Raw genomic sequence first — 57671 nt, 5'->3', positions numbered from 1 at the left:
CTATACCTGTGCCCGTCCGGACCACCGCGAGACGAGCGGCTCCGGACCGGTGGACGGCGGGGACCTGCGGCGATGCCGCATGTACGGCAACTGCCGTATTTTCCTTCCTCCTTCACACTCTTGACGAAGGCGAGGACATGAGCATGGGATCCACTGGTGAGGGCCTCGGCCGTCGTGATCTGATCAAGCGCTCCGCGGCACTCGGACTGATCACCGTGCCGACGATGAGCTTCCTGTCCGCCTGCGCCTCCGGCGGCGAGGAGACCACGAAGGGCCCGGACAAGGGCGTCGTCTCCAAGGAGAACCCCTTCGGCGTCGCCAAGGGCGGCAAGCTGGACGTGGTCGTGTTCAAGGGCGGCTTCGGCGACGACTACGCGAAGGCCTGGGAAGCCGCATTCGACAAGAAGTGGGGAACCACCAGCGAGCACCTGGGCACCCAGGAGATCACCGCGAAGCTCCAGCCCCGCTTCAACGGCGGCAACCCGCCGGACGTCGTCGACGACGCGGGCGCCCAGCAGATCAAGCTGGACGTGCTCTTCAAGGGCGGCCAGCTCGCCGACCTCGACGTGGTCCTCGACGCCCCCTCGCTCGACGACCCCGCCAAGAAGGTGCGCGACACCCTCATCAAGGGCACCGTCGAACAGGGCACCCAGGGCGGCAAGTTCGTCGCGCTGAACTACGTATACACCGTCTTCGGCTTCTGGTACTCGGGCAAGCTCTTCAAGGAGAAGGGCTGGACGGCCCCCAAGACCTGGGACGAGTTCCTGGCCGTCTGCGCCAAGGCCAAGGAAGCGGGCATCGGCGGCGTCGCCCACCAGGGCAAGTACCCGTACTACATCAACGTCGTCATCATGGACCTGATCGCCAAGAAGGGCGGTCTGGAGGCCATGAAGGCCATCGACAACCTCGAACCGAACGCCTTCGAGGGCAACCCGGCCGCCCTCGCCGCCGTCGAGGCGGTCTACGAGGTGGTCGAGAAGGGCCTCCTGATGCCGGGCACCAACGGCCTCACGCACACGGAGTCCCAGACCGCCTGGAACCAGTACAAGGCCGCCTTCATCCCCTCCGGCTCCTGGCTGGAGAACGAGCAGCTGAAGCAGACCCCGGAGGACTTCGACATGAAGTTCCTGCCGGTCCCCGTGCTCGCCGACAGCAAGCTCCCCTTCGAGGCCATCCGCGCCGGGGCCGGCGAGCCCTTCATCGTCCCGGAGAAGGCCGCCAACAAGGCCGCGGGACTGGAGTTCCTCCGCTCGATGCTGTCCCGCGAGTGGTCCACGATCTTCGCGCAGCAGGCAAACTCGCTCACCGTGGTCAAGGACGGGGTCGACCCGAACGTCAAGCTCCGCCCGGGCACCCAGTCCGCGGTCGAGGCCCTCAAGGGCGCCGGTGACAACACCTTCAACTACCTGTACACCGAGTGGTACAGCGAGATGGGCACCGAGATCGAGAACGCGTCCAATGAGCTGATGGCGCAGCGCATTCAGCCCAAGGAGTGGATCAAGCGCGCGCAGGCCGCGGTGAACAAGGCCGCCCAGGACCCGAACGCCAAGAACAACAAGCGCAGCTGACGCCGCGTCCACCGGCCACCCGGCAACACCAGGGACGGACACCATGAGCCACGTAGTCCAGGGGAGAGGGAAGAACGGTTTCATCACCGGCTTCCTCATCGCGCCACTCGCGCTGTACCTCACTTTCGTCATCTGGCCGTATGTGCAGACATTCGGCTACTCCTTCACCAACTGGACGGGGCAGTCCCCGACGTTCGACTTCGTCGGCCTGGACAACTACGCGACGTTGCTGAAGGACGAGGTCTTCCGCGGCGCCCTCTGGAACAACCTGCTGCTCCTGGTGTTCGTCCCGGTGATCACCATCCTGCTCGCCCTCTTCTTCGCCTTCATGGTGAACGCCGGAGGGCGCAGCGGGGCCGGCGGCGTCCAGGGGATCGGCGGATCACGCTTCTACAAGGTCGTGTACTTCTTCCCCCAGGTCCTGTCCCTGGCGATCCTCGCCGTGCTGTTCGGCGCGATCTACCGCAGCGACGAGGGCGGTCTGCTCAACGGCTTCCTCGTCAGGACCGGCCTGATCGACGCCCAGCACCCGGTCGAATGGCTGAACGAGCCCAATCTCGTCCTGTGGTGCCTGCTGCTCGTGGTGGTCTGGCACGGCGTCGGCTTCTACCTCGTCCTGTTCTCCGCGGCCATGCAGTCCGTCCCCAAGGACATCTACGAGGCCGCCCTGCTCGACGGCGCAGGGCGCGCCCAGACCTTCTTCAAGGTCACCCTGCCCCTGCTGTGGGACTCTGTGCAGACCTCCGCGGTCTACCTGGGCATCGCCGCGATGGACATGTTCGTCCTCGTGTCGACCATGACCTCGGGCCAGTTCGGCGGCGGACCCGACCACCACAGCGAGGTCATGGCGACGGTGCTGATGCGCAACTTCCTGTACTTCGGCAAGAGCGGCTACGCCTGCGCCATGGGCGTGGTCATGCTCGTCCTGACCATGATCCTCTCCGTCATCACGCTGCGCGCCACCCGCCGCGAGCGCATCGAGTTCTGAGCGGAATTCCACGATGAGTGCACAGTCCACAGTGATCAAGGCTCCGGGCGAAACAGCCGCGGAGCGCTCCGGCGGAGCCGGACGGACGGGGGAGCCGGACAAGCGCCGCTCCGAGGGCGTGGTCCTCAACGTCTTCTCGCACGGGTTCCTCGTCCTCTGGGCGATAATGATCGTGCTGCCCCTGATCTGGCTCGCGCTCGGCTCCTTCAAGACCGACGCGCAGATCGGCGGCTCGGCGCTGAGCTGGCCCTCGAACTGGAACTTCGACGCCTTCGGCCGCGCCTGGGACAAGGGCATCGGCGGGTACTTCGCCAACACGCTGATCGTGCTGGTGTTCTCGGTGCCGCTGACCATGCTGTTCGGCTCGATGGCGGCGTACGTCCTGGCCCGCTACCCCTTCAAGGGCAACCGGGTCATCTACTACTTCTTCGTCAGCGGGGCGATGTTCCCCGTGTTCCTGGCGCTCGTGCCGCTGTTCTTCATGGTCAAGCGCTTCGACATGCTGAACACCTACCAAGGCCTGATCCTGGTGTACGTCGCCTACTCGATGCCGTTCACCGTCTTCTTCATGCACTCCTTCTTCCGGACCCTGCCGACGGCGGTCCACGAGGCGGCGGTCATCGACGGGGCCTCCGACACCCGGATCTTCTTCCAGGTGATGCTGCCCATGGCCAAGCCCGGCCTGATCAGCGTCGGGATATTCAATGTCCTGGGCCAGTGGAACCAGTACATCCTGCCGGCCGTGCTCATGCAGCCGCAGACGAGCGGAGACCCCGAGCGCTACATGCTCACCCAGGGCCTCATCCAGCTCCAGTACCAGATGGGCTACGAGACGGACCTGCCGGTGCTGTTCGCCGGCGCCACCATCGCGGTCATCCCGATGCTGGCGGTCTACCTCTCCTTCCAGCGCCAGATCCAGGCCGGCCTGACCTCCGCCACCCTCAAGTAGCGCGGTCGGGCGGCCGGATCCGGCACCACCGACGCCGGCTGACCGCCGCGCCCCGCGCCGCGGCCCGCCTCCTTGCCTCTTCTCTCGTATGGGTGCACAGGGCCGGCGCCTCTTCGACGGCACCCTGGTGATCATGACGTGCTCGGCGCGGCCGGCACCGCCCACCCGTGCGTCGCGGCTCAGGACCACGGACATCCGGCGCCGGGCGAAGTCGAAGGGGACGGCGCGGGGCGCGGTGGATCGCGGCCGTATGCACGCGGAAGAGGTCAGCCGGCCAGGAGATCAGCCGAGGAGGGCGTGGCAAGGACTTCGATCGGGACTCATCCCGAACACCTCCTCGCGCAGCGCCGTCATCACAGGGCGCCGGTCCGGCCGGAAAGGGCGCGGATGATCGGCGCCAGTGCGACCGTAGCACGATCCGAAGGGGTGTTCTCTCCCTCTTGCGGCCGATAGCGTCCGATTCGTACTGCGTCACCCTCTTGACGTCTGGATGCGTAAAGGCTCGACTTAAGGTTCACAAGTTGGAGAGACGCCGGGGTCTCGGAGCGTGCAGCCGCGACGGCCCGGCCGGGGGGCGACGGCTCGGCCGTCGCTTATGGGCAGGAGTGGATGAGTCGTGCAGACTCCCGGATCGCAGTCCTCGCTGCATCGGGCGAACCTCGAACGGGTCGTGCGTGCGGTGCGCCTCGCGGGTTCGCTGACCCAGGCGGAGATCGCCCGTAGCACCGGACTGTCGGCGGCCACGGTCTCCAACATCGTCCGCGAGCTCAAGGACAGCGGAACCGTCGAGGTCACGGACACTTCGGCCGGCGGCCGCCGGGCCCGCAGCGTCTCGCTCAGCGGGGACGCGGGCATCGTCATCGGCGTGGACTTCGGCCACACCCACCTGCGCGTGGCCGTGGGCAACCTCGCCCACCAGGTGCTGGCCGAGGAGGCGGAGCCGCTGGACGTCGACGCCTCCTGGACGGACGGCTTCGACCGGGCCGAGATGCTGGTCGGACGGCTGGTCGCGGGCATCGGCGTGGGCCCGGACAAGGTCATCGGCGTCGGTCTCGGCGTCCCCGGCCCGATCGACGTGGAGTCCGGGACCCTCGGGTCGACCGCGATCCTGCCGGGCTGGGCGGGCATCAACCCCCAGAAGGAGCTCTCGCGGCGCCTGGGGGTGCCGGTGTACGTGGACAACGACGCGAACCTCGGCGCCCTCGGTGAACTCGTATGGGGGAGCGGCCGGGGAGTGAAAGACCTGGCCTACATCAAGGTGGCCAGCGGCGTCGGCGCAGGCCTGGTCATCAACGGCCAGATCTACCGCGGACCGGGCGGCACCGCCGGCGAGATCGGGCACATCACGCTGGACGAGTCGGGCCCGGTCTGCCGCTGCGGCAACCGCGGCTGCCTGGAGACCTTCGCCGCGGCCCGGTACGTCCTGCCGCTGCTCCAGGGCACGCACGGACCGGAGTTGACGATGGAGCGGGTCGTCGAGCTGGCCCGCGGCGGGGACCCGGGCTGCCGGCGCGTCATCACCGACGTGGGCCGCCACATCGGCAGCGGGGTGGCCAGTCTGTGCAACCTGCTGAACCCGAGCCGGGTGGTGCTGGGCGGCTCACTGGCCGACGCCGGTGAACTGGTCCTGGCCCCCATCCGCGAATCCGTGGGGAGGTACGCGATCCCCAGTGCGGCCCGGCAGTTGTCGGTGCTCACGGGGTCGTTGGGCGGCCGCGCCGAGGTGCTGGGCGCGCTGGCCCTCGTACTCAGCGAGATGGGCGATTCGACGCTTTTGTCGGACCATGGAAGTGGAGTGCGAGCACCAGCCGTCTTGTCTTCAGGTAGATAACGGATGGCACCGTTGTCATCTCGTTAAGGATTCACTCCTTGACGGCAAAACGCGGCCGGGGTTGACTCACATCCACCTCGGCCGCAGTGTTGCGGCCTCGTCAGGGAGGTTCAAGTAATGAACACGCGTATGCGTAGAGCCGCCGTAGCCGTCGCCGCTGGTGCGATGGCCGTCTCGCTGGCCGCCTGTGGCAGTGCGAAGGAAGCCGGCGGAGGCACCAAGGAGTCCGGTGCCGCCAAGGGCGAAGCCATCAAGGTCGGTCTGCTCCTGCCGGAGAACCAGACCGCGCGCTACGAGAAGTTCGACAAGCCGCTCATCGAGAAGAAGGTCGCCGATCTCACCGGCGGCAAGGGCGAAGTGGTCTACGCCAACGCCAAGCAGGACGCCACCACGCAGAACTCCCAGGTCGACACGATGATCACCAACAAGGTGGACGTCCTGATCATCGACGCGGTGGACTCCAAGGCCATTGCCGGCGCCGTCAAGCGGGCCAAGGACAAGGGCATCCCGGTCGTCGCCTACGACCGCCTGGCCGAGGGCCCGATCGACGCCTACACCTCCTTCGACAACGAAGAGGTCGGCAAGGTCCAGGGCAAGGCGCTGCTGGAGGCGCTGGGCGACAAGGCCAAGTCCGGCCAGATCGTCATGATGAACGGCTCGGTCACCGACCCGAACGCGAAGCTCTTCAAGCAGGGCGCGCACTCCGTCCTCGACGGCAAGGTGAACGTCGGCAAGGAGTACGACACGGTCGAGTGGAAGCCGGAGAACGCCAACACCAACATGGCGGCCGCGCTCTCGGCGATCGGCAAGGACAAGATCGTCGGCGTCTACTCCGCCAACGACGGCATGGCCGGCGGCATCATCACCGCCCTCAAGGCGGCCGGTCTCTCCCCCCTGCCCCCCGTCACCGGTCAGGACGCCGAACTCGCGGGTGTCCAGCGGATCGTCGCCGGTGAGCAGTTCATGAGCGTCTACAAGCCGTACGCCCCCGAGGCCGCGGCCGCCGCCGAGATGGCCGTCGCGCTCGCCAAGGGCGAGAAGATCGACGGGATCATCAACCAGAAGGTCGACAGCCCCACCAACCCGGGCGTCCCCTCCGTGCTGATCCCGGTCGTCTCGCTGACCAAGGCCAACATCAAGGACACCGTCGTCAAGGACGGCGTCTACAAGGTCGAAGAGATCTGCACCGAGAAGTACGCGGCGGCCTGCGCCGCCATCGGCCTGAGCTGAGGCCCCGTCGCCTCGTCCGCGAGGTGACCCCCGCGCCTGTCCGGCGCCCCGCCCCTTCCTTCCCCGCCACTGCGGGGCGCCGGACAGAAACGTTTCCCCACTCGCTCCACCGTTCCACTGCCCCACCCCCCCCATTCGCCCCGCTCCTGCTCTTTTGCACGACATCCCCGCCGGTCAGGCGGCGAAGGAGATGGTTCATGTGTCCGCTGCGCCCGTGCTGGCGTTGCGAGGGGTCTCGAAGCGGTTCGGCGCCGTTCAGGCCCTGACCGACGTAGAACTTGAGATCCACTCCGGTGAGGTGGTCGCCCTGGTCGGCGACAACGGCGCCGGCAAGTCCACGCTGGTCAAGACGATCGCCGGCGTGCACCCCATCGATGACGGAGTCATCGAGTGGGAGGGCCGCCCGGTCTCGATCACCAAGCCCCACGACGCCCAGAACCTGGGCATCGCGACGGTCTACCAGGACCTCGCGCTGTGCGACAACATCGACGTCGTCGGCAACCTCTTCCTCGGCCGCGAGCTCAAGCGCCGCGGTGTCCTCGACGAGGTGGAGATGGAGCGCCGCGCCCGCGAGCTCCTGACCACCCTGTCCATCCGGATCCCCAGTGTCCGTATCCCCATCGCCTCGCTCTCCGGCGGTCAGCGCCAGACCGTGGCGATCGCCCGCTCGATGCTGGGCGAGCCCCAGCTCGTGATCCTCGACGAGCCCACCGCCGCCCTCGGCGTCGAGCAGACCGCACAGGTCCTCGACCTGGTGGAGCGGCTGCGCGAGCGCGGCCACGCCGTCATCCTCATCAGCCACAACATGGCCGATGTGAAGGCGGTCGCCGACAAGGTGGCCGTGCTGCGGCTGGGCCGCAACAACGGTGTCTTCAACGTCGCCGACACCTCGCAGGAAGAGATCATCTCCGCCATCACCGGGGCCACGGACAACGCCGTGACCCGCCGGGCGGCCCGTACCGGGGAGGCCCGCAAGTGAGCACCCAGAACCCTCCCGCCTCTCCGCTGGGCAAGGGCCCCGCGGGCCGCACGGAGCACGTCGACCCGGTCAACCCGGCCGCCGCGCCGGACGCCATCCCGGCGGTGGACCCCCGACTGCTCGTCCGCGAGCAGGGACTCGGCGGGTACGTGAACGAGTTCGGCCGCAAGCTCAAGGCCGGTGACCTGGGCTCCGTACCGGTCGTCCTCGGCCTGATCATCATCTGGTCCATCTTCCAGGGGCTGAACTCGAACTTCCTCTCCCCGGAGAACCTCACCAACATCGCGATCACGATGGTCGCCACCGGCATGATGGCCGTCGGCATCATCTTCGTGCTGCTGCTCGGCGAGATCGACCTCTCGGTCGGCTCGGTGAGCGGCGTCTCGGGTGCGATCGTCGCCGTCCTCGCCGTCACGAACGGTGTGAACGAGTGGCTGGCGATCCTGGCGGCCGTGGCCGGTGGCGCCCTCATCGGCTCCATCCACGGCTTCTTCTTCGCCAGGATCGGCGCCCCGGCCTTCGCGGTCACCCTGTCGGGCCTGCTCTTCTGGTCCGGCGCGATGCTGCAGATCCTCGGCAGCAACGGCACGATCAACCTCGACTCCGAGGGTGTGGTCGGGCAGCTGACCACGTACTTCTTCTCGGACGTGGCCGTCGGCTACGGACTGGCCGCGGTCGCCGTGGTCGGGTACTTCATCGCCGGCTTCTTCGACGCCCGCCGTCGTGAGGCGGCCGGGATCCCCTCCCGGCCCCTGGGCGAGATCCTGCTGCGCACGGGTGTGCTCGCGCTGTTCACCTTCGGCCCGGCCGTGGTGTTCAACCAGTACAAGGGCCTGCCGCTCGCGGTGGTGCTCTTCCTGCTGGCCCTGGTCGGCACGGACTTCGTGCTGCGCCGCACCACCTTCGGCCGCAACGTGTTCGCGCTCGGCGGCAGCGTCGAGGCCTCCCGCCGGGCGGGCATCAACGTCAACCGGGTCCGGATCGCCGTTTTCGCCATCGCGGGCACCTTCGCCGCCATCGGCGGGCTCTTCTGGGCCTCCAAGATCGCGGCGGCCAACCAGAGCGCGGGCGCCGGCGACCTGCTCATGAACGTGATCGCGGCGGCCGTCATCGGCGGCACCAGCCTCTTCGGCGGCCGCGGCCGGACCTGGAACGCCCTCCTCGGCGTCATGGTCATCACCTCGATCCAGTACGGTCTGGCCCTGGAGGGAATCGCGACGCCGATCCAGTACATGATCACCGGTGCGGTGCTGCTGGCCACCGTGGTGATCGACTCGATCACGCGCAAGACCCAGAAGACGGCCGGACGCGCCTAGCGCGCGTGCGGACGGGCGCCCCGGCGGGGGCGCCCGCGGTAAGACCGGTCACAGTGCCCGGTGCCACTCCGTGTGGCACCGGGCACCTGTGCGTACGGCAGTCCGTACAACTGTGCGGTTATACGCCCGTATGTGATGTGTGATGTCCAGGCTCTAAGTACATGTATGACAAAGGTGTGACTCCACCGGTACGGCCCGATGACCGCGCCGGCGGGCGGAACATTAGACTCGACAGACCAGCAAGCAACTGCAAGGAGGCACGGGTGCTGCTGCCCCGCATCAAGGGACCGCGCGATCTGGACCGGCTCAGCCAGGAGGAGCTCGAACAGCTCGCCGCGGAGATCAGGTCCTTCCTCGTCGACGCCGTCTCCAAGACCGGCGGGCACCTCGGCCCCAACCTCGGGGTGGTCGAACTGACGATCGCCCTGCACCGGGTCTTCGACTCGCCCAAGGACAAGGTCCTGTTCGACACCGGTCACCAGGCCTACGTGCACAAGCTGCTCACCGGCCGCCAGGACTTCGCCAACCTGCGCTCCAAGGGCGGCCTGTCCGGCTACCCCTCGCGCGCCGAGTCCGCGCACGACGTGATCGAGAACTCGCACGCCTCCACCGTGCTGGGCTGGGCCGACGGCCTCGCCAAGGCCAACGAGGTGCTCGGCCGCGAGGACCACCACGTCGCCGCCGTCATCGGCGACGGCGCCCTGACCGGCGGCATGGCCTGGGAGGCGCTGAACAACATCGCCGCCGCCAAGGACCGCCCGCTGGTCATCGTCGTCAACGACAACGAGCGCTCGTACGGCCCCACCATCGGCGGCCTCGCGAACCACCTGGCGACCCTGCGCACCACGGACGGCTACGAGCGCTTCCTGGCCCGGGGCAAGGACCTGCTGGAGCGCACCCCCGTCGTCGGGAAGCCGCTCTACGAGACCCTGCACGGCGCCAAGAAGGGCCTCAAGGACTTCATCGCCCCGCAGGGCCTGTTCGAGGACCTGGGCCTGAAGTACATCGGCCCCATCGACGGCCACGACATCGAGGCCCTGGAATCGGCCCTGCAGCGCGCCAAGCGCTTCAGCGGCCCGGTCATCGTGCACTGCCTCACCCAGAAGGGCCGGGGCTACGAGCCGGCCGTCCAGGACGAGGCGGACCGCTTCCACGCGGTCGGCGTGATCCACCCGGACACCGGCCTGCCCGTCTCCACCGACGCCGCCAGCTGGACCTCCGTCTTCGCCGACGAGATGGTCAAGCTCGGCAAGGAGCGCGAGGACATCGTCGCGATCACCGCGGCCATGCTCCAGCCCGTGGGCCTCAAGAGGTTCGCGGACGCCTACCCGGACCGGATCTTCGACGTCGGCATCGCCGAGCAGCACGGCGCCACCTCGGCGGCGGGCCTGGCCACCGGCGGCGCCCACCCGGTATTCGCGGTGTACGCGACCTTCCTCAACCGCGCCTTCGACCAGGTCCTGATGGACGTGGCCCTGCACAACTGCGGGGTCACCTTCGTCCTGGACCGGGCCGGTGTCACGGGCACGGACGGCGCCTCCCACAACGGTATGTGGGACATGTCGATCATGCAGGTCGTGCCCGGTCTGCGCCTCGCCGCCCCGCGTGACGCGGAGCAGTTGCGCGCCCAGCTGCGCGAGGCCGTCGAGGTCAAGGACGCGCCGACCGTCGTGCGCTACTCCAAGGGCGTCGTCGGCCCGGCCGTCCCGGCCGTGGGCCGGATCGGCGGCATGGACGTACTGCGCGCCCCCGGCGCCGACGTCACCCGACCGGACGTACTCCTCGTCTCGGTCGGAGCGCTGGCCCCGATGTGCCTGGAGATCGCCGACCTGCTCGACAAGCAGGGCATCACCACGACCGTGGTCGACCCGCGCTGGGTCAAGCCGGTGGACGAGGCGCTGGCCCCGCTCGCCGACCGCCACCGCGTCGTGGTCACCGTCGAGGACAACGGCCGCACCGGCGGTGTGGGCTCCGCCGTCGCGCAGGCGCTCCGGGACGCGGGAGTGGACGTACCGCTGCGCGACTTCGGCATCCCGCAGCGCTTCCTCGACCACGCCACCCGCAAGGAGGTCATGGCCGAGATCGGGCTGACCGCGCCGGACATCGCGCGGCAGGTCACGGGCCTGGTGGCCAAGCTCGACGGGCGCTACGACAGCGAGCCGGCCGCCACCGTGGACTAGCCCGCCCGGGCGGTCGTAGATCGACGCGCGGTTGCACGTCACGGGTCGGGAGATCACCCTTGAGGAGGGTGGGCCTCCCGGCCCGTTCCCGTCTTGGGAGGTGCGTTGGTGAGTACGGATCTGAACAGTCCCTTCCGCACCAAGTCGGTCGAGCAGTCCATCCGGGACACCGAGGAACCGGAGCACGCGCTCCGAAAATCGCTCTCCGCCTGGGACCTGACCGTCTTCGGCGTCGGCGTCATCATCGGCACCGGCATCTTCGTTCTCACGGGCATCGCCGCCCGGAACAACGCCGGACCCGCGACCGCACTCGCCTTCGTGGCGGCGGGCATCGTCTGCGCCCTCGCGGCGCTCTGCTATGCGGAGTTCGCGTCCACCGTGCCGGTGGCGGGCTCGGCGTACACCTTCGCGTACGCGTCCATCGGCGAGCTGCCCGCCTGGATCATCGGCTGGGACCTGGTGCTCGAATTCGCGCTCGGCACCGCCGTGGTCGCGGTCGGCTGGTCGGGGTACGTACGCCACTTGATGGAGACCAACCTCGGCTGGGACCTGCCCGTCGCGCTGTCCGGACCGGACGCGGGAGGCACGTTCGACCTGCTGGCCTTCCTGCTGATCCTGGTGCTGACCGCCGTCCTGGTCATCGGGACGAAGCTCTCGGCCCGGATCACCGCGATCGTGGTCGCCATCAAGGTCACCGTGGTGCTGCTGGTCATCGTGGCGGGCCTGTTCTTCATCAAGGCGGACAACTACTCCCCGTTCGTTCCCCCGGCCCAACCGCAGGAGGCGGGCGGCGGGGTCCACGCGCCCCTGATCCAGCTGCTCTTCGGCTACGCGCCCACCAACTTCGGCGTCATGGGGATCTTCACGGCGGCCTCGCTCATCTTCTTCGCCTTCATCGGCTTCGACGTGGTGGCCACCGCGGCGGAGGAGACCAAGAACCCCCAGCGGGACATGCCGCGCGGCATCCTCGGTTCACTGATGATCTGCACCGTGCTCTACGTCGCCGTGACGCTGGTGGTCACCGGCATGCAGCACTACACGCAGATGTCGCCGACCGCCCCGCTCGCCGAGGCCTTCAAATCCGTGGGCCAGCCCTTCTTCGCCGGTGCCATCAGCCTCGGGGCGTCCGTCGGGTTGATCACCGTGTGCATGATCCTGCTGCTCGGACAGACCCGGGTGTTCTTCGCGATGAGCCGGGACGGCCTGCTGCCGCGCGTCTTCTCCGTCACCCACCCCAAGTACCGCACCCCCTACCGGGCGACCGTCCTGCTGGGTGTGGTCATCGCGATCCTCGCGGGCTTCACGAGCTTGGAGAAGCTCGCGGAGCTGGTGAACATCGGCACCCTGTTCGCCTTCGTGATCGTCGCCCTCGGCGTGATCATCATGCGCCGGACCCGCCCCGACCTGCACCGGGCCTTCCGCACCCCGTGGGTGCCCTTGGTCCCGATCCTGTCGATCGCGGCGTCGTTCTGGCTGATGCTCAACCTGCCGGCCGAGACCTGGATCCGCTTCGGGATCTGGATGGCCGTGGGCATCGTCGTCTACTTCCTCTACGGCCGGGGCCACAGCCGCCTGGGCCGCACGGGCCGCGACGCCAAGTTCTGACCGCAGCCCCGTCCGGGCGAACGCCGAGCGGGCTGTGCGGGGAGTCCCCGTACAGCCCGCTTCGCGCCCGATCCGCGTCCGGTTCGTCAGCCCTTGGCGGGCGACTCCTTCGCCGAGGCCGGGATCTTCTGGTCCTTGCGCAGGGCCTCCCACAACTGGCTCGCCTGCGGCTCGGCGGCGACGACGCGGTTGCGGTCGATCTTGTCGTAGGCCACCGGAAGCATGATCGTCTCCATGGTGTCCGGGTCGACGCCCTTCATGCTCTTGGCGAAGTCGGCGAGGGCGGTGAGCGACGCGAGGTCGGAGTCGGTGGTCAGCGACTTGGTGCCGGCGTCCGCGAGCTTGTACAGCCGCGCCGGGTTGCCGAAGGCGTCCTGCTTCTTGATCTCGGACAGCATCGCCATCATGAACTGCTGCTGGAGGCCTATGCGGCCGAGGTCGCTGCCGTCGCCGTAACCGTAGCGGGTGCGGACGAACTTGAGCGAGTCCTCGCCGTTCAGCCGGTGGCTGCCGGCGTCCAGCTTCAGACCGCCCTTCTCGCCGGTCATCGGCTTGTCGAGGGTGACGGTGACTCCGCCGAGGGCGTCCACCAGGCCCTTGAAGCCGGCGAAGTCCACCTCGACGAAGTGGTCCACGCGGATCCCGGAGAGCTGCTCCACCGTGTTGACCACACAGGCCGGACCGGCGAGGGAGTACACCGAGTTGAACATGACCCGCTTCGCGGAGGGGACGGTCTTGCCGTCCTTGTTCTTGCACTCGGGCCGGGTGACGAGGGTGTCGCGGGGGATGCTCACCGCGGTCGCCTTCGCCCGGCCCTCGGGTATGTGCACCAGCATCGCGGTGTCCGAGCGGGCGCCGCTGACGTTGCCGTGGTCGAGGTCGCCGTTGGCCCCGGCGCGCGAGTCCGAGCCGAGCACCAGGATGTTCTGCGCGTTCGCGGCCACCTTCTGCGGGCGGTTGTCGCCGATCGCCTGGTCAAGGTCGACGCTGGATATGTTGCTGTCGAGGCTGCTGTACACCCACCAGCCGGCGCCGGCCGTGCCGAGCACCAGCAGGGCTACGACGAGGAGGGTGATCCTCAACACGCGCCGTCGGCGCGGGGTGGCTCGCCGGTCCCGCCGCTCGCCGGGCGTCGTGGCAGTCTGCGTCATCGCGTCGATTCCTTTGTTGAACATGCGTTTGACCGAAAACTATAGGGGGGTGCACCTGGCGCTCCTACCACGTGATCCTGCGACAGTCTTGCCACGAGGTCTTGTGTTCATCCGAATGTGGGATTGGCATAAGGTGGCGGCGGGCAAGGTGCGGCACTGACAGGGGAGAGCATGGTGGGGCGGGTTTCGGACAGAGGCGCGCGCCCTTCGGCGCGGGGTCGCCGCAGGGCGGCGGCCGGCGCACGGTCCGCGGTCCCCGGTACGCCCGCCTCCCGAACGCCGGCTCCCACCCGTGTCCTCTACGTACTCGCGCATCCCGCGGACGCGCTCACCGCGACCGGGTCCGAGCTGCTGCGCTCGCTGAACGAACCGGGCCGCCCCGTGGCCGTCGTCTGTCTCGCGCGCAGCGGTGCGCCCGAGCGCGACCGGCTGCTCCAGGTGCTGGGGCGCGGCGCGTCGTGGCGGCGCTCGGCGGAGGACCTCGCGGACGGCGAGGTGCTGGACGTCTTCGCCCTCGCCGACGCCCCCCACGTCGAGGTCTGCTTCGCGGACCCGGCCGAGGCGTTGGCCCAGGACGCTCCGGGCGAGCTGGTGGACCTGGTGGTCTCCGTGCTGGAGATCTTCATGCCCGGCACGATATGCACCCTTGATCCCGATCCGGGCCACACCGGTTGGAGCGAGCAGACCGGGGCCGTGCGCCCCGACCACCCCGAGCACTCCGCGGTGGCGCAGGCCACGCTGGAAGCCGTGCACCGCGCCGTCGCCTCCGGCGCGGAGCCGATGGCGGTGGAGTGCTTCCGCACCCCCGTGTCCTGCGAGGCCCCCTCCGCGCCGGGCCCGGCGGTCGTGCGCTATCCCGGCCGCAGGGTCGCGCTGACCCGCGGTACCGACGGGCTCCTCACGGCGTACGCCGCCCTCGGCGGCGGCCTGGCGCGCTGGACCGAGCGGACACCCGGCGGCCCGGACTGGAGCGAGCGAGAGCTGCTGCCCTCCCCCGAGCTGCTGCCGGTGCTGGCGGTGACTCAGACCCCGCAGGGCTGGGTGCACTTGGTCTCCCTGCGCCGCACCCCGGGACCGGACGGCGGCGCCTCGGTCGAGGTGATGCACGCGACCCAGTACCAGAGCGGCCGGCCGCTGGGGGACTGGCGCTCCCTCGGCAATCCGCACGGCAGGCACACCGACCGGGGCCGAGAGCTCGGGGTACCGGCCGTGGTCGCCGACGCCGCCGGCGGCCTGCACGTGTACGTGCGCAACTTCAGCGGGTACGTGACCTGCCGCTCCCAGCGGCCGAACGGCAAGTGGACGTCGTGGCACGACCTGCACGGGCCGCAGGTGCAGGACGGCATGGCAGCCGTACTCGACGACCAGGGTCGACCCGAGGTCTTCGCTCCCTCCCCCGGGGGAGTGCAGCGCTGGCGACGGGACGCCCAAGGAGTGATGCGGCACACGGCGCGCGAGCGCCTGCCGCTCTCCACGGCGCCCGGCACCGCCCTGGGGGCCCTTCTCACCGGGCCGGGCCGGATCACGATCTACGGGTGCGACAGCACCCGGAGCACGCTCTGGGCCCACCGCACCGACGGGGCGGCGACCTCGATCGGGACCGCCGGCGGCGACGGGGTGAGCGCGTTGCGGATGGCCATCGACGGCTACGACTGCACCGTACTGCTCCAGCGCTCCGCCGAGGGCGTCGTGGGGGTCGGGGCGTTCGCCACCGAGCAGGAGCACGGCGGCCTGTGGTGGGAGCGGACGGGCGGTACCGGCGTCCGCGAGCCCGCGGGCGCCGTGGACGCGCTCGGCAGGCTGGTCATCGCCTCATTGGACCGCGACGGCCGGCTGGCCGTGGCCCGCCAGGACGTGTCGGTCTCCGGACTGGCGCTCGGCGGGTGGGTGACGGTCTGAGAGGGCGGGGCAGTTGCACGGGGGTGCGGATCGCAGGAGCGGCCGGAAGGCCGCGGGGCGGGGCGGAGGCCCTGCCGGTGTGATCCGAACGGGTCCCGTCCTTGTCGATAAATCGTTTACTCTTTTCATATCTTGCGGCGGTTGGATCGGGGCTCTGCAGCGCGAGTGTCCAGTTCCAGCACTGCGGGGAGGTTGCGCGTGACCACCATGCCTGACTATGTGATGCAGGCGGGGGCGGGGATCGGTCATCTGCTGGACGCGGCGGCCCATCAACCGGTTCCGCGGCCGCAACTGCGCGTCGGAGACGCGGGTGACGTCGCTTACGTCCATCCCCGCGCCACTCCGCTGGCCGCCCGGGAATGGAACCGGGCCGCGGTCGCGAATCTCCTCGACCATCTGGGAATCGGCTCATTCGCCGTGCGCGGCACATCGGACCACGGCACCGTCGTGGCCGTCGTCGAGGAGGACCGCATGCGCCTCCTGGAGGGGCTCGTCCGGTACCTGAGCAGCTACCCCGGCCACGTGACCCTGCTGCGGGAGCCGCAGGCGAAGGCCCCCCGACCGGTCCCCAGCGGGGACCCGCAGGTATGGCAGGACGTGACCTCCGCCGTGGGCGTGCAGGTCAGCTGGTACCAGACCGACCCCGGGGGCCATCTGCTGCTCGGCCACGAGTACGGCTGCGCCATCGAGTTCTGGAAGCGCGAGGGCGACCGCCTGGTGGCGCCGCGCCCCAACCGGAGCGTCTTCTCCGTATCCGCCGGCGGGCAGAACGTCTGGTGCGCGCCGCGCCTGTTCAGCCGCTTCGTGTCCCACTCGACGCCCCAGCACCTGGCGCCGCCGCTGGCCACCCGGCCCGAATTCCTGGTTCCCGGCGTCGAGGACATCGATTTCCCGGTGGACGCCGTCTATACGTGGGTGGACGGGAATGACCCCGCCTGGGCCGCACGCAAAGCGTCGGCAAAGGGTGAGGTGTATCACGCGGAATCCGCGAGCGATGCCCGATTCATCAGCCGCGACGAATTGCGCTATTCCATACGATCGCTGCATCTGTTCGCCCCGTGGATCCGGAACGTCTATGTGGTGACGGACGACCAGGTGCCCGCGTGGATGCGCACGGACGTGCCCGGATTCCAGGTCGTGAGCCACCGGGAGATATTCCGGAACCCCTCCGACCTGCCCACGTTCAACTCGCACTCCATCGAGAGCCAGCTGCACCACATCCCCGGGCTCGCCGAGCACTTCCTCTACTTCAACGACGACATGTTCATCGGCCGCCCGGTCACTCCGCACGCCTTCTTCACCCCCGTCGGCACGGCCCGGTACTTCCCCTCGCGCAACCGCATCCCCCAGGGTCCCGTCGTCGAGACCGACACCCCGGTCGACGCCGCCTGCAAGAACAACCGGGCCCTGCTCCGCGAACGCTTCGGCCGGGTCATCACCCAGCCCATGGAGCACATCCCCTACGCGCTGCGCCGCAGCGCCATGGAGGAGGCGGAGGCCGACTTCCCGGAGGCCTGGGCACGTACCGCGGCCAGCCGGTTCAGGGCCATGACGGACCTCTCGCCGACCTCCTCCTTCGCCCTGTACTACGCGGCGCTCACCGGCCGGGCACAGCCCGGCTCCATGCGCTTCACCTACCTCCAGCTGGCGGTGCCGGACCTCGCGGACCGGCTGCAGAAACTGCTCGACGGGCGCAGCCAGTACTCGTTCTGCCTCAACGACGCCTTCTCCACCCCGGAGGACATGGAGGCGCAGACGGAAGTCCTCGACGGCTTCCTCAACGCCTACTTCCCGACCCCCAGCCCCTGCGAACACGAGTGAGGAGCGCACGACATGGCTGACCCCGAATCGATGAGCTCCGCCTCCCACGTCTACGCCAAGCTGGTGCCCCAGCCCCTGCGCGCCGCCGCCGGCAAGATGCCGCCGCAGATGCGCCGCAAGGTCAAGAAGCGGATCAAGCGCACCCTCGCCTCCCGCGAGTCGCGCCTGCACCAGCGCGCCCTGCGGCAGGTCCGCGAGAGCGACTTCAACAACGTCCCCGAGGGCCGGGCCCAGGCCATGGACGGCCGGATCGGGCACGTCCACTCCGGACTCACCTCCGACGTCGCCCGCCGTACCGACCTGAGCCTGGTCTCCACCGCCTTCGACTTGGCCGGGATCCCGTGGTTCGCGGTACCCGCGCTGGACGACCGCCGGATCACCCTCGCCGTTCCGCAGCGCAGCAAGTCCGACGTACGGCGCGTGCTGCGCGCCCTGCTGGAGGAGCACACCGGCTACGTCGTCTCCGCGTCCCCGGTGGACGAGTCCACCTCCGAGATCCCCGGCAGCCACGTCAAGGCCTGGAAGGCCTACGGCAAGGCCCGGGTGATCCGACTGACCTGGCTGCGCACCGAGCCGACCCGCTCCCTGTGGGTCGGGGACGACCAGGGCGTGGAGATCGAGTTCTGGACGGACAACACCACCCTGGACACGCCCAGACTGGTGGGCCCGCGACCCAACCGCGTCCAGCGGGTGGTCCCCACGCAGGACGCCCCCCGACTGATCGACATCGGCCTCGACCGGCTCTGCGGCTACGCCGACATCGACGCGAACGCCGCGCGCACCCTCACCCGGGAGGGCTTCGACGTACCGCGCCTGGAGGAGATCACCTACCCCGTCGACGCGGTGGTCCTCTGGCAGCACTCCGAGCCCTGGGCCGAGGAACTGCTGCGCGCCACGCTCCGCTCGATCCACCAGTACGCCCCCTGGATCGACGTGGTGCACCTCGTCGCCTCCCGGCCCGTGCCCGCCTGGGTGCACAGCAGCGAGCGACTGCGGTTGATCGGCGCCGGCAACGACATGGACCCGGCCCTGCAGCCCCTGCCGGGAGCGGCCGCCCGGTCCCTGCTGTTCCGGCCGGGCGCGCTGTTCGGCCGCCCGGTCCGGCCCTTCGACTACTTCACCCCGCTCGGCGGGACCCGGCCCCGCCGGGGCGGCTGGTCCGCCACCGAGGCCGAGGCGCCGTGGACCTCGGCGGCGTTCGCGTACACCAACCGGGCCGTCGCCCACGGGTACGCGCACGGCCCCCAGCCCCACACCGCGGAGGTGCTCGGCGCCGTCCGCGACGGACACACCGCGCTCTGGCCGCCGCCGGACCCCCAGTACGTCGCCGAACTGCCCGGCACCCACCCGGTGGACGGAGTCGTCCACCACGCCGCGCACGTCGTCGGGCTCGCCGACCCCTCCGGCGAGGGCACGCTCAGCCTCCACGCCGGCATGCCCGGCATCAACCGCCTGCTGGAACGGCTCCTGGTACGCCGCGACACGCAGCAGATCCACCTCATGGGCCTGGGCAGTCGCGAGGGCCTGGCCTCGGGCACCGGCACCCTGCTGGACTTCCTGCGCCGCTACTACCCGGTGCCCAGCCCGTTCGAGCAGCCGGTGGCCGCCCCGGACGAGGTCCCCGGGGACCCGTACGAGAGCACCGGTCCATGGCAGTGATGAACCCCGAGGCGTCATCGCTGGTCGCCGTCTACCGCACCATGCTGCCCACATCGCTGCGCCGCAGCCTGGCCCGGCGCATCCCGCTGCGGCTGCGCGGCCTGATCAAGCGCATCCTGCGCCGACTGCAGATGGGCATCGGCCTGAGCCAGGCGCTGCGCGCGCTGCGGGCCCGCAGGCGCTGGCCGCACCTGTTCCGCCAGGGGGAGCGGCTCGCGGCGCTGATGGACCGGGGGGCGCAGATCGCCCTGGTCCGGCCCACCGCCTCACCGCTCGGCCTGCGCGAGGCCAACCTCGAACTCGTCGTGACCGCCCTGGAATCGGCCGGCGTCGACTACTTCGCCGTGCGCGGGGCCAGCGACTTCCGGGCCTGCTTCGGGGTCCGGGCCGAGAACCGGGAGCGGGTCCTCGACGCCCTGACCGAGAGCTGCCGCCAGGCCCCCGTCTACGTATCCCGCGGCAACGCCCCCAAAGCGGCCCTGCGGGCCGCGCTCTGCGGATCCCGGCGCGCCCGCCGGATCGGGGCCGACGCCACCGTCCTGCGCGTCGGCATGGTCTGGCGGGACCCGGGCGGCTCCCTCCCGCTCGGACTGGAGTTCGGCAGCGACATCGAGTTCTGGCGGACCGAGGACGGGATGCTGATCGCGCCGCGGCCCAACCTGGTCACCGACGAGGTGCCCCTCGACGCTCCCCGCGTGATGGTCCCCGTCTCCCGGCTCACCGGGTTCGCGTCCCGCCACACCCGCCGCACCCGCTCGGTGCGGACCCTGGAGCCGTACGCCGCCGCGCTCCCCGAGGACGTCCGGTTCCCCATCGACGTCGTCTACACCTGGGTCGACGGCAACGACCCCGCCTGGCAGCGCCGCCGACGGGAGTTCGGCCACAGCGGCTACCACGAGGAGTCCGCCAACGCGGCCCGCTACATCAGCCGCGACGAGCTGCGCTACTCGCTGCGCTCGCTGGAGCAGAACGCCCCTTGGGTGCGCCGCATCTTCCTGGTCACCGACCGCCAGCGGCCGGCCTGGCTGGACCCGGAGCACCCGCGGATCACGATGGTGGACCACCGGGAGATATTCGACGACCCGAGGGCGCTGCCGACGTTCAACTCGCACGCCATCGAGAGCCGGTTGCACCACATCGACGGGCTCGCCGAGCACTTCCTCTACTTCAACGACGACATGTTCCTCGGCAGGCCCGTCACCCCTCAGGACTTCTTCCTGTCCAACGGCACGACCAGGGTCTTCTTCTCCCCGTCCCAGGTACCGCAGCAGCGGGTGAGCTCCCAGGACCGCCCGGTGGACGCCGCGGGCAAGAACAACCGGCGGATCATCGCCGAGCGGTTCGGCCCGACCATCGTGCAGAAGATGCGGCACGCCCCGTACCCGCTGCGCCGCTCGATCCTCTTCGAGATCCAGCAGGAGTTCGCCGACCACCACCAGGGCACCGGCCTCAGCCGGTTCCGCAGCGTCACCGACATCTCGATCCCCTCCTCGCTGTACCACTACTACGCGTACTTCACCGGCCGCGCGGTGCCCTCGGACATCGAGTTCGCGTACCTCGCCCTGGACAAGCCGGAGATCGAACGGCGGATGGGCATCCTCCTCGCCCGCCGCGACCGGCAGGCCTTCTGCATCAACGACACCGTCTCCGACGGCCGGGACATGGAGCGCCAGTCCCGGATGCTGAAGAACTTCCTCAGCGCCTACTTCCCCATACCCAGTCCCTTCGAGAGGAAGGAGTCCCACGTCCGATGAAGATCTCCTTCCTCATCAACAACGTCTACGGCATCGGCGGTACGAACCGCACCGTCATCAACCTCGCCGAGGCGCTCTCCGCCGACCACGAGGTGGAGATCGTCTCCGTCTTCCAGCGCGCCACCGCCCCGAAGTTCGAGATCTCGCCCCAGGTCGCCGTCCGGGCCCTGGTCGACCTGCGGGCCGGCAAGACCGGTGTGGACCGGGGCGACCCGGGACTGGAGGAGCCCAGCTCGGTCGTACCGCGCCAGGAGGAGTTCTACGCGCAGTACAGCCGGCTCACCGACCAGCGGATCATCGACTACCTCGCCAAGACCACCGCCGACGTCGTCATCGGCACCCGCCCCAGCCTCAACCTGTTCGTCGCCCAGTACACGCACGACAACGTGCTGCGGGTGGCCCAGGAGCACATGACCCACCTGGCCATCCCCCCGGCGGTCCGCGCCGAGATGGCCCGCGTGTACCCGCGCCTCGACGCGGTGACCACCGTCACCGAGGCGGACGCCCGGTCCTTCGTCGAGCACACCCCGGTACCGCGCGGACTGCCCGTCGTCGGCATCCCCAACAGTGTTCCGGAGCCCGTGGTCAGGCCCTCCGAAGGCGACCGCAACGTGATCGTCAGCGCCGGTCGCATGCACCACGTCAAGCGCTACGACCTGCTGCTGGAGGCGTTCTCCCAGCTCGCGGGGGAGTTCCCGGACTGGCAGCTGCGCATCTACGGTGACGGCGGCGAGGCCGCCAAGCTGCGCACGATGGTGCACGAACTGGGCCTGGCCGGACAGGTGCTGCTCATGGGCGGCTTCTCACCGATCGAGTCCGAGTGGGCCAAGGGATCGATCGCCGTGGTCACCTCCAGCGCCGAGTCCTTCGGCATGACCCTCGTGGAAGCCATGCGGTGCGGTCTGCCGGTCGTCTCGACGGACTGCCCGGTCGGCCCGCGCGAGATCCTCACCCACGGCGAGGACGGCCTGCTCGTCACCAACGGGGACGCCTCCGCCGTCGCGGCCGGCCTGCGCACGGTGATGGCCGACGGCGAGCTGCGCCGCCGGATGGCCGCCGCGGCCCTGCGCAACTCCTCCCGGTACGACCCCACCGTGATCGCCTCCCGGTACGTCGAGCTGTTCGAGGACGCCGCCCGGCGCCGGGCCCGGGCCGGGGGCAAGTACCGCAAGCCCTCCTCGAAGCTCCTCGGCCGTGAGTCCGGCGCGACCGCCCCGCCCGCCTCGATGCGCACCGCCGCCTGCCACGCGACGGCCGTCGACGCGGGCTGGCTCCGGCTGTCCGTCGACGGTCCCGAAGAGGGCCGCGGTCGGTGGAACTTCCTGCTGCGCCACACGGCGTCGGGTGGCAACCAGCTCCCCGACCTGCGGTTGCGCACGCAGCGGTCCGCGCTCGACACGGGCGGCACCCGGTACACCGCGAACATCACCCCCGAGGCGCTGGACACCCTCGGCGACGGCCGCTGGCAGGTCATCATGGAGTCGGCCAAGGGCGAGTTCGTCCACCTCAAGGCGGGCATCCGCGACACCCGCGCCCTGATCGGCGTGCGCACCCGGCTGCTGGCCGACCCGAGCGGCGGGCCCGTGCTGTGGAACCTCCCCTACGCGCAGCCCAACGGCAAGCTGATGCTCCGTACCGTGCTGCGCGCCGCGCACGCAGAGGTCTCCACCGTCCAGGTGGCCGACGACCGCATCACCCTGTCGGCCGTGCTGCTGGGCGAGCTCGACCTGCTGCCGGGCGCCCGCGTGATCCTCACCCGGCGCGGCCACTACGGCTCGGAGATCTCCGTCCCCGCCGAGGTCTACGGCGGGCGGTTCTTCCAGGCGGCCCTCCCGCTGGACCAGGTCGTCGAGCAGCGGCTGGAGCGCTGGGAGGACTGGGACTGGTGGATCCAGCCGAGCCCCTTCGAGCGGCGCCGGGTCCGCGTGTGCCACCTCTTCGAGGACTTCCCCGACGTCAAGAACTCCTGTGCGTACCCCGCCGTACCCGTGTCCCCGCAGGAGGACCCGCGATTCGTCGTCGCGAGTCCCGCACGGCCGGTGCGCGTGCGGCCGTACTGCTCCGTGTCCGGGGCCATGGCCATGAACGTGGTTGACCGCTAGCTGGGGCGTGCCCCCGACGCTCCTTCGGATTGGAACGCAATGAAACGCACGATATTCGTCCTCGGGGACTCGGTTCCCGCGCCCCGTACCGACGAGGAAGCACCCATGGCCGGGTGGGGACAGAAGATCGAAGAGCTCCTCGTGGGTCCCATCGAGGTGGCCAACTACGCGCGCAGTGCCATGACCACGCGCAAGTACTACACGGAGCGGTTCCATGCCCTGCTCAACCGCATGGTCCCGGGTGACATCGTCATCATCGGGTTCGGCGTGGTCGACCACATGATCCACAACGGCACGCGGTACGTCCCGATCCCCGAGTACCAGGAACTCCTGCGGCTCTTTGTCCACCACATCCGCGCGCAGGGCGGGATACCGGTCTTCGCCGATTCCGCAGCCCGGTACGCCTTCACCCACACCGGCGAAGTGATCGACACGGTCGGCGACTACCCAGCGGCCATGAGCGCGGTGGCCGCCGAGACCCACACGCCGCTGATCGACCTCAACCGCCAGACCACCGAGCTGTGGGCCAGGCTCGGCCCGAGCCGGCTGCGCCAATACTTCTGCTGGGTCGACGCCGGCGAGCACCCGCTGCACCCGGACGGGAGCATCGACTCCACCCACACGAACCATGCGGGTGCCTACGAGATCGCTCGCATGGTCGTTGCGGGGCTGGTGCACGCTCAGGTGCTGCCCAAGGAGTCGGTGGACGTCCAGCGACTCATGGAGCCGGCCGCCCTGCCGCCCGTGTCGCAGGAGTTCATGATCCAGTCCCCCGAGTCGGCGCTCCAGTACGGACAGCGCACAGGTGTGGCTCCGGTGATCTCCCAGCCCGGCAACGGCGGGCTGGTCGGGCCGATGAGCAAGTTCTCCGGAACGGCCGCCCCTGGCACCGACTACCTCCTGTTCTTCGAGCACGGCCGCTACGTCGGCGGTACGAAGGTGGGCGCCAACGGCCAGTGGCTGTGGCGCCGTTCGGTCAGTTGGACGGCCGGCGAGCACGTCCTGCACTGTGTAGGCCTGCGCGCGGGCGGCTGCACCCCGGGGGCCGAGGTGGCGTTCACCGTCGTTACCGATGTCGCGGCGCCCCTCGTCACCTCGCCCAAGGCGGGCGGCTTCGCCAGTCCCAAGGTCCGGTTCGCCGGCAAGGCGGCCCAAGGCGTGCGCAAGATCGTCCTGATGGAGCGGGGCACACTCATCGGAGCCACCGCCGTTGACGACAACGGTGATTGGTCCTTCACCCACGCCCACCCGTGGAAGGCGGGCCGGTTCCAAGTCGAGGTCATCGGGCTGTTCGGGGCGCAGGAGTCACGGGCCGCCGTGCACGAGTTCACGGTCATCGGGATCCCCGAGAACAGCCCCGTGCGGGCCGCGGGCGTCTCCCGGCACGACTGCGCGGAAGCGGTCTGCCCGCACCGGCCGTTCACCGGCTCCTGGTGAACCCCCGGTCCCTGGCGAGCGGCCGGTGGAGCCGGATCGCCGTCGTGTGCGCCTTTTGCCTGGCACTGGTCCTGGTGCTGATCACCGTGTTCCTCTTCCTGCGGCCGGCAGGCGGGGCGAAGGGTGCGCCGCACCAGTCCGGCATCGAGATTCGCGTCATGCACTACAACGTGTGCGGGGCCGCTTCCGGCTGCCCGTGGAACGCGGGCGGGAGCGGGCGCGGCACCTCGATCGAGCGCGTCGTCGAGCAGGCGAAGGAGACCTCGCCCGACGTCATCAGCCTGAACGAGGTCTGCCAGGACCAGTACCAGGCCCTGCGCGGCAAGCTCGCGCTCACCGGTCTGCCCATGGACGGGGCCTTCGCGGAGGCCCATGACAACGTCGACAACTGCGGGCGCTCCGGCTCCTTCGGCTCCGCCGTGCTGGTCCGGCAGTCGCTGGGCGTCGCCGTGCCGGAGCACCGGCCCTACACCGACACCGGTGGCGAGACCTACGACGGGCGAGGGCGCGCCGAGGAAGTGCACCGCGGACTGCTGTGCGTCACCACCCTGTTCGCGGGCCGCCCCCTCAAGGCCTGCACCACCCACGCGAACGCCACGGCTCCGGGCCAGCTGGAGGAGCTGCGCCGCTGGATGGACGACGAGTCCGTCCTTCCCGAGGCGATACCGACGCTGATCGCCGGCGACCTCAACCACCAGCCCAACACCGCGGCGGTCGCCCCCCTGTACGAGAGCAGGTTCGTCGAGGCGGACGAGGCCAACCGCACCTGGTTCACCAAGGGCTCCACCGGTGGAGTGGTCTGCAAGAAGGCGGACGCGCAGCGCTGCCGGAACGGAGCGCCGACGACACAGGGCCGGAAGATCGACTACGTCTTCGCCGACGAGGCGCACTTCTCCCTGGGCGAGCCCGCACAGGTGCACGCCTTCCCCGAGTCCGACCACGCGATGATCGAGACGAAGTTCCACGTCCGGCCCTCCCAGGAGTGACGGCGCGGGCCCGGCCGCCCTGGCGGGGGCCTCGCGCCCCGGGCGGGAACGACGGAGCGGGCTGTACGGGACGTGGTCCCGTACAGCCCGCTCCGCGTGTCGCGGGGTCGCCCGCTACGCCGGGACGCTCGCCACGCCCGCGGCGAGGAACTTCTTGCCGTTCACCCGCTCCGAGACGCCTTCACGGTCCAGGTACGGCGTGATGCCGCCCAGGTGGAAGGGCCAGCCGGCGCCGGTGATGAGGCAGAGGTCGATGTCCTGGGCCTCTGCCACGACACCCTCCTCCAGCATCAGGCCGATCTCCTGCGCCACCGCGTCCAGGACGCGGTCGCGGACCTGCTCCTCGGTCAGGACGGAATCGCCCTGCACCAGGAGCGCGGCGACCTCCGGGTCGAGCTCCGGCTTGAAGCCGTTCTCGGCGGAGTAGACGTAGAAGCCGCGCTTGCCGGCCTCGACGACGCGCTTGAGGTTCGGGGAGACGGTGAAACGCTCCGGGAAGGCTCGGTTCAGGGTCTCGGAGACGTGCAGACCGATCGCCGGTCCGACGAGCTCCAGGAGCACCAGCGGGGACATCGGCAGGCCGAGCGGCTCGATGGCCTTCTCGGCGGTGACCACCGGGGTGCCCTCGTCGATGACGTTCTGGATCTCGCCCATGAAGCGGGTCAGGATGCGGTTCACGACGAACGCCGGGGCGTCCTTGGTGAGGACCGCGGTCTTCTTCAGCTTCTTGGCGACGCCGAAGGCCGTGGCCAGCGAGGCCTCGTCCGTCTGCTCACCGCGGACGATCTCCAGCAGCGGGAGGATCGCGACCGGGTTGAAGAAGTGGAAGCCGACCACGCGCTCCGGGTGCTGGAGCTTGGAGGCCATCTCCGACACCGACAGCGAGGAGGTGTTGGTGGCGAGGATCGCGTGCGCCGGGGCGACCGCCTCGACCTCCGCGAACACCTTCTGCTTGACGGACATCTCCTCGAACACGGCCTCGATGATGAAGTCCGCGTCCGCGAAGCCCTCGGCCTTGTCCAGGACGCCGGTCACCAGGGCGGTCAGGCGGTTGGCCTTGTCCTGGTTGATGCGGCCCTTGCCGAGCAGCTTCTCGATCTCGGCGTGGACGTAGCCCACGCCCTTGTCCACGCGCTCCTGGTCGATGTCGGTGAGGACCACCGGCACCTCCAGGCGGCGCAGGAAGAGCAGCGCCAGCTGCGAGGCCATCAGGCCCGCGCCGACGACGCCGACCTTGGTGACCGGGCGCGCCAGGGACTTGTCCGGGGCACCGGCCGGGCGCTTGCCGCGCTTCTGGACCAGGTTGAAGGCGTAGATGCCGGAGCGCAGTTCGCCGCCCATGATGAGGTCCGCGAGCGCGGTGTCCTCGGCGTCGAAGCCCTTCTGCAGGTCGCCGTCCTTCGACGCCTCGATGATCTCCAGGGCGCGGTAGGCGGCCGGGGCCGCGCCGTGCACCTTGGAGTCCGCGAGGGAGCGGCCGCGGGCGATCGCCGCGTCCCAGCCCTCCGCACGGTCGATCTCGGCGCGGACGACCTCGGTGGCGCCGTTCAGGACGTTCGCCGTCCAGATCAGCGACTGCTCCAGGAAGTCCGCACCCTCGAACAGCGCGTCCGCGATGCCCAGGTCGAAGACCTGCTTGCCGCGCAGCTGCTTGTTCTGGTTGAGGGAGTTCTCGATGATCACCGAGACCGCGCGGTCGGCACCGATCAGGTTCGGCAGGATGGTGCAGCCGCCCCAGCCGGGTACCAGGCCGAGGAAGACCTCGGGCAGCGAGAAGGCCGGGATGGCCTTGGAGACGGTGCGGTAGGTGCAGTGCAGACCGACCTCGACGCCGCCGCCCATCGCCGCGCCGTTGTAGTAGGCGAAGGTCGGGACCGCGAGGGCCGACAGCCGCTTGAAGACGTCGTGGCCGCCCTTGCCGATGGCGAGCGCCTCGTCGTGCTTCTTGAGCAGCTCGACGCCCTTGAGGTCGGCGCCGACGGCGAAGATGAACGGCTTGCCGGTGATGCCCGCGCCGACGATGGAGCCGGCGGCGGCCTCCTGCTCGACCTGGTCGATCGCCGTGTTCAGGTTGGCGAGGGACTGCGGGCCGAAGGTGGTCGGCTTGGTGTGGTCGAAGCCGTTGTCCAGCGTGATGAGCGCGAAGCGCCCGGCGCCGAACGGCAGGTCCAGGTGACGGACGTGCGCGGACGTGACGACCTCGTCCGGGAACAGCTCGGCCGCGCCCTTCAGGAGCTCAGCGGTGGTGCTCACTTGGAGTCTCCCTCGGCGTTGAAGTTCGGGTTCTCCCAGATGACCGTGGCGCCCATGCCGAAGCCGACGCACATGGTGGTCAGGCCGTAGCGGACGTGCGGCTGCTCCTCGAACTGACGGGCCAGCTGCGTCATCAGGCGCACGCCCGAGGAGGCGAGCGGGTGACCGAAGGCGATGGCGCCGCCGTACTGGTTCACGCGGGCGTCGTCGTCGGCGATGCCGTAGTGCTCCAGGAAGGCCAGCACCTGGACGGCGAAGGCCTCGTTGATCTCGAACAGGCCGATGTCGTCGATCGTCAGACCGGCCTGGGCCAGGGCCTTCTCGGTGGCCGGGATCGGGCCGTAGCCCATGACCTCCGGCTCGACGCCCACGTAGGAGTAGGAGACGAGGCGCATCTTGACCGGGAGGTTGTTCTCCCGGGCGAAGTCCTCGGAGGCGATGATCGCGGCGGTGGCACCGTCGTTGAGACCGGCGGCGTTGCCCGCGGTGACCCGGCCGTGGGTACGGAAGGGGGTCTTCAGGCCGGCCAGGTTCGCCAGCGTGGTGCCCGGGCGCATCGGCTCGTCGGTGGTGACCAGGCCCCAGCCCGTCTCACCGACCGCCGCGTTGGTGTTGCGCACCGAGACCGGGACCAGGTCCTGCTGGATCTTGCCGTCGGCGTACGCCTTGGCGGCCTTCTCCTGCGAGCGCACGGCGTACTCGTCGGTGCGGAGCTTGGTGATCGTCGGGTACCGGTCGTGCAGGTTCTCGGCGGTCATGCCCATGAAGAGGGCGGACTCGTCGACCAGCTTCTCGGAGACGAAGCGCGGGTTCGGGTCCACGCCCTCGCCCATGGGGTGGCGGCCCATGTGCTCGACACCGCCGGCGAGGGCGACGTCGTACGCGCCGAAGGCCACGCCGCCCGCGACGGCGGTCACGGCGGTCAGCGCGCCGGCGCACATGCGGTCGATCGAGTAGCCCGGTACGGACTGCGGGAGGCCCGCGAGGATGCCCGCGGTGCGGCCCAGCGTCAGGCCCTGGTCGCCGATCTGCGTGGTCGCGGCGATGGCGACCTCGTCGATCTTCTTGGGGTCCAGGTCCGGGTTGCGGCGCAGCAGCTCCCGGATCGCCTTCACGACGAGGTCGTCGGCGCGGGTCTCGTGGTAGATGCCCTTCGGGCCCGCCTTGCCGAACGGGGTGCGGACGCCGTCGACGAAGACGACGTCCCTGACGGTACGAGGCACGTTGGCTCTCCTCCAGGTGCGGGTGTGCACTGCTGCGCGGGGCGCGCTCCGGCGGATGCCGCTGAGCGCGCGCTCACCCGGCCCATGCTACTTGCGGGTAACCATTGTGCACACCCCCTCCGGGAGGAGCGGCGAAGGTCACACCGCCGCCGGGGGCCGGCCCGCTGTCCGTGCCGGGCCCGAGGCGGCCGGCGCGGCGGCTCCCGCCGCCGCGCCGGGTGCGGGTACCGGCCCGTCGGACATGGCCCGGGCCATCCCGGCCGAGGACCGCACCGCCCGCGCCACGAAGCCGCGCCGGCCGGTTCCCAGGGCCCGCAGCGCCGGGCCGTGGTCCACGGCGACCAGTACGGCCGCGCAGGCCAGCAGTCCGCGCCAGCCGGTGGCCACCGCCCGGCGGACCGGCCCCGGGAGCCCGGCCAGGCCCTCGTGCAGACGCAGGCAGTGGAAGGGCACGTGCCGCTCCTCGTCCGCCAGGATGCGGCCCGCGACCTCGGAGGCCAGCGGGTCCGCCGCGCCGTCGCGCAGGGCCCGGTAGTACTCCAGGGCCACCGCCTCGGCGATCATCAGCACCAGCAGCTCGACCCGCAGGCCCATCAGCCGCCGCACCCGGACGAAGGCCGCGTCGCTCCAGTGCCCGTCCAGGGTCCCGGCCCCGGCGGCCGCCAGCAGCAGCGACAGCATCCGCGCGTGGTTCTGCTCCTCGGCGACGAAGAGCCGCACCGCCGACGCGTACGCGAGGTCGCCCGCGCGGTCCGCCTTGCCGGACAGGGCGGAGCCGTCCCCGTCCTCACCGACCTGGAACTTCTGGATGCTGCGGACGATCTCCACGGGCAGCCGCGCACCGCGCTCCCAGTCCGGATCGCCGAGGGCGGCCCGGTGGTCCCGCTCGGCCTCGAACTCGCCCACCCATGCCTCGTACGCCGTTTTGATCATGTTCAAGAATCTAGCGATTGTTGAGCATGTTCAAAAGAGATGCGTTGTCATGGCCGGGTAACAGAAAGCGGAGTCCTGCATTCGGGTGCCGGAAAGCATGCAGCCCCCGGCCGGCGGCCGGGGGCTCCACGTGCGGACGTACGAGGTCAGGCGGTCGCGGCCAAGGCCGTGACCAGCGCGTCCGTCACCTGCTCGATCTGCCACGGGCGGGCGCCGTAGCCCGCCAGGGCCTCGGCCACGGCGTCCGCCTCCAGGCGCTGCGGAGGCTCCCAGCACAGCCGGCGGACGGTGTCCGGGGTGATCAGGTTCTCCTGGGGCAGGTTCAGCTCCTCCGCCAGCGCCGAAACGGCCGTACGGGCCGCCGACAACCGGGCGGCGGCCGCGGGGTCCTTGTCCGCCCAGGAACGCGGCGGCGGGGGGCCGGCCGGGTTCGCGCCCGGCTGCGGCAGCTCGCCCTCGGGCAGGGCCTTGGCCCGGTCCACCGCGGCCATCCACTGCTCCAGCTGGCGCCGGCCCATGCGCTGCCCGTAGCCGGGCAGGGCGGACAGTGCCTGGGCGTCCGCCGGCAGCGCCAGGGCGGCCTCGATGATCGCGGCGTCGCCCAGCACCTTGCCGGGGGACACGTCACGGCGCTGCGCGATCCGGTCCCGGGACTCCCACAGCTCCCGTACGACGGCCATCTGACGGCGGCGGCGCACCTTGTGCATGCCGGAGGTGCGGCGCCACGGGTCCTTGCGCGGCGGGGCGGGCGGCGCGGCGGCGATGGCGGCGAACTCCTGGTGCGCCCAGTCGAGCTTGCCCTGGCGGTCCAGCTCCTTCTCCAGCGCGTCCCTCAGGTCCACCAGCAGCTCCACGTCCAGGGCGGCGTAGCGCAGCCACGGCTCCGGGAGCGGGCGGGTGGACCAGTCGACGGCGGAGTGGCCCTTCTCCAGCGCGTAGCCGAGGACGCCCTCCACCATGGCGCCGAGCCCGACCCGGGGGAAGCCCGCGAGCCGACCGGCCAGCTCGGTGTCGAAGAGGGAGGTGGGCACCATGCCTATGTCGCGCAGGCACGGCAGGTCCTGGGTGGCGGCGTGCAGGATCCACTCGGTGCCGGAGAGGGCCTCGCCCAGGGCGGTCAGGTCGGGGCAACCGACCGGGTCGATCAGTGCGGACCCGGCGCCCTCGCGGCGCAGCTGCACCAGGTAGGCGCGCTGGCCGTAGCGGTAGCCGGAGGCGCGCTCGGCGTCGACGGCGACGGGGCCGGTGCCCGCGGCGAAGGCCGCGACCACTCGGGCGAGGGCGTCCGCGTCGGCGATCACCGGGGGGATCCCCTCGCGGGGCTCCAGCAACGGAGTCGGCATCCCATCGGACGGCACAACGACATCGTCCGGGGGGCCGCCCCCGGTGGTGGGGCGCAGGTCTGCTGCGGTCTCTTGGGCGTCGGTCACCGGTCAAGGGTATCCGTGGATGCGACGCGCCCGTCGCCGGAACGTTCCGGCGACGGGCGCGGGCTGGACGTGCGGGCGCTTCCCCGGGTTCCCCGGGACTTCGCCCGGTGGTCCCCGGACGGTCTCAGTGGATGATTCCGGTCCGCAGGGCGACCGCGACCATCCCGGCCCGGTCGCCGGTGCCCAGCTTGCGGGCGATGCGGGCGAGGTGGGACTTGACGGTCAGGGCGGACAGGCCCATCGAGACGCCGATGGCCTTGTTGGACTGGCCCTCCGCGACGAGGCGCAGGACCTCGACCTCGCGGCCGGAGAGCTCGCGGTAGCCGCCCGGGTGGCTCGGGGCACCCGGGGGGCGGCGGTGCATACGGGCGGCGGCGGCGCCGATGGGGGCGGCGCCGGGCCGGCTGGGGAGCCCGATGTTGGTCCGGGTGCCGGTGACGACGTAGCCCTTCACTCCGCCCGCGAGGGCGTTGCGTACGGCGCCGATGTCGTCGGCGGCGGACAGGGCCAGGCCGTTGGGCCAACCGGCGGCGCGGGTCTCGGAGAGCAGGGTGAGACCGGAACCGTCGGGCAGGTGTACGTCGGCCACGCAGATGTCGCGCGGGCTGCCGACGCGGGGGCGGGCCTCCGCGATGGACGACGCCTCGATCACGTCACGTACTCCGAGGGCCCACAGATGGCGGGTCACGGTGGAACGGACGCGCGGGTCGGCCACGACGACCATGGCCGTCGGCTTGTTCGGGCGGTAGGCGACCAGGCTTGCGGGCTGCTCGAGAAGAACGGACACCTAGGCCTCCTGGGGGAGTGGCGGGACGGCCGGCTCGGGGAAGGAAGCCGGTGCGAACCGTGCGGATGGTCACTGACTCCTTCGGCACGTCACCCGCCCGGCTTTAGGGAATGATCACGATTTGGTGAGTAACAATTCGGGCAATTCGGACGCACGATCGATCATAGGGTGATCAGAAGCCCACAAGGGATGCCCGCTTGTGACACCCCGTCGAGGGCTTCGCCCGGCGCCGGGCGCTGGGATGCGTCCGGACGGCCCCGCGGCTACGGGCGGTGGGGCCCGCGCCGCTGTGGCAGGGACACCACTCCGGTCGCGGTGTCCGTCGGGCCCATCGGTTCGAGCCCCGCGAGCTGGCACAGGAGCTCGCACCACGCCGACAGGTGCGCCGAGGTGTCCGGCACCCCGCCCACGCCCTCGCGCGGCGTCCACGAGGCCCTGATCTCGATCTGGGTGGCCGGCCGCCGCTGCGCGAGCCCGCCGAAGTAGTGCGAGCCCGCCATGGTCACGGTGCCGCTCGCCTCCCCGTACGTCAGCCCGCGCGCGTCCAGCGCCCCCGTCAGCCAGGACCAGCACACCTCCGGCAGGAGCGGGTCCGCGGCCATCTCCGGCTCCAGTTCCGCCCGTACGAGCGTCACCAGCCGGAAGGTCCCGTGCCAGGCGTCGTGCCCCGCCGGGTCGTGCAGCAGGATGAGCCGGCCGTCGGCCAGGTCGTCCTCGCCGTCGACGACCGCCGCCTCCAGCGCGTAGGCGTACGGCGCCAGCCTCTGCGGCGGCTTCGTGGGGTCGATCTCGATCCCCGGACGCAGCCGCGCCTTCTTCAAGCCGTCGACCGCCCGGCGGAACGGGAGCGGGACGGAGCTCTCCTTCGCGCTGTCCGTACCGTCAGCGCCATCTGAAAATCGTCCCTGAGCCGCAGCCATGCGGGGAAGACTAGGCGGAACGTGGGCCCGCGCGGCGCAGGGACACCCTCGCCGGGGCGGGCACTTCTTCATACGTGCGAAGATTTGGGTCGTGAGTGCCAACGACCTTCCCCTCGCGCCAGGCTCCGCCGGCGCCGGAGAGACCCCGTCCACGGGCCAGCCGAGTCAGACGTACGATTCCGCCTTCCTGAAGGCGTGCAGGCGCGAACCCGTGCCGCACACGCCGGTGTGGTTCATGCGGCAGGCCGGGCGCTCGCTCCCCGAGTACCGGAAGCTGCGCGAGGGGACGCAGATGCTGGAGTCGTGCATGCGGCCCGACCTGGTCACCGAGATCACGCTCCAGCCCGTCCGCCGCCACAACGTCGACGCGGCGATCTTCTTCTCGGACATCGTGGTCCCGCTCAAGGCCATCGGCATCGACCTGGACATCAAGCCGGGCATCGGCCCGGTCGTCGCCCAGCCGATCCGCCGCCGCGAGGACCTCGCACAGCTGCGCGACCTCACCCCCGAGGACGTCGGTTACGTCACCGAGGCGATCGGCATGCTCACGGGTGAACTGGGCGCCACGCCGTTGATCGGATTCGCCGGCGCGCCTTTCACCCTCGCGAGCTACCTCGTGGAGGGCGGACCGTCGCGCAACCACGAGCACACCAAGGCGCTCATGTACGGCGACCCGCAGCTGTGGGCGGACCTGCTGGACCGCCTCGCGGAGATCACCTCGGCCTTCCTCAAGGTCCAGATCGAGGCGGGCGTCTCCGCCGTCCAGCTCTTCGACTCGTGGGTCGGCGCGCTGGCCCCGGCGGACTACCGCCGCTCGGTGATGCCGGCCTCGGCGAAGGTCTTCGAGTCCGTCGCCTCGTACGGGGTCCCGCGCATCCACTTCGGCGTGGGCACCGGCGAGCTGCTCGGGCTGATGGGCGAGGCCGGCGCGGACGTCATGGGCGTCGACTGGCGGATCCCGATGGACGAGGCCGTCCGCCGGGTGGGCCCCGGCAAGGCGCTCCAGGGCAACCTGGACCCCGCCGTGCTCTTCTCCACCACCGAGGCGGTCGAGGCGAAGACGGACGAGGTCCTCGCCGCCGCCGCGGGCCTGGAGGGCCACATCTTCAACCTGGGCCACGGTGTCCTGCCGACCACGGACCCGCAGGCGCTGACCCGCCTGGTGGACTACGTCCACACCAAGACCGCGCGCTGAGCGGGCGGCACGACCGCGACGCCGGTCCCGCGCCGTGCCCGACACGGCGCGGGACCGGCTCGGTTTGAACACGTGGCAGGAGTTGTCGGCGTCGGTGGAGGAGCGCCTGACGGCCATGTCGTCGAGCGAGCGCGGAGTTTTCGCCGCCGGCACAGCTGAACGGCTCATGAGCTGGCATGAAGCACTGCCCGAGGAGGATCGGGCACCGTTCACGATGGGTCTGCGGCCCCTGCTGAACTCCGTGTGGGAGGCCTGCCTCGGGGACTCGACCGCCTTCACGGCCGTGAAACGGGGTGTGGCCGAGTACATGCTCAGCGAGTACTGCCACAACGATGGGCAGGACGGCCCCGAGGATGCGGACGACAACGCGGCGGCTGCGACGCTTCATGCCGCGCATGCCTACTTGTTCGAGTGCTGTGACTTCGCGGTCTGGGCCAGCCGACGGTCCGTGGACGCTGTGGACGAGCACCTTGAGTACCTCGCCGAGCAGGAAGAGGACCGGTCGGCGAGCCGCGCAGAGACGCGGGTCGCCGAAGGTCTTGTCCCACTCGGCGGCTGGAACCTGGCGGCCGTGCGAGACGGCGACAGCGACGCCGCATGCGCCAGACGGTGGCTGCAGAAGTGCGCCTCCCCGCCGAGCTGGTGCTCGGCGGGGAGGCGGGGTGCAGCAGTCGCCGCCGTCAGCGGCGGTGCGCCGAGCCGGTAGGCGATTCGCGGGTTTTCGGTCAGCCGAAGTAGCCGAAGAGGTCGACGATCACCTGCGTGGAGCCCCAGCCGAGGTTGGCGATCTCCACCTTGCCGTCGGCGCCCACGGGCACGGTCACCAGGTTGGCCACGGTGCTGCCGGTGGTCCAGTTGAGGTTGGACGAGTCGGGGCGGGTGGTGCCCGAGGGCCAGACGGTCAGGTGGCCGTCGGACTTCGGGTCGGTCACCGTCACATTCAGCACGACCGCCTTGGCGCCGCCGAGTTCAGGGCTGCCGGAGAGGTCCAGCACGGTGCTCGCCCGCGCCGCGACCGCCCCAGTGGTCCGGGTGTCGAGGACGCGCTTGGGCCCGGCGGGGTGGAAGGTGGCGCCGGCCGGGTCGTCGGAGTAGTAGCCGAAGACGTCGGCGATCAGGTGGGCGGTGCCCCAGCTCGCGTTGAACAGTTTCACCGCGCCGTCCGCGCCGACCGGTACCACCACGTGGTTGGGCACGGTCCGGCCCGCCGTCCAGTTGAGGTTGGACGAGTCGGGGCGCGTGGTGCCCGACGCCCACACCGTCAGGTGCCCGCCCTCCTTCGCCTCGGTCACCGTTACGTTCAGCACCACGGCTCGGACGCCGCTCTGCGGGACACCGCCGCGCCCGGCGACCTGTAGTGAGACCTCACCGCGGCCGGGTACGGGGGTGGTACCTGGCCGGCCCACCGCGGCTCGCGAGTCCAGCAGTCGCGCCGGGCCGGCCGTGAAGAGGGTGCTGCCGCCGGCGTCCGCGGAGTAGTAGCCGAATACGTCGGCGATGAGATGCGCCGTGCCCCAGCCTGCGTTGCGCAGGTTCACCTTGCCGTCCTCGCCCACTGGCACCACGACCTGGTTCGCGACGCTCTGCCCGGTCGTCCAGTTGAGGTTGGAGGCGTCGGGGCGGGTGGTGCCCGAGGGCCAGGCGGTCAGGTGGCCGTCGGACTTCGGGTCGGTCACCGTCACGTTCAGCACGACCGCCTTCGCGCCGGACTGCGGCACTCCCGACCGGCCCGCGACCTGCAACGACACTTCGCCGCCCGCCGCCACCGGCACGGTCCCCGGACGGCCGACGGCCTCCCGGGTGTCCAGCAGCCGCGCCGGAGCGAGCGCCGTGAAGCGGTTGCCGGCCTGGAGGGCAGGGATGCCGTTGCCGGCGACATGGATCCGCTGCCCGTCGGCGTCAGTCCAGACGACGTTCGCACCGGTGCGGTCGACGGCCCAGGACCTCTGCGGCTGCCGGAAGGTCTTCCACACCTTGCCCTCGGCGAGCGTGCGGACCTGCACGGTGTTCTCGCCGCCGGAGACCTTGATGCCGTCGTGGAAGTCGAGCAGCAGCAGCCGGCCGGTGGCCCGGTCCTGGCGTACCAGATAGCCGTTGCCGAGCAGCGACTCCCGGCCCCAGGTCACGTTGGACCAGCCGACAGTCTGCACCGGCACCGAGAGGGTGTGGCGGGTCACCGTGTCGTACACCCCGCTGGTGCGCACGGTGCCTTCGTTGTCCTGGCAGCCCCAGCTGACGAACCGCCCGACGGCCTCGAGCAGCGTGGCCGGGCACGGCGTGGTGAAGGTGCCGCGGTCCATTTCGCCCCGGATGTCGGTGGCGTAGACGGTGGTGCTGCCCTCCTTGGAGGTCCACAGGGTGTCGCCCTGCACCGCGACGCCTGTCGCCCGAGTGCGGAACACCTCGGCGCGGGTGTCGAGGTCGCCGATGATCGTCAGGTGGTTGGACGCCGCATTGCCGTAGGCGGTCTGGGCGAGCGCCACGTAGCGGCCCGAGGCGTCCGCGGTCTGCAGACCGTCGAGGTCACCGACGGGAATGCTGCCCGCCCAGTCCCGGTTGCCGGCCTTGCGGATCGCGGCCGCGTTGCGGATCACCGGCTCGTGCTCCAGGTAGCGGCCATCCCCGGTGGACCGCAGACCGGCGCAGCCGGGTTTGGGGTAGTGGCACTCGCTGATCGTGTGCATGCCGTCGAGGTACTCGAAGGTCTTGACCGGAGTGGCGTCGTTCGAGATCCGGTAGCTGCGGAACGCGCCCGTGGTGTCGCCCGGCTGGAAGTGGACGGTGTCCGAGGCGGCGGTGAGCACGCCGCCGCCGATCGACAGGCCGAACACGGTGGCGGGCGCAAGGGGGACGCCGGCCAGCTTGCCGGCCAACGGCTTGGCGGTACCGTCCGCGGTGAGCCGGAACACCCCGGTCTGGGGCTGGGTGCCGTATGCGGGGGCCTTCGGGCTTCCGACCGCGATGAGTGAGCCGTCCGGCGCGGGCAGCAGCTGGGCGTCGGCGAACTCCAGCAGGTATTCGACGATTCCGGAGTGCGAGCCAATGGGCGCGAAGTGCAGGGGACGACCGCGATTGTCACCGGAGCTGCCCACGGCGGACTCGGTGCCCACCAGCCAGTCGCCGAGCAGCCGCAGCTCGCCGGACACCGGATTGAAGTAGGTCGAGCTCAGCACGGTCTGCGGCTGCGCCCGGTCCAGGGCATCCACCATGTTCTGCTCGCCGGTGCGCAGCACCTTGCCCTTGGCCAGTCGGAAGGTGTGCGCGAAGTCGTATTCCTCCTCATCCGGCAGGGCGGTGGTCTGCCCCGTCACCACATCCACGAGGACGGAGTGACTGAGGCCGTCCAGGCGGTGCCGCACAATCAGCGAGCTCTGGTCGCCGTCGTGCACCGAGGTCGCCAGGGCCGCACCGGCCGGCAGCGCCACCTTCGTGCGGACCGTGGAGCCGCCGTCCAGCCGGTTCAGGAACCAGCCGGTCACGCCGGAGGAACTGCCCTCGAACGTCACCACGGTGCGCCCGTACGTCCCGTAGTAGCTCTGCCCGGCGGGAACCTCGACAGTGCCCACCGCGACGGGCCGGCCGGAAGCCAGGTCGTACAGGCCGACCTTGGCGGGCGTCGTCGCCGTCGCCGCCGTGGGGATCGCCGCCGTGTCGGAGGACGTTCCGTAGCGGTGGTCCGGCTCCCCCCGGTAGCTCCCCGAGGGCACGCCCTGGTTCAGATCACCGCTGAGCGGGGCGGGCAGTCGCAGCCCGGTGTCGGTGGTGGCGCCGGTGTCGTACCGGGTCCACAGCAACTGATCGCTGCCTTCGAGGGCGTGCAGCAGCCCGGTGTCGCCGGCCACGAACAGCTGGTCCCTGGCCGGGAGGCCTCGCGGAGCCGCGGGCAGCACCAGCTCGGCGGCGGCGCTGGCGGCCGCGGCGGCGACAGCCGGGGTGGGGGTCAGGGTTAGGGACGCGGCGCCGGTGACTAGGGCCAGCATGCCGGCTCCCAGCCCACGGCGCAGCCGCGTTGAACGTCTTGTTACTGGTTCCACAACCACCCTCTCGTGGGCGAGCACAGGAAGAGGGGCGATGTGGGAGCTGGCCGTTCTCAGACGCTCTCGCGGGCTGGCTGGCCTGGCTCTTCGACCGGTCCCCCCTCCGATCGCCTCGAAGCGTAACAACGGTGATTTACATCCGCACAGGTGTTTTCCTGTCACTCCCATCACGCCCCACTCGCCCCAGCGGCGTCCCCTTCGTTCCGATGTTGCTCAATCCCCGAGCACCTCCGATACACGCCTGAGAGTGAGCCGGAAACACACGGCAAACGCGCAGGCGCATGAGCGGTTGGCGGTGATGCGGGCGATGTGGTCCTGGCTGTCCAGGTCTCCGAGGACCCATCCGCCACCGTGGAGGAAGACCGTCACGGGCAGCGGCCCGGAGCGCGAGACGGTGGCGGGGGTGCAGATGCGGATGGGGATCTCAAGGCCCTCGGCGGCGGCCATGGCGTCGTGCACGCTGCCCAAGGCTCGACGTCGCCCGCGAGGGTGGAGACCAGGCAGGAGCCCGCACCTTCGAGGCCCCAGATCACCTGCGAGGCCAGATCTTCACCACCGGCGCCAGCCTTAAGATCACCGGATTCGCCCTGGGGTCAGCAGTTGCCGGACCAGTCGCGGCTTGGTCTCTTTCATGCACTTTGGCACTCGCAGCGAGCGTGGCGGCCCTCGCAGCACTGGTCTTCCTCGTGGTCCCGTCGGCAACCGCCAACTCGTTCGAGGACAGGGCGATGTCGACTTGAGCGTTCTCCGCGAAAAGGCCGGAGCCAGGGTGACCTGTCACAGGTTGAGCGATTCTCAGCGAAGGTCGAGTGAGTGCTCGTGGGGTCCAACCCTTCTGGTTCCGGTAGGACCGTTTGATGCGGCAGGCAGCTGAGCAGGTCAGGCGTATCTGATTCCTGCCCGGCTTCAGGGGGCTGGCGCATTCGGCACAGGTTGTCGGCTGTTGCCTGGGCGGGATGCTGAACCGTCGACGGCGGTAAGCGGCCCGGCCTGCTCGCCGCGCACCTGGCCCGCCTCGGCGAGAACACCTCCTGGAAGGACGGCCCATCCTCCACCGCGGCCGGCCGCCTCGTGGGCGCGACCCTGCACTGCCTGACGACACCGCCCTCCGCGCCGGCCGCGCCCGCGTCCCGGTCTCCCCGGCGCCGGCCCGCTCCCGCTCCACCACCACACCGGCCGCCGCTGCGCCCGGACAGCCGGCCCCGGCCGAAGCCGCAGTCCCTGCCCACAAGCAGTAGGCCGCGCCCACCAAGGGGGCTGGACGCGCACGGTGACGGCGGTGGCTTCCACACCCGGAAGCGGACGCGGCGAGCGCGGTGTCCGGCCGTGGACGGACAGCGTGCAGGCGTGAACACGGACGGTTGGGCCCCGCCGGCCGGGACTGGATCGGCGTGAAGGCATGCTGCTCGCCGTCCCTCCGTACGTGGTGGGCTGACGGCCGGGGAACGTCGGCCTGGAGCAGGCGGACTATGTCCTGACCGTCCTACCGGCGGCCGGGCGCCTGAGCAGCTCCGGCCGGGCCGCTCGTGCGGCGCCGGACATCCCCGCGCCGGGACTGCCGAGCTCGACGCGGGCCACGACGGACCAGGAGCGGTCAATGCGGCTGCTGAAAGCGAGCGAGGAAGCCGCCGACGTGATCGTCAAGGGCAACCAGACGAAGCTGCGCCGGCAGCTCAAGTCCCTTCCCTGGCAGGACATCCCGCTTCAGGGACGCACCCCGGGGCATCAGCCACGGCCGCCTGGAGATCCGCCGGATCAAGGTCGCCACCGCGAACAGCCTGCGGCGCGGCGGCCACTCGGCGCGATCAGCGTTGCCATTCCGGCAAGCTCGCAGGACAGGGTGGTGAAGTGGCACGGCGGGAAGGAACAGGGACGGTGGCAGGGGACGACGTGGCCCAGATGCCGGCAGCGGTGGGGCCCCGGCTGCGGGGCGTGCGCGAGCGCCGTGGCGTCACACTCGCCGATGTCAGCCGCGCGACCGACATCTCGCCCAGTACGCCGTCGCGGATCGGGACCGGCCGGCGCAAGCCCACCCTGGAGGTGGTGCTACAGCCAGTTGCTGTGACCGCAAAGGTTCACCGGGATCGGGAGGCCGGGACAAGACCGTGGCGGCTGGGTCGCTTGGTCCGATGTCGGGGCTGATTGTGTCCCGGTTTCTGCGACGATGACCGCGTGAGCAAGCAGAAGTGGGAGGCCCTGACTGAGTCGGAGAGGGCCTTCCTGATCAATTCCTGTGAGATCGATATCCTGCCCGGCGTCTGGGGTGATCTCGAATATGCCGATCAGTCCTCGCCGGTCAGCGGACTGGCGCAGGTCTTGCTCGGTCTCGTGGACCGCGGCTGGATCGAGGTGTGCAGGGTCGTGCCGTGGACTTCCCCCGCCGGGCAGGAAGGATTCCAGCCCGGCGAGCTGGTGCCTCGCGACCAGCTTCAGGCACTGCTCTGTGACGTGGCCAACTGGGAGTATCCCGAGGGCGGCAATTGGATCGGCGCGTTGACCCTGGGCGAGACCGCGGAGGGACAGAAGATCACTCGTATGTCGCCCGGGGAGATGGCCGAGTAGGTCAGCATCGCGTCTCTCTCAGGCCGCAGCCGCGGGCGGCCACCCCAGCGGATTCCCATCTTGCCGCATGCCTAGCGGACGGGCCCGCACAGGGAATTCTCCCGAAGTCATCGCAGGTAGAGGCGGGCGCCGTTGCCCTGCGGGCCACCAACTAGGTGCGCAGCCCACGGTAGGCGCTCAGGCTACCCCGGATCGTCAGGACGTCTCCTGAGTCGAGAGAAGCGCACGGATACGGTCGGCGGACGCGGCCTGGGAGGTGCGAATGGTCAGCCAGGAGCCGTCCGAGCAAACGATGTCCAGGCGCCGCCGCGTCCGTCGCGGCCACGGGATGCGCCGCACACCCGCATGCCCACAGGAGACCGCCTCCGGTGCGTTCTGCCAGGCGGCCCGGACGGCGACCCTGCCGTCCGCCACGACGAGCAGGCAGTCCGGCTCCTCCGCGCGCAGCGCATCCTTTACCCAGTACGCCGTATGCACCGCAAGAACGAGTCGTCCCGCATCGCTGTCCCATCCGCCCCGCATGCCCGGCCCGGCCCACAGCCGCATCAGGAGCCGAAAGGCCTTCTGTACTGGCTCGAATAGAGCGGAGAACGCTGTGATGGGGTCTTCGGGCAGCGAGATGAGGAAGCGGACGAGGAAGAACGAGCCCAGGGACGTCCACCTTTTCCGACGTGCATGCGGTGGCAAGCGCCGCTTGCCTGGCCGGCGCCCGTAGTGCGGCAGCCCCACCTCGAACTCCATGCCTCACACCCCCACCGGAAGACTTACTGATCGTTTCAGAATGCCGTCCTGCGGAGACGCTGGCGGGCCCATGGAACAATCCCTTCAGTCACGGGCTCAGGGGGATGACGCCGTATGGAACGGGTTGGGGATGCACGAGACCTCGTGCTCGGTTACGCCGCGCTTGCGCAGCAGGCGGCGGTACAAGGCCGTCGCCGCGCAGATCCTCGCCCAAGCCCCGCCTCCGCCCCTGCCCGCGCAGGCCGGCGAGCAGGCACACCTCGACCACGCCACGCACGCCGGACTCGTCCCCGACACCCTCAGCGACCGCGGCAACGCCAAGCTCTTCGTCCGCCTGTACTCCAAGGACTTCCGCCACGTTCCCGGCCTGGGCTGGTACCGCTGGGACACCACCCGCTGGCAGGTCGACGAGGACGACACCATCCTATGGGCCGCAGGTGACCTCGCCGAGGCACTCGCGACAACCGACTCCCAAGGGATCCACGGCAACCACACGGCGCGGGACCGGCGTTCCAGGGCCCCGCCGCTTCTAGACTCCCGCCGCGCGCACGGCGGAGACCGCCTTGCGGGCCGCCACCAGGACGGGGTCCCACACCGGGGAGAACGGCGGGGCGTAGCCCAGGTCCAGGGACACCACCTGTTCCACCGTCATCCCGGCGGTCAGGGCCACCGCGGCGACGTCCACCCGCTTCGCGGCCCCCGCGCCGCCGACGATCTGCGCGCCGAGGAGCCGGCCCGTGCGGCGCTCGGCCAGCATCTTGACCGTCATCTGCGCCGCGCCCGGGTAGTAGCCCGCGGTGTTGGTGGAGGTGATGGCCGCCGTCACGAACCGCAAACCCGCCTCCAGCGCGTCCTTCTCCCGCAGCCCGGTCCGGGCGATCTCCAGGTCGCAGACCTTGCTGACGGCCGTGCCCACCACCCCGGGGAACGTCGCGTATCCGCCGCCCACGCCCGAACCGATGACCTGCCCGTGCTTGTTGGCGTGCGTGCCCAGCGGGATGTGCCGGGTGCGTCCCGCGACCAGGTCCATGACCTCCACGCAGTCGCCGCCCGACCAGATGTCCTCGTGGCCCCGCACCCGCATCGACAGGTCGGTGAGCAGGCCGCCCGAGGTGCCGAGCGGAAGTCCCGCCGCGCGCGCCAGGGCGGTGCGGGGCTCCACGCCGATGCCGAGCACGACCACGTCCGCCGGGTACTCCTCGCCGGCCGCCGTGGCGACCGCGCGGGCCCGGCCCTCCTCGTCGGTGAGGATCTTCGTCACCTCGGCGCGGGCGACCGTGCGGATCCCCATGCCGTTCATGGCGCGGTGCACCAGGCTGCCCATGTCCGGGTCGAGCGTGGCCATGGGCTGCTCGCCCCGGTGCAGGACGGTGACCTCGAAGCCACGCCCGACCAGTGCCTCCGCCATCTCCACGCCGATGTAGCCCGCGCCGACCACGACCGCCCGCCGGATCCCGGCGCGTTCCAGGTCGGCCATGAGGCGCCGGCCGTCGTCCAGGGTCTGGACGCCATGCACCCCGTGGGCGCCGATGCCGGGGATCCGGGGGCGGACCGGACGGGCGCCCGTGGCCAGGACCAGCTTGTCGTAGCCCGTCCAGGACTCGGACCCGGTGTCCAGATCGCGGGCGCGGACCCGGCGGCCCGCCAGGTCCAGCTCCACGACCTCGGTGCGGGTGCGCAGATCGATGCCCCGCTCGCGGTGCTCCTGAGGGGTGCGCGCGATCAGGTCGTCCCGGTCGGGGACCAAGCCGCCGATCCAGTACGGGATCCCGCACGCGGAGTACGAGGTGAAGTGCCCCCGCTCGAAGGCGACGATCTCCAGGTCGGCCGGGCCCCTGAGCCGCCTGGCCTGAGACGCGGCGGACATCCCCGCCGCGTCCCCGCCGACCACCACCAGTCGTTCCGTCGCCATGTCCGCACCGTCCTCCGCCGCCGTGATCGTCGTCGTTCGAAGGACACGCTACGGGCCGCCGCCCGTACGGGTGTTCAGTCGGCCTGCACGTCCCCGCCCGATCCGGCCGCGTCGGGGGCGGTCCGGGCCGCCGGCACGCCGGGCTGCCGGGCCGCGGGCACCGTCCCGGCCGCCAGGCCTTCCTTCGGCTTCGCGGGGCGCAGCCGACGCAGCAGCCGGTGGCCCGCGAGGACCACCGCGGCCGCCAGCGCGAAGGGCAGCACCGCGCCCACCGCCAGCGCCAGGTAGCGCACGAGGGTCGTGAAGAGCTCCCAACCGCCGCGCAGGGCGTCGGTGAAGGCCGGTTCCCTCTCCTTCTTCTCCTGCTCCGGCTTCACGGGCGGCTCCGAGACCTCCAGCGTGATCGTGCCCAGCGAGGTCTGGTCCTTCAGCGCCGTCTGCTGAGCCAGCAGCGACTCCAGGTCGGACTGGCGCCGGCTCAGCTCGCCCTCCAGCATCACGATCTCGCTCAGCGCCGACGCCTTGCCCATCATTTCCCGCACCCGGGCCACACTGGCCTGCTGGGAGGCGACGCGGCTGCCGATGTCGGCGACCTTCTCGGTGACGTCCAGCGTGTCGACCTTGCGGTGCAGCAGCTTGCCACTGCCCTCCATGGTGCCGAGCACCGCGTCGTAGCGCTCGCCCGGCACCCGCAGGGTCAGCGTCGAGGTCATCCGGCCGTTCTCGCCGCGCCGGGTGGACTCGTTGCCCACGTAGCCCCCCGCGCCGTCGGCCGCCGCGCGGGCCGAGGCCAGCACCTTCTGCGGGTCCGTCGTCTCCACGCCGAGCGTCGCCGTGCGGATGACGTTCTGCCGGACGACGGCCGGGGGCTGCGCGTGCTTGTCCCCCGAGGAGGGCGCCGCCGAGGGGGCGGCCGCCGACCCCGCTCCCTTCGCGCCCTCCGGCGCCTTGCCGTCCTGCGCGGGCGCGACCGCGGCCTGTTCGGCCTTGGCGGTGTCACGGGCCTCGCCGCTCGCGCCGCAGCCGGCGAGCGCGAGCGCCCCGGTGAGGGAGAGGGCGGCCACGGCCGCTGCGGAGCGCTGTCTGATCACGGTGTGCATCGCGGTAAACCCCCGAGGTTCGGCTGGTGTTGCGGGTTCGACGCACGAGGTCCCGCTCCGGGTTTCGCACCTGCGGTCCCGGACCGGTCCCGATGCGGTCACGGTCCGGCCTCGGTGATCGGTCTGAGACGATGTGTCCATGCACGAAGCGGACACGCGTACGGATCGGCCGGGCGGCGACGGCGGCCCGGCCCGGCCCCAGGGCCATGTCGTCGTCATCGGCGGCGGCATCGCGGGCCTCGCGGCGGCCCACCGGCTGCTCGCCGACGGCCTGCGCGTCACCCTCCTGGAGGCCGGCCCCCGGCTCGGCGGCAAGCTGTACGCCGGTGAGCTCGCCGGCGTTCCCGTCGACCTCGGCGCCGAATCCGTACTCGCCCGCCGCCCCGAAGCCGTGGCGCTCGCGCGGGCCGTGGGCCTCGGCGAAGCCCTCCGGGCGCCCGCCACCGCAACCGCCCACCTGTGGACCCGGGGCGCGCTGCGGCCCATGCCGCGCGGGCACGTGATGGGGGTCCCCGGCGACCTGGCGCCGCTCGCCGCTTCCGGAGTGCTCTCCCCGGACGGCCTGGCCCGGATCGAGGCCGAGCGCACCCTGGCGCCCACCGAGATCGGCGAGGACGTCGCCGTCGGCGAGTACGTCGCGGCCCGCCTCGGCCGCGAGGTCGTCGACCGGCTCGTCGAACCGCTCCTCGGCGGGGTCTACGCGGGCAACGCCTACCGCATCTCGATGCGGGCCGCCGTGCCCCAGCTCTTCGAGGCCGCCCGTACGCACGCCTCACTCGTCGACGGCGTACGGGAACTCCAGCGCCGGGCGGCCGAGCAGCCCCAGGCGGCCGGCCCCGTCTTCGCCGGGATCGACGGCGGCATCGGACGGCTCCCGCTCGCCGTCGCCGAGGCCTGCCGGGCGGCCGGGGCGCGCGTCCTCACCCGTACTCCCGTGCGGGAGGTCCTCCGTACGGCCGACGGCTGGCGGGTGGTGGCCGGGGACGAGGCCGAGGCCATCGAAGCCGACGGTGTGGTCCTGGCCGTGCCGGCCGGGCCCGCCGCGCGGCTGCTGGACGCTCTCGCCCCCGCCGCCTCGGCCGAGCTGCGCGCGGTCGAGTACGCCTCGATGGCCCTGGTCACCATGGCCTTCCGGCGCCGCGACCTGCCGGACTCCGTCACCGGGGGCGGCGCCAGCGGCTTCCTCGTACCGCCCGTCGACGGCCGGACCATCAAGGCTTCCACCTTCTCCAGCAACAAGTGGGCATGGGCCGGCGCCGATCCCGACCTGTTCCTGCTGCGGACCTCCGTGGGCCGGTACGCCGACGAGGCCGACCTGGAGCGGGAGGACGGCGAGCTCGTCGACGTCTCCCTCGCCGATCTCGGGGAGGCCGTCGGGCTCACGGCCCGGCCGGTCGCCTCCACCGTCACCCGCTGGGACGGCGGACTGCCCCAGTACCCGGTCGGCCACCTCGGCCGGGTGGCCCGGATCCGCGCCGCCGTCGCGGCCCTGCCGGGCCTCGCGGTGTGCGGCGCCCTCTACGACGGGGTGGGCATCCCGGCCTGCGTGGCCAGTGCGGGCAAGGCCGCGGACGCGGTCCTCGCCGCGACGGGCACCCCTGGCACGGACCACTGATCAGCGCACGGGACAATGGGAACATGACTGCACCAGAGAAGATTCCCAACGCGGGGAAGAAGGCGAAGGACCTCAACGAGGTCATTCGCTACACCCTGTGGTCCGTCTTCAAACTGAAGGACGTCCTCCCGGAGGACCGCAGCGGCTACGCCGACGAGGTCCAGGAGCTGTTCGACCAGCTGGCCGCCAAGGACATCACCGTGCGCGGCACCTACGACGTGTCCGGCCTGCGCGCCGACGCGGACGTCATGATCTGGTGGCACGCGGAGACCGCGGACGAGCTGCAGAGCGCCTACAACCTCTTCCGCCGCACCCGTCTGGGCCGTGCGCTGGAGCCGGTGTGGTCGAACATGGCCCTGCACCGCCCGGCCGAGTTCAACAAGTCGCACATCCCGGCCTTCCTGGCCGACGAGGTCGCCCGCGACTACGTCAGCGTCTACCCCTTCGTGCGCAGCTACGACTGGTACCTGCTGCCCGACGAGGACCGCCGCCGCATGCTCGCCGACCACGGCAAGATGGCCCGCGGCTACCCGGACGTGCGCGCGAACACCGTCGCGTCCTTCTCCCTCGGCGACTACGAGTGGATGCTGGCCTTCGAGGCCGACGAGCTGTACCGCATCGTCGACCTCATGCGTCACCTGCGCGCCTCCGAGGCCCGCATGCACGTCCGTGAAGAGGTGCCCTTCTACACCGGACGCCGCAAGTCCGTCGCCGATCTGGTGGCCGGACTCGCCTGAGACCTCCCCTGGGGGGAAGGACCGGAGGACGACCACACCGTCAGGTGACCCCCTCCGGTGGATCGGGAGGCCCTGCCCCCGAAACGACGCAGCCGGAGACCGCGCCCGGAAGTTCAGACGACAGCCGGCAGCAGCGCCCCGCGGGCGCTCGCTGCCCGGTCGTCCAGCGACACCGGTGCGGGCTCCGGATGCGGCGCACATGTGACGCGCCGCCCGCAGTGGCGCCCGTCAGCACATACCGCTCCACGTGGCGGTCCACGCACGCGTTGCGTCCGCGGCTCCCCCCGTGGCTGCCGTTCGGCGGGAGCTCAGGAACTGCTGGAGGAGCAGCTCGACCCGGAGGAGCTGCCGCAGCTCGAACTGCTGGAGGAGCTGCCGCAACTCGAACTGCTGGAGGAGCAGCTGGAACCGCTGCTCCCGCAGCCGCCGCCGGAGGACCCCGAACCGGAGCCGCACCCCGAGCCGCAGCCGGAACCGCCGCTGGAGCCGCCGCCCCCGCCGTCGCTCCCGGCGCACCAAACCAGCGGCAGCAGTTCGCCGCCGGACTCGCCCGGGGTGCCCGTTCCGTGCGTGCGGGAGGCCGCCTGCGCCGCCGCCAACCGGGTGCTCCGGGCGGCCGCCGTCAGTTGCTCGCGGATCGGGTCGTCCGGCAGTCCGCGCAGCCCGAACAGCGCGGTCCGCACGTACGGGTTCAGGTCGTTCACGTACCGCGCGCGGATCTCGCCCAGGGCCCGCCGCCCCGCCGGGGTGACCCGCCGCCCGGCGCGCGCCGCGCAGACCGCGCCCACCACGACGCCGGCCACCAGGATCGGGAACACCTTGGCGATGAACGGGATCTGCGAGGTGGGACCGACGGCGAGGCCGATGAAGGTGAGCGGCAGCGACAGGAGCAGCAGCAGCGCGCACACGCCGGCCAGGGCCGTGCCCCGGCGCCGCCACGCCCGCCCCGCCCGCGGCGGCGCGATGAGCCCGCGGGCGGCCAGCCCGTCCCCGGTCTCCTGTACGGCCGGGTCGCGCATGGCCGCGTAGCGCACCTGGTAGAGCCAGCCCGAAGGCGCCCCCCGATGAGCCTCCAGGACGGCGCGCTCGGCGGGATCCGCGGCGCGCGCGCCCGGGCGTACGTGGACGATGCCCGGGCCGCCGAGCAGCAGCCGGCCGTCGCCGAGCAGCGAGACCAGCGCGGTGTCCACGACCGTGCCGGGACCGCCCGTCAGGAACGCGGCCTCGGACAGGTCGTGCAGGCGCGGCGGGGGGTTGACCGGCGCCGGCCGGGACCGGCGCAGGCCCCGGACCAGCAGGACGGAGCAGGTGATCACGGCGATCCAGATCGCGAGGGCCAAGAGGTTCATGCCGCTCTCCCCACGAGCGCCCGGGCCCAGCGGGCGAGCCGGCGGGGCGGCCGCGCCCCGGCCCGGTCCTGCCACCACCGGGTGAGCCGGCGGCGGGCGGCCGGGTCGGCCGGGAGGTCCCGGATCAGAAGGTGCTCGGCGAAGTCGAGTGCGTCCCGGCGGTAGCCGGCCGTCATGGGACGGCCCTTGGCATAGTCGAGGAACGCCCGGCGGTAGGGCCGCTCGCCGCCGAGGAACGCGGGCAGCTCCGGCGCCAGCCGGGCCACGACCGAGGCCCGCTTGGCGGCCAGCGCCCGGACCTGTACCCGGATCCGCCGCCGGTCGAACCCCTCGGGCACGGGCGTCCCGGCCACCAGCGCCGACAGCAGGGCGGCCTGCCCCAGCCCGAGCCGCGTCCGGGCGGCCGCGCTCGCGGGCGCCACCGCCTCGGGTCCCCCGCCGTCCCGGCTCCCCGCAGCGGTGTCCGAGGTCCCGGCTCCGCGGGCCGCGGCCGTACCCGGGCCCGCGGCGCCGCGCGCCCCCGGCGCGGGCGAGGTCACCACCGCGCGGACGGCGGCCAGTTCGCCCGCCAGTTCCTCCTCCGGCGGGAAGTCGTCGTCCCGCTCCAGCAGCACCCCGGGCGGGTCCACCCGTGAGCGCAGCTCGGCCAGCAGGTCGAGCACCACCGGGGGCACGGGGTGGGCGTGCGTGTCGTGCCAGACGCCGTCCCGCTCGATGCCACCCGCCACGTGCACGTACGCCAGTGCTTCCAGGGGGATCGCGTCCAGTACGGCTGCCGGGTCCTCGCCGCGGTTGACCCGGTTGGTGTGCAGGTTCGCCACGTCGATGAGCAGCCGTACGCCCGTCCGCTCGACCAGCTCCGTCAGGAACTGCGCCTCCGTCAGCTCCTCGTCGGGCCAGGAGAAGAGCGCGGCGATGTTCTCCAGCGCCAGCGGCACGGGCAGGGAGTCCTGTGCGATCCGCACGTTCTCGCAGAGCACGTCCAGTGCGTCCCGCGTGCGCGGAACCGGCAGCAGGTGGCCCGCCTCCAGCACGGGCGAGGTGGTCCGGACGAAGGCGATGTGCTCGGTGACGAGCGGCGCCCCCAGCGCCACCGCCCGCTCGCCGAGGGCCGCCAGCTTCGCCGGATCCGGGCGGTCGGCGCCGCCGATGCCCAGCGAGACCCCGTGGGGCACGACGAGGGTGCCCCGCTCGCGCAGCCGCACCAGCGCCTCGGGCAGGTGGCCCGGGCAGATGTTCTCGGCCACCACCTCGACCCAGTCCAGACCGGGCAGCCGCTCGACCGCGTCCGCGATCTCCGGCCGCCAGCCGATGCCCACCCCCAGGTGTGCCATGGGCTTCATGTCCCCCGCCCCCTCTCTTCGCACCGTGTGCCGGTGTGATGGCCCCGGCACGGTCGCGCCAACCCGCCGAGGGGGACGTTCAGAGCAACATTTGAGGTTCCGCGCGGCGCCGCCGGCCTCAGAGGCGGGCGCGCAGCGCCGGGTGGTCCGCGACCACCGTGCAACTGCCGGGGGCGATCTCGGTGAAGCCGGCGTCCCTGACGACCGGCAGGCCGCTGCCGCCCAGCTCCGCCCACCGCTCGCGCGGAGCGGTCCGTACGGCCAGCCGGAAACCGTCCTGCTGCCACGCGGTCCGCTCCGCGTCCGTCAGCTCCCACCAGGCCAGCTGCGCCGCGTGTCCGGCCTGGGCCATCGCCTTGCCGGCCGACATGTCGAGATCCGGGTTGAGCCACAGCACCGGAACACCGGCGGCGGCCGCGTCGGCCGGCTCGGGGTCGTCCAGGTCGGTGCCCGACACCTGGAGCTTCGCCAGCTCCTTGGGCCAGCCGTCGAGCGGCACCGGCGGGAAGACCCGTACCTGGGACCCGGCGCCGTGCACCGTGACGCCCGGCAGCGTCCCGGCCTTGCGCCACTCCGCCCCGCGCGCCCGCCGGACGACCTTGCGGATCCGGGCGTCCTGCCAGTCGCGGACCGCCTCGGCCCATTCGCCGCCGCCCCGGGCGCGTTCGTCGGTCAGCAGGACCAGCACCGCGCGGGCCGCCGTCTCCAGCGCGTCCGTCCGCGCCGGCGGGTCGGTCTTCTCGATGCGCACGACCAGCGGCAGGACGAACTGCGGGGCCTCGTCGCGGGAGAGGTGGCCCTGCCCGGAGGGACGGTCCGCCCCGACGGCGGGGACGTCGGTGGTGTCGTGGGAGTGCTGGCTGCTCATCCTGCCAAGGATGCCAGGCTCCCCCTTAAGGATGATGCCCAGGGGGCTCGTCCCGGCGAGGATCGAAGGCATGAAGAGTGACCTTTTCGCCTCCGAGAACCTGGCCCAGGCGCCCGCCGCCCCCGGCATGACCCTCCAGAACGCGAAGTCGGTGAAGTACACCGTCAACGGCGAGATGTTGGCCCGCCAGGGCTCGATGATCGCCTTCCGCGGCGACCTCCAGTTCGAGCGCAAGGGACAGGGCATAGGCGGCATGCTCAAGCGCGCCGTCACGGGCGAGGGCCTGGCACTGATGGCCGTACGCGGCCAGGGCGAGGCCTGGTTCGCCCACCAGGGAGGCAACTGCTTCGTCATCGACTTCGAGCCCGGCGACGCGCTGACCGTCAACGGCCGCAACGTGCTCTGCTTCGACCCGACCCTGTCCTACGAGATCAAGATGGTGAAGGGCGCCGGGATGACCGGCGGCGGCCTCTTCAACAGCCTCTTCACCGGCACCGGCAAGCTCGCCGTGGTCTGCGACGGCAGCCCGATCATCATCCCGGTCACGCCGCAGGCGCCGGTCTACGTCGACACCGACGCGGTGGTCGGTTGGAGCGCCCGGCTGGAGACGGGACTGCACCGCTCCCAGTCGGTCGGCTCGATGATCCGGGGCGGCTCCGGCGAGGCCGTCCAGCTGATGCTGCGCGGCGAGGGCTTCGTCATCGTCCGCCCGAGCGAGGTCACCGAGGCGACCGCCGCGCACTGAGGGGGTCGCGGCGGGGCGGTGCGGGCACGGCGGCCCGCCCCGCCGGCGCGCGCCCCGAGTGGGTACGCTCGTACGTATGGACCAGTCGGACAGGGACCAGTCGGACGCGACCCCGTCGTACTGCCCCGCCCCGGCGGCTCCGGCCGGGCGGGTGGACGGGCCCCCGTACGCGGACTGCCTGGAGTGCGGCAGGCCCACCGAGTACGGGGTCGCCACCCCGGGCGTGGTGCTGTGCCCGGTGTGCGAGTGGCAGGACGCGCAGCGCACCGCCTGCTCCGGCTGAGGCCGCGCCGGGTCCGGGCTCAGGTGCCGATCAGTTCGGACACCTTCACGAAGCGGTAGCCGCGCTTGCGCAGCTCCGGAACGATCTTCCGGACGGCCTCCTCGGTGACCGGGGCGGCGCTGCGCGTGCAGTGCATCACGACCACCGAGCCGGGCTTCACTCCGGCGAGCACCTGTTCGGCCACGGCGTCCGGGTCGGTCGCGAACGCGTCCCCGCTGACCACGTCCCACTGGACGGCGGTGACCTTGGCCGTGGACAGGGCCCGCAGTGCCTGATCGTCGTAGCAGCCGCCGGGGAAGCGGAAGTAGGGGACCGTGTTGACCGCCCCCGCCTTGCGGAAGGACTCGAAGGCCCGGTCCACGTCGGCGCGGGCGGCCGCGCCGTCGAGCGCGGGCAGTCCGTAGCAGGGTGACGCGAAGGCGTGGTGGCTGTACGAGTGGTTCGCGATCTCGAAGTTCGGATCGGTGCCGATGGCCTTCGCCTGGTCCGGGTACTCCTCGGCCCAGCGGCCCGTCATGAAGACGGTCGAGGGCACCTTGAGGGCGCGGAGCGTCTCGATCAGCCGGGGGTTGTCGAAGCGCTCGCCGCCGGCGGCGCGCGGACCCTGGTCGGAGGTCATGTCGGCGTCGAAGGTCAGCGCCACGGTCTTCTCGGTCCGCTGCCCGGCCCGCTCGAAGACCGGGGTCAGGCCGTGGGGGCCGGGGGCGAGGGTGGGGGGCTTCGCGGGCGCGCCGGCCCGGGGTGCCCCCTGCGGGGACGCCGCCGGGGGGCTCGCCGCGGCGGACGACGGGGCGGCGGAGGCGGGCCCGGCGGTGCCCATACGGGCCTCTCGGCCGGCGTCCGAGGTGCCGGCGCCGCCCCCGCATCCTGCGAGGGCGGCGCTGAGAGCGGCACTGAGAGCGGCCGCGGCCGCCACTTTGCGCACAGAAAGGGTCACGCAGGCAAAATATATGACTATGTGCCAAGTAGGCGTGCACGGCACTCGACGACCTTCATGACGGTCGCGCCGCCGTCCGCGAGGTCCTTCCCGGACGCGCTCCCCGCCCGGCGCGCGCGACACCCGGGGTCAGTGCCAGGGGCCCGTCACCGCGAAGGTGGTGCCCGGGGTGTAGGCGTTGACGTACATCGTCCGCCCGTCGGGGGAGAAGGCGACCCCCGCGAACTCCCCCCACTCCGGCGCCCCCGGCTTCCCGACGTCCTGCGCGTTGCGGGCCACCGGGTAGACCTCGCCGTCCACCGCCACGCCGAAGACGTACTGCGCCCCACCGCCGTCCTCGCACATCATGAGCCCGCCGTCCGGCGCCAGGCAGATGTTGTCGGGGGAGTCCCCCGGCAGCCCCGTGTCCGCGGCCGGACCGAAGCGGACGTCGAGTCGCAGCCGCCGGCGCAGCGGGTCGTAGGACCACACCTGCCCGTGGTGGTCGGCGCCCGCGCCCTCGCGGGTACGGGCGTAGCTGGACACGAAGTGGACGCGCGAGCCGCCCCAGTAGCAGCCCTCCAGCTTCTGCGCGTGGGTGATCCCGCGCCGCCCGAAGTCCTGGAGCCGGATCGGGGTCCCGGCCGCGCCGGGGTCCGGGACCGGCACCCACTCCACCGGGAACTCCGCCCCCGGCTCGTCCACCACCGCCAGGTCCGCCAGCCCCGGCACGCGCAGGGCCTCCAACGCGCCCCCGGCCCGCAGGGAGCCGGTCCCGCCGAGCGGCCGGGCGGGCAGGAAGCGGTAGAAGAGACCGAACGGCTCGACGAAGGCGTCCTCGGTCTCGTAGACCACGCCCCGGTACGGATCTACGGCGACGGCCTCGTGCGCGAACCGACCCATCGCCGTGAGCGGCACCGCGCCGGTGCGTCCCGGAGCGGCGGGGTCCACCTCGAAGACGTACCCGTGGTCCGCCGTGTAACCGGAGGTGCCCGCCCGGTCCTCGGTCTCCTCGCAGCTCAGCCAGGTGTTCCAGGGGGTCCGGCCGCCCGCGCAGTTGACGGCGGTACCGGCAAGGGCCACCCGTTCGCCGGCGACCCGGCCCGCCGCGTCGAGGTCGAGGACGGTACAGCCGCCGAGTGCGGCGGGGTCGTACGTCAGTCCCGCGACGGGGGGTACGCGCAGGACGGCGGTGGTGCGGTTCTCGTGGTTGCGCACCAGCCGCACCCGCCCCCCACCCGCCCCGAAGGCGGCCATGCCGTCGCAGTTGGCCGGGACGGGGCCCTCGCCCGAACGCAGCGGATCGCCCGCGCGCGACAGGACCCGGTACGAGAACCCCCGGGGCAGGTCGAGCAGCCCGCGCGGATCGGGCAGCAAGGGACCGTACCCGCGTCGCGCCGCCCGGGCGGCTCCGGCGCGCCCGGTGAACAGGGCGCCGAGCGCCCCGCTGAACGCGACCCCGCCGGCGGCGAGCAGGCTGCGGCGGCTGACGGACATCGGCAACTCCCGGCGGCGGAAGTGGAGCTGGGCGGTTGGGGTGACCGGCCCCGTGGTACCACGGGGGACCGCCCGCCGAACGCCGACGCGAGGGGCTCCGCCCCGGCGTCACACCCCCGGGCGCCGTGCCGCGCCCGGAGCGTGCCGCCGGAGCGGGGGAGGGCCGAGGGTCAGACGAGCTTGGCGCTGAGGGTGATCGTGGTGCCCGTCAGCGCCTGGCTGACCGGGCAGTTCTTCTTGGCGTCCTCGGCGGCCGCGACGAAGGCCTCGTCGTCCAGGCCCGGGACGTCACCCTCCACCGTGAGGTGGATGCCGGTGATGCCCTGCCCGGGCACGAAGGTGACGGCGGCCGACGTGGTCAGCTTGGTGGGCGGGTTGCCCGCCTTCGCCAGCCCGTTCGAGAAGGCCATGTTGAAGCAGCTGGAGTGCGCGGCGGCGATCAGCTCTTCCGGGCTGGTCCGCCCGTTCGCGGCCTCGTCGGTGCGCGCCGGCCAGGAGACGGGGTAGCTGCCGAGGCCGGAGGAGTCGAGAGTGACGACGCCCTTGCCCTCGAACAGGTCGCCTTCCCAGACGGCGTGTGCGTTGCGTGTGGCAGCCATGGTGAATCCCTTCGCGGAGGTGGAAACGGCCGGGCCGCGGAAGAGCCCGGCGGTCCCAAACCTACTGGGACACCAGGGGCTTCGCGTCGCGCGCCAGCGCCGTGAGTCGGGATATGGCGCGGAAGTACTTCTTCCGATAGCCGCCGTTCAGCATCTCCTCACTGAACAGCCGGTCGAAGGGCACTCCGGAGGCCAGCACGGGGACCTCCCGGTCGTACAGCCGGTCGGCCAGTACCACCAGCCGCAGGGCCGTCGACTGGTCCGGCACCGGACCGACGTCCGTCAGGCAGACGGCCGTGATCCCGTCCGTCAGTGCGCCGTAGCGGCTCGGGTGCACCCGAGCCAGGTGCTCCAGCAGGCCCGGGAAGTCGTCCAGGCTCGCGCCCTCGGTCGCGTACGCGGCCTTGGCGACCTGCTCGTCGGAGAACGGCGCGGGCGCCTCCGGCAGACCCCGGTGGCGGTAGTCCTGGCCGTCGATGCGCAGCGGTCGGAAGTGCGCCGACAGCCCCTGGATCTCCCGCAGGAAGTCGGCGGCGGCGAAGCGGCCCTCGCCGAGCTTGCCGGGCAGTGTGTTGGAGGTGGCGGCCAGCGCCACGCCCTGCTCCACGAGGCGGCTGAGCAGCGAGGACACCAGAACGGTGTCACCCGGGTCGTCGAGCTCGAACTCGTCGATGCACAGCAGCCGGTGCCCGCCGAGCGTCTGCACGGTCTGCTGGAAGCCGAGCGCGCCGACCAGGTTGGTCAGCTCCACGAAGGTGCCGAAGGCCTTGAGGGCGGGTTCGGCGGGCGTGGCGTGCCACAGGGAGGCGAGCAGGTGGGTCTTGCCGACGCCGTAGCCGCCGTCGACGTAGACCCCGCGCGGGCCGGTGGGGGCCGCGGTCTTCTTGGCGAACCAGCGGCGCTTGCCCGCGCCGGTCGCGTGCGCGCCGCCCAGACCGGCGGCGAAGCCGCTCAGCACGGTGACGGCCTCGGCCTGGCTGGGCCGGGTCGGGTCCGGGTCGTAGGTGTCGAAGCGCACCGAGTCGAAACGCGGCGGCGGCACCATCTCGGCCACCAGGCGTTCGGCGGCCACCCGGGGCTCGCGGGCCGTCAGGGCCTGCGGACCGGCGTCGGCTGTCGGAGGCCTGTCCGCGGGTCGTCCGGAGGCGGAACCGGAGGTGGTGAGAGAGGTTGACACAGCCCTTAACTCTACGGGGCGTGGCACACTGCACCGATGCGACGCCTGTTCCCTGTGACCGATCAGACACCCGCCGCGTCCCGGGGGGAGGCCGACCGGGAGTGGTCGCTGGACGAGCTGGCGGAGGCCTACGCGTACCCCGAGCTGGGCGACGGAGGCCATTGGCTGCGGGCGAACATGGTCTCCACCCTCGACGGCGCGGCCCAGCACGACGGCCGCTCGCAGCCCATCTCCGGCGAGACCGACATGCGGATCTTCGGCACCCTGCGCGCGCTCGCCGATGTGGTGGTCGTCGGCGCGGAAACGGTTCGCCAGGAGGGCTACCGTCCGGCCAGGGCGCGCGAGGCCTTCGCCGCCCGCCGCGCGGCCGCCGGGCAGGGCCCCGCCCCGGCCGTCGCGGTGGTCAGCGCGAGCCTGGACCTGGATTTCTCCCTGCCCCTGTTCACCTCCCCCCTGGTGCCGACCCTGGTGGTCACCGGAGCCACCGCGCCCTCCGACCGGGTCGCCGACGCGGTCGGGGCCGGCGCCGAGGTCGTGGTCGCCGGCGACGGGGCGGCCGTGGACCCGGCCCGCGTGGTGCGGGAGCTCGCCGGGCGGGGCCTGCGCCGCCAGCTCACCGAGGGCGGCCCCCGGCTGCTGGGGCAGTTCGTGGCCGCCGACGCGCTGGACGAGCTCTGCCTGACGATCTCCCCGATGCTCACGGCGGGCGCCGCCCAGCGGATCGCCGGCGGGCCGAGCGTCACGGTTCCGCACCGGCTCGCGCCCGCCTGCGTACTGGAAGAGGCCGGGTTCCTCTTCACGAGCTACCGTCGGATCTGAACGAGGGGCGGAATTTGTCGTTCCGCTTAGCTTCCGCCGGGCACAAAGCTGGGCACACATATCTGCGCAAGGCCCCGCGGGACAGCGGGGCAGGATGGTTTCCGCGCGGGCCGGCCGACCGGCTCGGCCCATGAAGGAGAGGGCGTCCGTGTTCACGAGCGTATTGATGATCGAGCAGCCGCTGACCGCGGTGGACGTGGACTTCGTCACCACCCTGCACGGAGACGACGCGGTCTCCTTCATCGTCCTCATGCAACCCCGGGGCGACCAGGACCGCCTGCTGCGCGCCATCGACGACGTAGCGCTCGGTGAGCTCCCCGAGGCGGTCCGCGAGGGCGGCGAACCCGAGGGCGAGGCCGCCCGCGGCCCCGCCGCACACGCTCTCGCGCACTCCCTGAACGCGCTGCGGCAAAAGGGTGCCAACGCCACGGGACAGCTCGTCGAGGCCCACCCGCTCGACAAGCTCAAGGCCGTCGTGGAGGAGAACGGGGCCGACGAGGTGATCGTTCTGACCGCCCCGCACTTCGTCGAGGAGTTCTTCCACCGCGACTGGGCCTCCCGCGCCCGCCACCAGGTCGGGGTTCCGGTGCTCAAGCTCTTCGCCCACAACGAATAGGCTGGGGCCGTCAGAGCCCGACCGCGTACAACCACAGCACTCGATCCTGGAGCGACCTGAATGAAGCCCGGCCTGCCGACCGCCATGGAACGGCCCCACTTCATCGGCATCGGCGGCGCCGGCATGTCCGGCATCGCGAAGATCCTCGCCCAGCGGGGCGCGCAGGTCGCCGGCAGCGACGCCCGGGGGGACTCCGAGACCGCCGAGGCGCTGCGCGCCCACGGCGCGACGGTCCACGGAGGGCACGCCGCCGGCCACCTCGCCGACGACTCCACCTGCGTGGTCGTCTCCAGCGCCATCCGCGCCGACAATCCGGAGCTGGCACGCGCCGCCGAGCTGGGCATCCCGGTCGTGCACCGCTCGGACGCCCTCGCCGCCCTGATGGACGGCCTGCGCCCGATCGCCGTCGCCGGTACGCACGGCAAGACCACCACCACCTCGATGCTGGCGGTGTCCCTGTCGGCCCTGGGCCTGGATCCCTCCTACGCCATCGGCGGCGACCTGGACGCCCCCGGCTCCAACGCCCACCACGGCGCGGGCGACATCTTCGTCGCCGAGG

The 57671-nt window shown here is 71.5% G+C and carries 45 protein-coding genes and 2 pseudogenes (1 of these 47 cut by a window edge); 28 read left to right on the top strand and 19 right to left on the bottom strand.

Annotated elements, in window-relative coordinates:
- Positions 1 to 143: 143 nt before the first annotated feature.
- The 9 genes from ngcE (at position 144) to ACWFQ8_RS07380 (ending at position 12646) form a co-directional block, all read left to right on the top strand.
- A complete protein-coding gene (ngcE, locus tag ACWFQ8_RS07420; RefSeq protein WP_453785408.1) occupies positions 144 to 1568 on the top strand; it encodes an N-acetylglucosamine/diacetylchitobiose ABC transporter substrate-binding protein in 1425 nt (474 codons plus the stop codon).
- A 43-nt stretch (positions 1569 to 1611) separates the two neighbouring features.
- Positions 1612 to 2556, top strand: coding sequence for a carbohydrate ABC transporter permease (locus tag ACWFQ8_RS07415; RefSeq protein ID WP_453785240.1), 945 nt, complete (start codon positions 1612 to 1614; stop codon positions 2554 to 2556).
- Between the two features lie 13 nt (positions 2557 to 2569).
- A complete protein-coding gene (locus ACWFQ8_RS07410; protein WP_453785239.1) occupies positions 2570 to 3505 on the top strand; it encodes a carbohydrate ABC transporter permease in 936 nt (311 codons plus the stop codon).
- Between the two features lie 616 nt (positions 3506 to 4121).
- Entirely contained in the window at positions 4122 to 5336 is a 1215-nt protein-coding gene (locus tag ACWFQ8_RS07405) for an ROK family transcriptional regulator (RefSeq protein ID WP_453785238.1), read from the top strand.
- Between the two features lie 117 nt (positions 5337 to 5453).
- Entirely contained in the window at positions 5454 to 6566 is a 1113-nt protein-coding gene (locus ACWFQ8_RS07400; RefSeq protein ID WP_453785237.1) for a sugar ABC transporter substrate-binding protein, read from the top strand.
- A gap of 190 nt (positions 6567 to 6756) precedes the next feature.
- Positions 6757 to 7545: an ATP-binding cassette domain-containing protein gene (locus tag ACWFQ8_RS07395; RefSeq protein WP_243631148.1), complete on the top strand. Its 789-nt coding sequence runs from the start codon at positions 6757 to 6759 to the stop codon at positions 7543 to 7545.
- A 26-nt stretch (positions 7546 to 7571) separates the two neighbouring features.
- A complete protein-coding gene (locus ACWFQ8_RS07390) occupies positions 7572 to 8861 on the top strand; it encodes a sugar ABC transporter permease (RefSeq protein WP_453785407.1) in 1290 nt (429 codons plus the stop codon).
- Between the two features lie 263 nt (positions 8862 to 9124).
- On the top strand, positions 9125 to 11041 hold the full coding sequence (gene dxs / locus ACWFQ8_RS07385; RefSeq protein ID WP_453785236.1) for a 1-deoxy-D-xylulose-5-phosphate synthase: 1917 nt from the start codon (positions 9125 to 9127) through the stop codon (positions 11039 to 11041).
- Positions 11042 to 11149: 108 nt separating this feature from the next.
- Entirely contained in the window at positions 11150 to 12646 is a 1497-nt protein-coding gene (locus tag ACWFQ8_RS07380; RefSeq protein ID WP_453785235.1) for an amino acid permease, read from the top strand.
- An 86-nt stretch (positions 12647 to 12732) separates the two neighbouring features.
- Here the strand turns inward: ACWFQ8_RS07380 and ACWFQ8_RS07375 are convergent, their stop codons facing one another.
- Positions 12733 to 13797, bottom strand: a complete 1065-nt coding sequence (locus ACWFQ8_RS07375; protein ID WP_453785234.1) for an LCP family protein — start codon at positions 13795 to 13797, stop codon at positions 12733 to 12735.
- 171 nt (positions 13798 to 13968) lie between these two features.
- Between ACWFQ8_RS07375 and ACWFQ8_RS07370 the strand changes: the two genes are divergently transcribed.
- The 7 genes from ACWFQ8_RS07370 (at position 13969) to ACWFQ8_RS07340 (ending at position 25455) form a co-directional block, all read left to right on the top strand.
- A complete protein-coding gene (locus ACWFQ8_RS07370; RefSeq protein WP_453785233.1) occupies positions 13969 to 15696 on the top strand; it encodes a PIG-L family deacetylase in 1728 nt (575 codons plus the stop codon).
- A 207-nt stretch (positions 15697 to 15903) separates the two neighbouring features.
- Complete coding sequence (locus ACWFQ8_RS07365) at positions 15904 to 17517, top strand: stealth family protein (protein WP_453785406.1); 1614 nt, start codon at positions 15904 to 15906, stop codon at positions 17515 to 17517.
- 12 nt (positions 17518 to 17529) lie between these two features.
- Positions 17530 to 19176, top strand: a complete 1647-nt coding sequence (locus ACWFQ8_RS07360; RefSeq protein WP_453785232.1) for a sugar phosphotransferase — start codon at positions 17530 to 17532, stop codon at positions 19174 to 19176.
- On the top strand, positions 19167 to 20930 hold the full coding sequence (locus ACWFQ8_RS07355; protein ID WP_453785231.1) for a stealth conserved region 3 domain-containing protein: 1764 nt from the start codon (positions 19167 to 19169) through the stop codon (positions 20928 to 20930). The genes ACWFQ8_RS07360 and ACWFQ8_RS07355 overlap by 10 nt, the downstream gene beginning before the upstream one ends.
- Positions 20927 to 23032 carry a glycosyltransferase family 4 protein gene (locus ACWFQ8_RS07350; protein WP_453785230.1) on the top strand — a complete coding sequence of 702 codons (2106 nt, stop codon included), beginning with the start codon at positions 20927 to 20929 and terminating at the stop codon, positions 23030 to 23032. Before ACWFQ8_RS07355 ends, ACWFQ8_RS07350 begins: the two co-directional genes overlap by 4 nt.
- Before the next feature lie 39 nt (positions 23033 to 23071).
- Positions 23072 to 24469: a GDSL-type esterase/lipase family protein gene (locus ACWFQ8_RS07345; protein ID WP_453785229.1), complete on the top strand. Its 1398-nt coding sequence runs from the start codon at positions 23072 to 23074 to the stop codon at positions 24467 to 24469.
- Positions 24466 to 25455, top strand: coding sequence for an endonuclease/exonuclease/phosphatase family protein (locus ACWFQ8_RS07340; RefSeq protein WP_453785228.1), 990 nt, complete (start codon positions 24466 to 24468; stop codon positions 25453 to 25455). The genes ACWFQ8_RS07345 and ACWFQ8_RS07340 overlap by 4 nt, the downstream gene beginning before the upstream one ends.
- A gap of 114 nt (positions 25456 to 25569) precedes the next feature.
- On the opposite strand, the gene ACWFQ8_RS07335 is transcribed toward ACWFQ8_RS07340, so the two are convergent.
- The 6 genes from ACWFQ8_RS07335 to ACWFQ8_RS07310 form a co-directional block, all read right to left on the bottom strand.
- Entirely contained in the window at positions 25570 to 27708 is a 2139-nt protein-coding gene (locus ACWFQ8_RS07335; protein ID WP_453785227.1) for a 3-hydroxyacyl-CoA dehydrogenase NAD-binding domain-containing protein, read from the bottom strand.
- On the bottom strand, positions 27705 to 28931 hold the full coding sequence (locus ACWFQ8_RS07330) for a thiolase family protein (RefSeq protein ID WP_453785226.1): 1227 nt from the start codon (positions 28929 to 28931) through the stop codon (positions 27705 to 27707). Before ACWFQ8_RS07330 ends, ACWFQ8_RS07335 begins: the two co-directional genes overlap by 4 nt.
- 138 nt (positions 28932 to 29069) lie before the next feature.
- Positions 29070 to 29864 (bottom strand): ferritin-like domain-containing protein, encoded by a 795-nt coding sequence (locus ACWFQ8_RS07325; protein WP_453785225.1) that lies wholly within the window; start codon positions 29862 to 29864, stop codon positions 29070 to 29072.
- Between the two features lie 146 nt (positions 29865 to 30010).
- Positions 30011 to 31294, bottom strand: a complete 1284-nt coding sequence (locus ACWFQ8_RS07320; protein ID WP_453785224.1) for an HRDC domain-containing protein — start codon at positions 31292 to 31294, stop codon at positions 30011 to 30013.
- Positions 31295 to 31418: 124 nt separating this feature from the next.
- Entirely contained in the window at positions 31419 to 32081 is a 663-nt protein-coding gene (locus ACWFQ8_RS07315) for a helix-turn-helix transcriptional regulator (RefSeq protein ID WP_069922445.1), read from the bottom strand.
- Between the two features lie 263 nt (positions 32082 to 32344).
- A complete protein-coding gene (locus ACWFQ8_RS07310) occupies positions 32345 to 33001 on the bottom strand; it encodes a DUF3000 domain-containing protein (protein ID WP_453785223.1) in 657 nt (218 codons plus the stop codon).
- Between the two features lie 187 nt (positions 33002 to 33188).
- Between ACWFQ8_RS07310 and hemE the strand changes: the two genes are divergently transcribed.
- Both hemE and ACWFQ8_RS07300 read left to right on the top strand, forming a co-directional pair.
- On the top strand, positions 33189 to 34196 hold the full coding sequence (gene hemE / locus ACWFQ8_RS07305) for a uroporphyrinogen decarboxylase (RefSeq protein ID WP_453785405.1): 1008 nt from the start codon (positions 33189 to 33191) through the stop codon (positions 34194 to 34196).
- Between the two features lie 34 nt (positions 34197 to 34230).
- Positions 34231 to 34902: a hypothetical protein gene (locus ACWFQ8_RS07300; protein WP_453785222.1), complete on the top strand. Its 672-nt coding sequence runs from the start codon at positions 34231 to 34233 to the stop codon at positions 34900 to 34902.
- 19 nt (positions 34903 to 34921) lie between these two features.
- Here ACWFQ8_RS07300 and ACWFQ8_RS07295 read toward each other — a convergent pair whose 3' ends face one another.
- Positions 34922 to 38176 (bottom strand): hypothetical protein, encoded by a 3255-nt coding sequence (locus ACWFQ8_RS07295; RefSeq protein ID WP_453785221.1) that lies wholly within the window; start codon positions 38174 to 38176, stop codon positions 34922 to 34924.
- A 270-nt stretch (positions 38177 to 38446) separates the two neighbouring features.
- Entirely contained in the window at positions 38447 to 38692 is a 246-nt protein-coding gene (locus ACWFQ8_RS07290; protein ID WP_453785220.1) for an alpha/beta hydrolase, read from the bottom strand.
- 1416 nt (positions 38693 to 40108) lie between these two features.
- On the opposite strand from ACWFQ8_RS07290, the pseudogene ACWFQ8_RS07285 reads away from it, so the two are divergent.
- Together ACWFQ8_RS07285 and ACWFQ8_RS07280 are read left to right on the top strand one after the other, a co-directional pair.
- A pseudogene (locus tag ACWFQ8_RS07285) lies at positions 40109 to 40339 on the top strand (helix-turn-helix domain-containing protein); the annotation flags it as partial.
- 66 nt (positions 40340 to 40405) lie between these two features.
- Positions 40406 to 40795, top strand: a complete 390-nt coding sequence (locus ACWFQ8_RS07280) for a hypothetical protein (protein WP_453785219.1) — start codon at positions 40406 to 40408, stop codon at positions 40793 to 40795.
- A 195-nt stretch (positions 40796 to 40990) separates the two neighbouring features.
- Here ACWFQ8_RS07280 and ACWFQ8_RS07275 read toward each other — a convergent pair whose 3' ends face one another.
- Positions 40991 to 41536 carry a hypothetical protein gene (locus ACWFQ8_RS07275; protein ID WP_453785218.1) on the bottom strand — a complete coding sequence of 182 codons (546 nt, stop codon included), beginning with the start codon at positions 41534 to 41536 and terminating at the stop codon, positions 40991 to 40993.
- Here ACWFQ8_RS07275 and ACWFQ8_RS07270 point away from each other — a divergent pair.
- Positions 41535 to 41993 (top strand): annotated as a pseudogene (locus ACWFQ8_RS07270) (hypothetical protein); the annotation flags it as partial. The gene ACWFQ8_RS07275 and the pseudogene ACWFQ8_RS07270 sit on opposite strands and share 2 nt — an antisense overlap.
- Positions 41994 to 42065: 72 nt before the next feature.
- Here ACWFQ8_RS07270 and ACWFQ8_RS07265 read toward each other — a convergent pair.
- Positions 42066 to 43448, bottom strand: coding sequence for an FAD-dependent oxidoreductase (locus ACWFQ8_RS07265; RefSeq protein WP_453785217.1), 1383 nt, complete (start codon positions 43446 to 43448; stop codon positions 42066 to 42068).
- A 74-nt stretch (positions 43449 to 43522) separates the two neighbouring features.
- Positions 43523 to 44539: a DUF4349 domain-containing protein gene (locus ACWFQ8_RS07260; RefSeq protein WP_453785216.1), complete on the bottom strand. Its 1017-nt coding sequence runs from the start codon at positions 44537 to 44539 to the stop codon at positions 43523 to 43525.
- Between the two features lie 148 nt (positions 44540 to 44687).
- Here ACWFQ8_RS07260 and hemG point away from each other — a divergent pair, with 148 nt between their 5' ends.
- A complete protein-coding gene (hemG, locus tag ACWFQ8_RS07255) occupies positions 44688 to 46163 on the top strand; it encodes a protoporphyrinogen oxidase (protein ID WP_453785215.1) in 1476 nt (491 codons plus the stop codon).
- Positions 46164 to 46186: 23 nt separating this feature from the next.
- Positions 46187 to 46900 (top strand): hydrogen peroxide-dependent heme synthase, encoded by a 714-nt coding sequence (hemQ, locus tag ACWFQ8_RS07250; RefSeq protein ID WP_453785214.1) that lies wholly within the window; start codon positions 46187 to 46189, stop codon positions 46898 to 46900.
- A gap of 308 nt (positions 46901 to 47208) precedes the next feature.
- Here the strand turns inward: hemQ and ACWFQ8_RS07245 are convergent, their stop codons facing one another.
- The 3 genes from ACWFQ8_RS07245 to ACWFQ8_RS07235 form a co-directional block, all read right to left on the bottom strand.
- The gene (locus ACWFQ8_RS07245; RefSeq protein WP_453785213.1) at positions 47209 to 48249 is read right to left on the bottom strand and encodes a TIGR04222 domain-containing membrane protein; all 1041 of its coding nucleotides are present in this window, start codon (positions 48247 to 48249) and stop codon (positions 47209 to 47211) included.
- A complete protein-coding gene (locus ACWFQ8_RS07240) occupies positions 48246 to 49592 on the bottom strand; it encodes a DUF692 domain-containing protein (RefSeq protein WP_453785212.1) in 1347 nt (448 codons plus the stop codon). The genes ACWFQ8_RS07245 and ACWFQ8_RS07240 overlap by 4 nt, the downstream gene beginning before the upstream one ends.
- Before the next feature lie 118 nt (positions 49593 to 49710).
- Entirely contained in the window at positions 49711 to 50460 is a 750-nt protein-coding gene (locus ACWFQ8_RS07235; RefSeq protein ID WP_453785211.1) for a peptidyl-tRNA hydrolase, read from the bottom strand.
- Positions 50461 to 50530: 70 nt separating this feature from the next.
- Here ACWFQ8_RS07235 and ACWFQ8_RS07230 point away from each other — a divergent pair, with 70 nt between their 5' ends.
- Positions 50531 to 51205 carry an AIM24 family protein gene (locus ACWFQ8_RS07230; RefSeq protein WP_453785210.1) on the top strand — a complete coding sequence of 225 codons (675 nt, stop codon included), beginning with the start codon at positions 50531 to 50533 and terminating at the stop codon, positions 51203 to 51205.
- 76 nt (positions 51206 to 51281) lie between these two features.
- Positions 51282 to 51488 (top strand): hypothetical protein, encoded by a 207-nt coding sequence (locus ACWFQ8_RS07225; RefSeq protein WP_453785209.1) that lies wholly within the window; start codon positions 51282 to 51284, stop codon positions 51486 to 51488.
- Between the two features lie 19 nt (positions 51489 to 51507).
- On the opposite strand, the gene ACWFQ8_RS07220 is transcribed toward ACWFQ8_RS07225, so the two are convergent.
- The 4 genes from ACWFQ8_RS07220 to zapE all read right to left on the bottom strand — a co-directional run bounded on the left by ACWFQ8_RS07220 (position 51508) and on the right by zapE (position 55593).
- The gene (locus ACWFQ8_RS07220) at positions 51508 to 52425 is read right to left on the bottom strand and encodes a polysaccharide deacetylase family protein (RefSeq protein WP_453785208.1); all 918 of its coding nucleotides are present in this window, start codon (positions 52423 to 52425) and stop codon (positions 51508 to 51510) included.
- 129 nt (positions 52426 to 52554) lie between these two features.
- Complete coding sequence (locus tag ACWFQ8_RS07215; RefSeq protein ID WP_453785207.1) at positions 52555 to 53901, bottom strand: alkaline phosphatase PhoX; 1347 nt, start codon at positions 53899 to 53901, stop codon at positions 52555 to 52557.
- Between the two features lie 170 nt (positions 53902 to 54071).
- The gene (locus ACWFQ8_RS07210; RefSeq protein WP_453785206.1) at positions 54072 to 54500 is read right to left on the bottom strand and encodes an OsmC family protein; all 429 of its coding nucleotides are present in this window, start codon (positions 54498 to 54500) and stop codon (positions 54072 to 54074) included.
- 61 nt (positions 54501 to 54561) lie between these two features.
- A complete protein-coding gene (gene zapE / locus ACWFQ8_RS07205; RefSeq protein WP_453785404.1) occupies positions 54562 to 55593 on the bottom strand; it encodes a cell division protein ZapE in 1032 nt (343 codons plus the stop codon).
- A 120-nt stretch (positions 55594 to 55713) separates the two neighbouring features.
- On the opposite strand from zapE, the gene ACWFQ8_RS07200 reads away from it, so the two are divergent.
- The 3 genes from ACWFQ8_RS07200 to murC form a co-directional block, all read left to right on the top strand.
- Entirely contained in the window at positions 55714 to 56496 is a 783-nt protein-coding gene (locus ACWFQ8_RS07200; protein ID WP_453785205.1) for a pyrimidine reductase family protein, read from the top strand.
- A gap of 148 nt (positions 56497 to 56644) precedes the next feature.
- Positions 56645 to 57112 (top strand): indole-3-glycerol phosphate synthase, encoded by a 468-nt coding sequence (locus ACWFQ8_RS07195; protein WP_453785204.1) that lies wholly within the window; start codon positions 56645 to 56647, stop codon positions 57110 to 57112.
- 60 nt (positions 57113 to 57172) lie between these two features.
- Positions 57173 to 57671 carry the 5' portion of a UDP-N-acetylmuramate--L-alanine ligase gene (murC, locus tag ACWFQ8_RS07190; RefSeq protein ID WP_453785203.1) on the top strand. It continues 908 nt past the right edge of the window, so only the first 499 of its 1407 coding nucleotides appear in the window; the start codon lies at positions 57173 to 57175; the stop codon falls past the right edge of the window.

It is taken from the genome of Streptomyces sp. NPDC055254 (genome assembly GCF_053606025.1).
Note: the sequence above shows the minus strand (reverse complement) of the source record. Positions and strands in the feature narration are given on the sequence as shown.

Coding starts and splice junctions, on each gene's coding strand:
- ngcE (WP_453785408.1), top strand. CDS start 144: ATGGGATCCACTGGTGAGGGCCTCGGCCGTCGTGATCTGATCAAGCGC.
- ACWFQ8_RS07415 (WP_453785240.1), top strand. CDS start 1,612: ATGAGCCACGTAGTCCAGGGGAGAGGGAAGAACGGTTTCATCACCGGC.
- ACWFQ8_RS07410 (WP_453785239.1), top strand. CDS start 2,570: ATGAGTGCACAGTCCACAGTGATCAAGGCTCCGGGCGAAACAGCCGCG.
- ACWFQ8_RS07400 (WP_453785237.1), top strand. CDS start 5,454: ATGAACACGCGTATGCGTAGAGCCGCCGTAGCCGTCGCCGCTGGTGCG.
- ACWFQ8_RS07395 (WP_243631148.1), top strand. CDS start 6,757: ATGGTTCATGTGTCCGCTGCGCCCGTGCTGGCGTTGCGAGGGGTCTCG.
- ACWFQ8_RS07375 (WP_453785234.1), bottom strand. CDS start 13,797: ATGACGCAGACTGCCACGACGCCCGGCGAGCGGCGGGACCGGCGAGCC.
- ACWFQ8_RS07370 (WP_453785233.1), top strand. CDS start 13,969: ATGGTGGGGCGGGTTTCGGACAGAGGCGCGCGCCCTTCGGCGCGGGGT.
- ACWFQ8_RS07365 (WP_453785406.1), top strand. CDS start 15,904: ATGCCTGACTATGTGATGCAGGCGGGGGCGGGGATCGGTCATCTGCTG.
- ACWFQ8_RS07360 (WP_453785232.1), top strand. CDS start 17,530: ATGGCTGACCCCGAATCGATGAGCTCCGCCTCCCACGTCTACGCCAAG.
- ACWFQ8_RS07355 (WP_453785231.1), top strand. CDS start 19,167: ATGGCAGTGATGAACCCCGAGGCGTCATCGCTGGTCGCCGTCTACCGC.
- ACWFQ8_RS07350 (WP_453785230.1), top strand. CDS start 20,927: ATGAAGATCTCCTTCCTCATCAACAACGTCTACGGCATCGGCGGTACG.
- ACWFQ8_RS07345 (WP_453785229.1), top strand. CDS start 23,072: ATGAAACGCACGATATTCGTCCTCGGGGACTCGGTTCCCGCGCCCCGT.
- ACWFQ8_RS07325 (WP_453785225.1), bottom strand. CDS start 29,864: ATGATCAAAACGGCGTACGAGGCATGGGTGGGCGAGTTCGAGGCCGAG.
- ACWFQ8_RS07310 (WP_453785223.1), bottom strand. CDS start 33,001: ATGGCTGCGGCTCAGGGACGATTTTCAGATGGCGCTGACGGTACGGAC.
- ACWFQ8_RS07295 (WP_453785221.1), bottom strand. CDS start 38,176: ATGCTGGCCCTAGTCACCGGCGCCGCGTCCCTAACCCTGACCCCCACC.
- ACWFQ8_RS07275 (WP_453785218.1), bottom strand. CDS start 41,536: ATGGAGTTCGAGGTGGGGCTGCCGCACTACGGGCGCCGGCCAGGCAAG.
- ACWFQ8_RS07265 (WP_453785217.1), bottom strand. CDS start 43,448: ATGGCGACGGAACGACTGGTGGTGGTCGGCGGGGACGCGGCGGGGATG.
- hemG (WP_453785215.1), top strand. CDS start 44,688: ATGCACGAAGCGGACACGCGTACGGATCGGCCGGGCGGCGACGGCGGC.
- hemQ (WP_453785214.1), top strand. CDS start 46,187: ATGACTGCACCAGAGAAGATTCCCAACGCGGGGAAGAAGGCGAAGGAC.
- ACWFQ8_RS07245 (WP_453785213.1), bottom strand. CDS start 48,249: ATGAACCTCTTGGCCCTCGCGATCTGGATCGCCGTGATCACCTGCTCC.
- ACWFQ8_RS07240 (WP_453785212.1), bottom strand. CDS start 49,592: ATGAAGCCCATGGCACACCTGGGGGTGGGCATCGGCTGGCGGCCGGAG.
- ACWFQ8_RS07235 (WP_453785211.1), bottom strand. CDS start 50,460: ATGAGCAGCCAGCACTCCCACGACACCACCGACGTCCCCGCCGTCGGG.
- ACWFQ8_RS07230 (WP_453785210.1), top strand. CDS start 50,531: ATGAAGAGTGACCTTTTCGCCTCCGAGAACCTGGCCCAGGCGCCCGCC.
- ACWFQ8_RS07225 (WP_453785209.1), top strand. CDS start 51,282: ATGGACCAGTCGGACAGGGACCAGTCGGACGCGACCCCGTCGTACTGC.
- ACWFQ8_RS07215 (WP_453785207.1), bottom strand. CDS start 53,901: ATGTCCGTCAGCCGCCGCAGCCTGCTCGCCGCCGGCGGGGTCGCGTTC.
- ACWFQ8_RS07210 (WP_453785206.1), bottom strand. CDS start 54,500: ATGGCTGCCACACGCAACGCACACGCCGTCTGGGAAGGCGACCTGTTC.
- ACWFQ8_RS07200 (WP_453785205.1), top strand. CDS start 55,714: ATGCGACGCCTGTTCCCTGTGACCGATCAGACACCCGCCGCGTCCCGG.